Annotated in this window: 56 protein-coding genes and 1 tRNA gene (1 of these 57 running past the window's edge); 16 read left to right on the top strand and 41 right to left on the bottom strand. The window is 70.1% G+C overall.

Features of this window, described 5'->3' with window-relative positions; genetic code table 11:
- The 3 genes in view from arc to B7K20_RS11610 are tightly spaced (at most 21 nt apart) and all read right to left on the bottom strand, a layout consistent with a single transcriptional unit that may run on beyond the window.
- Nucleotides 1-1246: the 5' portion of a proteasome ATPase gene (gene arc / locus B7K20_RS11620; RefSeq protein ID WP_084102686.1), read on the bottom strand. Its footprint begins 164 nt before the window's first position; only the first 1246 of its 1410 coding nucleotides appear in the window; it begins with the start codon at nucleotides 1244-1246; the stop codon falls past the left edge of the window.
- Nucleotides 1246-2226: a tRNA (adenine-N1)-methyltransferase gene (locus B7K20_RS11615; RefSeq protein WP_084102685.1), complete on the bottom strand. Its 981-nt coding sequence runs from the start codon at nucleotides 2224-2226 to the stop codon at nucleotides 1246-1248. The genes arc and B7K20_RS11615 overlap by 1 nt, the downstream gene beginning before the upstream one ends.
- Before the next feature lie 21 nt (nucleotides 2227-2247).
- Nucleotides 2248-3390, bottom strand: coding sequence for a site-2 protease family protein (locus tag B7K20_RS11610; protein WP_084102684.1), 1143 nt, complete (start codon nucleotides 3388-3390; stop codon nucleotides 2248-2250).
- Nucleotides 3391-3464: 74 nt separating this feature from the next.
- On the opposite strand from B7K20_RS11610, the gene B7K20_RS11605 reads away from it, so the two are divergent.
- Nucleotides 3465-4301 (top strand): PD-(D/E)XK nuclease family protein, encoded by an 837-nt coding sequence (locus B7K20_RS11605; RefSeq protein WP_200809091.1) that lies wholly within the window; start codon nucleotides 3465-3467, stop codon nucleotides 4299-4301.
- Nucleotides 4302-4331: 30 nt separating this feature from the next.
- The gene (locus B7K20_RS11600) at nucleotides 4332-5423 is read left to right on the top strand and encodes a Gfo/Idh/MocA family protein (RefSeq protein WP_084102683.1); all 1092 of its coding nucleotides are present in this window, start codon (nucleotides 4332-4334) and stop codon (nucleotides 5421-5423) included.
- 9 nt (nucleotides 5424-5432) lie between these two features.
- Here B7K20_RS11600 and B7K20_RS11595 read toward each other — a convergent pair whose 3' ends face one another.
- Nucleotides 5433-6122, bottom strand: coding sequence for an HAD family phosphatase (locus tag B7K20_RS11595; protein ID WP_234985819.1), 690 nt, complete (start codon nucleotides 6120-6122; stop codon nucleotides 5433-5435).
- A gap of 24 nt (nucleotides 6123-6146) precedes the next feature.
- Here B7K20_RS11595 and B7K20_RS11590 point away from each other — a divergent pair, with 24 nt between their 5' ends.
- A complete protein-coding gene (locus tag B7K20_RS11590; RefSeq protein ID WP_084102682.1) occupies nucleotides 6147-7004 on the top strand; it encodes a PAC2 family protein in 858 nt (285 codons plus the stop codon).
- 78 nt (nucleotides 7005-7082) lie between these two features.
- Here B7K20_RS11590 and B7K20_RS11585 read toward each other — a convergent pair whose 3' ends face one another.
- A complete protein-coding gene (locus tag B7K20_RS11585) occupies nucleotides 7083-7943 on the bottom strand; it encodes an undecaprenyl-diphosphate phosphatase (RefSeq protein ID WP_084102681.1) in 861 nt (286 codons plus the stop codon).
- A 67-nt stretch (nucleotides 7944-8010) separates the two neighbouring features.
- Between B7K20_RS11585 and B7K20_RS11580 the strand changes: the two genes are divergently transcribed.
- Entirely contained in the window at nucleotides 8011-8973 is a 963-nt protein-coding gene (locus B7K20_RS11580) for an aldo/keto reductase (protein ID WP_084102680.1), read from the top strand.
- A 17-nt stretch (nucleotides 8974-8990) separates the two neighbouring features.
- Here the strand turns inward: B7K20_RS11580 and B7K20_RS11575 are convergent, their stop codons facing one another.
- Nucleotides 8991-9281, bottom strand: coding sequence for a hypothetical protein (locus B7K20_RS11575; protein WP_084102679.1), 291 nt, complete (start codon nucleotides 9279-9281; stop codon nucleotides 8991-8993).
- 42 nt (nucleotides 9282-9323) lie between these two features.
- On the opposite strand from B7K20_RS11575, the gene B7K20_RS11570 reads away from it, so the two are divergent.
- Complete coding sequence (locus tag B7K20_RS11570; RefSeq protein WP_234985818.1) at nucleotides 9324-9581, top strand: DUF5703 family protein; 258 nt, start codon at nucleotides 9324-9326, stop codon at nucleotides 9579-9581.
- Nucleotides 9582-9722: 141 nt separating this feature from the next.
- On the opposite strand, the gene B7K20_RS11565 is transcribed toward B7K20_RS11570, so the two are convergent.
- Both B7K20_RS11565 and B7K20_RS13150 read right to left on the bottom strand, forming a co-directional pair.
- Nucleotides 9723-11018, bottom strand: coding sequence for a M20/M25/M40 family metallo-hydrolase (locus tag B7K20_RS11565; protein ID WP_084102678.1), 1296 nt, complete (start codon nucleotides 11016-11018; stop codon nucleotides 9723-9725).
- Between the two features lie 111 nt (nucleotides 11019-11129).
- Entirely contained in the window at nucleotides 11130-11273 is a 144-nt protein-coding gene (locus B7K20_RS13150) for a GPGG-motif small membrane protein (RefSeq protein ID WP_200809090.1), read from the bottom strand.
- Nucleotides 11274-11455: 182 nt separating this feature from the next.
- On the opposite strand from B7K20_RS13150, the gene B7K20_RS11560 reads away from it, so the two are divergent.
- Nucleotides 11456-12088, top strand: a complete 633-nt coding sequence (locus B7K20_RS11560; RefSeq protein WP_200809089.1) for a GyrI-like domain-containing protein — start codon at nucleotides 11456-11458, stop codon at nucleotides 12086-12088.
- 45 nt (nucleotides 12089-12133) lie between these two features.
- Here B7K20_RS11560 and B7K20_RS11555 read toward each other — a convergent pair.
- The 11 genes from B7K20_RS11555 to glgA form a co-directional block, all read right to left on the bottom strand.
- A tRNA-Leu gene (locus B7K20_RS11555) sits at nucleotides 12134-12222 on the bottom strand.
- 89 nt (nucleotides 12223-12311) lie between these two features.
- A complete protein-coding gene (locus B7K20_RS11550) occupies nucleotides 12312-15695 on the bottom strand; it encodes an error-prone DNA polymerase (protein WP_084102676.1) in 3384 nt (1127 codons plus the stop codon).
- A complete protein-coding gene (locus B7K20_RS11545) occupies nucleotides 15688-17385 on the bottom strand; it encodes a DNA polymerase Y family protein (protein WP_200809088.1) in 1698 nt (565 codons plus the stop codon). Before B7K20_RS11545 ends, B7K20_RS11550 begins: the two co-directional genes overlap by 8 nt.
- Nucleotides 17382-18080, bottom strand: a complete 699-nt coding sequence (locus B7K20_RS11540; RefSeq protein WP_144018663.1) for a hypothetical protein — start codon at nucleotides 18078-18080, stop codon at nucleotides 17382-17384. The genes B7K20_RS11545 and B7K20_RS11540 overlap by 4 nt, the downstream gene beginning before the upstream one ends.
- A gap of 140 nt (nucleotides 18081-18220) precedes the next feature.
- Nucleotides 18221-18991 carry an RNA methyltransferase gene (locus tag B7K20_RS11535; RefSeq protein WP_234985817.1) on the bottom strand — a complete coding sequence of 257 codons (771 nt, stop codon included), beginning with the start codon at nucleotides 18989-18991 and terminating at the stop codon, nucleotides 18221-18223.
- Nucleotides 18992-19094: 103 nt separating this feature from the next.
- Nucleotides 19095-20168: an SPFH domain-containing protein gene (locus B7K20_RS11530; RefSeq protein ID WP_084102674.1), complete on the bottom strand. Its 1074-nt coding sequence runs from the start codon at nucleotides 20166-20168 to the stop codon at nucleotides 19095-19097.
- Between the two features lies 1 nt (nucleotide 20169).
- Entirely contained in the window at nucleotides 20170-20598 is a 429-nt protein-coding gene (locus tag B7K20_RS11525; protein WP_084102695.1) for an NfeD family protein, read from the bottom strand.
- A 150-nt stretch (nucleotides 20599-20748) separates the two neighbouring features.
- Nucleotides 20749-21654, bottom strand: coding sequence for a sulfite exporter TauE/SafE family protein (locus B7K20_RS11520; protein WP_084102673.1), 906 nt, complete (start codon nucleotides 21652-21654; stop codon nucleotides 20749-20751).
- Between the two features lie 110 nt (nucleotides 21655-21764).
- A complete protein-coding gene (locus B7K20_RS11515) occupies nucleotides 21765-22226 on the bottom strand; it encodes an Rrf2 family transcriptional regulator (RefSeq protein WP_084102672.1) in 462 nt (153 codons plus the stop codon).
- A gap of 4 nt (nucleotides 22227-22230) precedes the next feature.
- Complete coding sequence (locus B7K20_RS11510; protein ID WP_084102671.1) at nucleotides 22231-23013, bottom strand: ABC transporter ATP-binding protein; 783 nt, start codon at nucleotides 23011-23013, stop codon at nucleotides 22231-22233.
- Nucleotides 23014-23025: 12 nt separating this feature from the next.
- Nucleotides 23026-24228 carry a glycogen synthase gene (glgA, locus tag B7K20_RS11505; RefSeq protein ID WP_084102670.1) on the bottom strand — a complete coding sequence of 401 codons (1203 nt, stop codon included), beginning with the start codon at nucleotides 24226-24228 and terminating at the stop codon, nucleotides 23026-23028.
- Nucleotides 24229-24299: 71 nt separating this feature from the next.
- On the opposite strand from glgA, the gene glgC reads away from it, so the two are divergent.
- Both glgC and serB read left to right on the top strand, forming a co-directional pair.
- Nucleotides 24300-25541, top strand: coding sequence for a glucose-1-phosphate adenylyltransferase (gene glgC / locus B7K20_RS11500; protein ID WP_084102669.1), 1242 nt, complete (start codon nucleotides 24300-24302; stop codon nucleotides 25539-25541).
- The gene (gene serB, locus B7K20_RS11495) at nucleotides 25538-26170 is read left to right on the top strand and encodes a phosphoserine phosphatase SerB (protein WP_084102668.1); all 633 of its coding nucleotides are present in this window, start codon (nucleotides 25538-25540) and stop codon (nucleotides 26168-26170) included. The genes glgC and serB overlap by 4 nt, the downstream gene beginning before the upstream one ends.
- A 75-nt stretch (nucleotides 26171-26245) precedes the next feature.
- Here the strand turns inward: serB and B7K20_RS11490 are convergent, their stop codons facing one another.
- Nucleotides 26246-26752 carry a histidine phosphatase family protein gene (locus tag B7K20_RS11490; RefSeq protein ID WP_084102667.1) on the bottom strand — a complete coding sequence of 169 codons (507 nt, stop codon included), beginning with the start codon at nucleotides 26750-26752 and terminating at the stop codon, nucleotides 26246-26248.
- A 2-nt stretch (nucleotides 26753-26754) separates the two neighbouring features.
- Nucleotides 26755-27522, bottom strand: a complete 768-nt coding sequence (fabI, locus tag B7K20_RS11485; protein ID WP_084102666.1) for an enoyl-ACP reductase FabI — start codon at nucleotides 27520-27522, stop codon at nucleotides 26755-26757.
- A 142-nt stretch (nucleotides 27523-27664) separates the two neighbouring features.
- Between fabI and B7K20_RS11480 the strand changes: the two genes are divergently transcribed.
- On the top strand, nucleotides 27665-28981 hold the full coding sequence (locus tag B7K20_RS11480; protein ID WP_084102665.1) for a uracil-xanthine permease family protein: 1317 nt from the start codon (nucleotides 27665-27667) through the stop codon (nucleotides 28979-28981).
- A 116-nt stretch (nucleotides 28982-29097) separates the two neighbouring features.
- Here the strand turns inward: B7K20_RS11480 and fabG are convergent, their stop codons facing one another.
- Complete coding sequence (gene fabG / locus B7K20_RS11475) at nucleotides 29098-29802, bottom strand: 3-oxoacyl-ACP reductase FabG (RefSeq protein WP_084102664.1); 705 nt, start codon at nucleotides 29800-29802, stop codon at nucleotides 29098-29100.
- A gap of 53 nt (nucleotides 29803-29855) precedes the next feature.
- Here fabG and B7K20_RS11470 point away from each other — a divergent pair, with 53 nt between their 5' ends.
- Nucleotides 29856-30686 carry an SURF1 family protein gene (locus B7K20_RS11470; RefSeq protein ID WP_084102663.1) on the top strand — a complete coding sequence of 277 codons (831 nt, stop codon included), beginning with the start codon at nucleotides 29856-29858 and terminating at the stop codon, nucleotides 30684-30686.
- 12 nt (nucleotides 30687-30698) lie between these two features.
- On the opposite strand, the gene B7K20_RS11465 is transcribed toward B7K20_RS11470, so the two are convergent.
- Nucleotides 30699-32273, bottom strand: a complete 1575-nt coding sequence (locus tag B7K20_RS11465) for an ABC-F family ATP-binding cassette domain-containing protein (protein WP_371327887.1) — start codon at nucleotides 32271-32273, stop codon at nucleotides 30699-30701.
- A 166-nt stretch (nucleotides 32274-32439) separates the two neighbouring features.
- Here B7K20_RS11465 and B7K20_RS11460 point away from each other — a divergent pair, with 166 nt between their 5' ends.
- From B7K20_RS11460 to B7K20_RS11445, 4 genes are read left to right on the top strand one after another with little or no spacing between them, the layout of a single operon-like run.
- Nucleotides 32440-33054 carry a biotin transporter BioY gene (locus tag B7K20_RS11460; protein WP_144018662.1) on the top strand — a complete coding sequence of 205 codons (615 nt, stop codon included), beginning with the start codon at nucleotides 32440-32442 and terminating at the stop codon, nucleotides 33052-33054.
- A gap of 10 nt (nucleotides 33055-33064) precedes the next feature.
- Nucleotides 33065-33772: an energy-coupling factor ABC transporter ATP-binding protein gene (locus B7K20_RS11455; protein WP_084102660.1), complete on the top strand. Its 708-nt coding sequence runs from the start codon at nucleotides 33065-33067 to the stop codon at nucleotides 33770-33772.
- On the top strand, nucleotides 33769-34464 hold the full coding sequence (locus B7K20_RS11450) for an energy-coupling factor transporter transmembrane protein EcfT (protein WP_084102659.1): 696 nt from the start codon (nucleotides 33769-33771) through the stop codon (nucleotides 34462-34464). The genes B7K20_RS11455 and B7K20_RS11450 overlap by 4 nt, the downstream gene beginning before the upstream one ends.
- Before the next feature lie 13 nt (nucleotides 34465-34477).
- Nucleotides 34478-35914, top strand: coding sequence for a basic amino acid/polyamine antiporter (locus B7K20_RS11445; protein WP_084102658.1), 1437 nt, complete (start codon nucleotides 34478-34480; stop codon nucleotides 35912-35914).
- Between the two features lie 132 nt (nucleotides 35915-36046).
- Here the strand turns inward: B7K20_RS11445 and B7K20_RS11440 are convergent, their stop codons facing one another.
- The 8 genes from B7K20_RS11440 to B7K20_RS11405 are packed head-to-tail and all read right to left on the bottom strand — an operon-like array spanning nucleotide 36047 to nucleotide 42514.
- Nucleotides 36047-36376 carry a metal-sulfur cluster assembly factor gene (locus B7K20_RS11440; RefSeq protein ID WP_084102657.1) on the bottom strand — a complete coding sequence of 110 codons (330 nt, stop codon included), beginning with the start codon at nucleotides 36374-36376 and terminating at the stop codon, nucleotides 36047-36049.
- Complete coding sequence (gene sufU / locus B7K20_RS11435; protein ID WP_084102656.1) at nucleotides 36373-36834, bottom strand: Fe-S cluster assembly sulfur transfer protein SufU; 462 nt, start codon at nucleotides 36832-36834, stop codon at nucleotides 36373-36375. Before sufU ends, B7K20_RS11440 begins: the two co-directional genes overlap by 4 nt.
- A complete protein-coding gene (locus tag B7K20_RS11430; protein WP_084102655.1) occupies nucleotides 36831-38105 on the bottom strand; it encodes an aminotransferase class V-fold PLP-dependent enzyme in 1275 nt (424 codons plus the stop codon). The genes sufU and B7K20_RS11430 overlap by 4 nt, the downstream gene beginning before the upstream one ends.
- A gap of 9 nt (nucleotides 38106-38114) precedes the next feature.
- Nucleotides 38115-38870: a Fe-S cluster assembly ATPase SufC gene (gene sufC / locus B7K20_RS11425; protein ID WP_084078517.1), complete on the bottom strand. Its 756-nt coding sequence runs from the start codon at nucleotides 38868-38870 to the stop codon at nucleotides 38115-38117.
- A gap of 20 nt (nucleotides 38871-38890) precedes the next feature.
- Entirely contained in the window at nucleotides 38891-39229 is a 339-nt protein-coding gene (locus B7K20_RS11420) for a non-heme iron oxygenase ferredoxin subunit (RefSeq protein ID WP_084102654.1), read from the bottom strand.
- Entirely contained in the window at nucleotides 39226-40428 is a 1203-nt protein-coding gene (sufD, locus tag B7K20_RS11415) for a Fe-S cluster assembly protein SufD (protein ID WP_234985815.1), read from the bottom strand. The genes B7K20_RS11420 and sufD overlap by 4 nt, the downstream gene beginning before the upstream one ends.
- Nucleotides 40425-41861, bottom strand: a complete 1437-nt coding sequence (gene sufB / locus B7K20_RS11410; RefSeq protein ID WP_084102694.1) for a Fe-S cluster assembly protein SufB — start codon at nucleotides 41859-41861, stop codon at nucleotides 40425-40427. Before sufB ends, sufD begins: the two co-directional genes overlap by 4 nt.
- 2 nt (nucleotides 41862-41863) lie before the next feature.
- Nucleotides 41864-42514: a metalloregulator ArsR/SmtB family transcription factor gene (locus tag B7K20_RS11405; protein WP_084102652.1), complete on the bottom strand. Its 651-nt coding sequence runs from the start codon at nucleotides 42512-42514 to the stop codon at nucleotides 41864-41866.
- 243 nt (nucleotides 42515-42757) lie between these two features.
- Between B7K20_RS11405 and B7K20_RS11400 the strand changes: the two genes are divergently transcribed.
- Both B7K20_RS11400 and ilvA read left to right on the top strand, forming a co-directional pair.
- Entirely contained in the window at nucleotides 42758-43681 is a 924-nt protein-coding gene (locus tag B7K20_RS11400; protein ID WP_084102651.1) for a heme A synthase, read from the top strand.
- A complete protein-coding gene (gene ilvA, locus B7K20_RS11395) occupies nucleotides 43678-44910 on the top strand; it encodes a threonine ammonia-lyase (RefSeq protein WP_084102650.1) in 1233 nt (410 codons plus the stop codon). Before B7K20_RS11400 ends, ilvA begins: the two co-directional genes overlap by 4 nt.
- Here ilvA and B7K20_RS11390 read toward each other — a convergent pair.
- Genes B7K20_RS11390 through B7K20_RS13100 form a run of 10 tightly spaced genes read right to left on the bottom strand, consistent with a single transcriptional unit; the run spans nucleotide 44900 to nucleotide 54947 of the window.
- Nucleotides 44900-45538, bottom strand: coding sequence for an NUDIX hydrolase (locus B7K20_RS11390; protein WP_084102649.1), 639 nt, complete (start codon nucleotides 45536-45538; stop codon nucleotides 44900-44902). The genes ilvA and B7K20_RS11390 overlap by 11 nt on opposite strands.
- 6 nt (nucleotides 45539-45544) lie before the next feature.
- Nucleotides 45545-47233, bottom strand: coding sequence for a CTP synthase (locus tag B7K20_RS11385; RefSeq protein ID WP_084102648.1), 1689 nt, complete (start codon nucleotides 47231-47233; stop codon nucleotides 45545-45547).
- A 51-nt stretch (nucleotides 47234-47284) separates the two neighbouring features.
- Nucleotides 47285-48208 carry a copper transporter gene (locus tag B7K20_RS11380; RefSeq protein WP_159449403.1) on the bottom strand — a complete coding sequence of 308 codons (924 nt, stop codon included), beginning with the start codon at nucleotides 48206-48208 and terminating at the stop codon, nucleotides 47285-47287.
- Nucleotides 48208-49362: a putative cytokinetic ring protein SteA gene (gene steA, locus B7K20_RS12985; RefSeq protein ID WP_144018661.1), complete on the bottom strand. Its 1155-nt coding sequence runs from the start codon at nucleotides 49360-49362 to the stop codon at nucleotides 48208-48210. Before steA ends, B7K20_RS11380 begins: the two co-directional genes overlap by 1 nt.
- Nucleotides 49363-49366: 4 nt before the next feature.
- Nucleotides 49367-51058: a DNA repair protein RecN gene (recN, locus tag B7K20_RS11375; RefSeq protein ID WP_084102646.1), complete on the bottom strand. Its 1692-nt coding sequence runs from the start codon at nucleotides 51056-51058 to the stop codon at nucleotides 49367-49369.
- A 1-nt stretch (nucleotide 51059) separates the two neighbouring features.
- Nucleotides 51060-52013 (bottom strand): NAD kinase, encoded by a 954-nt coding sequence (locus B7K20_RS11370; RefSeq protein ID WP_084102645.1) that lies wholly within the window; start codon nucleotides 52011-52013, stop codon nucleotides 51060-51062.
- Nucleotides 52010-52840: a TlyA family RNA methyltransferase gene (locus tag B7K20_RS11365; RefSeq protein ID WP_084102644.1), complete on the bottom strand. Its 831-nt coding sequence runs from the start codon at nucleotides 52838-52840 to the stop codon at nucleotides 52010-52012. Before B7K20_RS11365 ends, B7K20_RS11370 begins: the two co-directional genes overlap by 4 nt.
- The gene (locus B7K20_RS13105; protein WP_159449402.1) at nucleotides 52841-53011 is read right to left on the bottom strand and encodes a hypothetical protein; all 171 of its coding nucleotides are present in this window, start codon (nucleotides 53009-53011) and stop codon (nucleotides 52841-52843) included. It lies immediately after the preceding gene.
- 2 nt (nucleotides 53012-53013) lie between these two features.
- A complete protein-coding gene (locus B7K20_RS11360; protein WP_084102643.1) occupies nucleotides 53014-54021 on the bottom strand; it encodes an HAD-IIA family hydrolase in 1008 nt (335 codons plus the stop codon).
- On the bottom strand, nucleotides 54018-54947 hold the full coding sequence (locus tag B7K20_RS13100) for a hypothetical protein (RefSeq protein WP_159449401.1): 930 nt from the start codon (nucleotides 54945-54947) through the stop codon (nucleotides 54018-54020). Before B7K20_RS13100 ends, B7K20_RS11360 begins: the two co-directional genes overlap by 4 nt.
- Nucleotides 54948-55817: the final 870 nt, after the last annotated feature.

Here is a 55817-nt window from a genome sequence, read left to right as displayed (position 1 = left end):
CCGACATGTGCGCCTTATTGGCCGGGTCGGCGTAGAGGCGGTCCACCGCGTGCTCCGCGAGCTCGCGCACGGCGGCCTTGGCGTCGCCGCGGCCGCGCTCCATCGCGGACGCGGACAGCGGCAAATCCTCGGTGAGGTACTTGGAGAAGATGTCGCGCGCGCTCGCGGCGTCCGGACGGGAGATCTCGATCTTCACGTCCAGGCGACCGGGACGCAAAATGGCCGGATCGATCATGTCCTCGCGGTTCGAGGCGCCGATGACGATGACGTTGCCCAGCTGCTCCACGCCGTCGAGCTCGGTCAGCAACTGCGGGACGATGGTGGTCTCCATGTCGGAGCTCACGCCCGTGCCGCGCGAGCGGAACAGCGCCTCCATCTCGTCGAAGAACACCACGACGGGTGCACCGGAGTGGGCCTTGGCACGGGCGCGCTCAAAAATGGTGCGGATGTACCGCTCGGTCTCGCCGACATATTTGTTCAGCAGCTCGGGACCCTTGACCGACAGGAAGTAGGAGCGGTCGGCGCCCACGGCATCGGCCAGCGAGTGGGCCACCGCCTTCGCGATGAGGGTCTTGCCGCAGCCAGGGGGGCCGTACAGCAACAGGCCTCGGGGCGGGTTGAGGCGGTGCTCGCGGTAGAGGTCGGGGTGGCGCAGTGGCAGTTCGATGGCGTCGCGGATGCGCTCGATCTGCGCGGTGAGGCCGCCGATCGAGTCGAAGTCGACGTCCGGCACCTCCTCGAGCAGCAGCGCCTCGACGCCCGTGCGGTCCACGCGCTCGGTCGCAAAGCCAGTGCGCGCGTCGATAATGACGGTGTCACCCTCGTGCAGGCGCGCGCGGGCGTCACCGCCGGTGAGCATGACCACGCGCTCGTCCTCGCCGCGTGCGACCACCAGCACGCGATCGTCGTCGAGCACCTCGCGCACCAGGGCGCTCTGGCCGACCTTCTCGGCCTCGGCGACGCCCACGACCACGCTCATCGCGTTCATGAGCACCTCGTCGCCGGGGGTGAGGTCCCTCGGCACGCCCGGCAGGACCGCCACGCGCAGGCGGCGGCCACCGCTGATGACGTCGGCATGCTCGCCCGACCACTGGACGAAGGTCGCGAAGGTCTGGGGCGGGGCCGATGCCTCGGCCAGCTTCTCGCGCATCTCCCCCAGCGACTGGCGTGCGGTCTCCAGCAGACGCTGAAGCTCGGCGTTGCGCGCCTGCAGGGCTGCGGTGCGGTCCTGTCCCTCGGACACCATCAGTTCTCGCCCTCCTCGGCGACGGGGCGCGTGGCGTCTCGACGCACGCGACGGATCTTCTTGTCGGACACGGCGCGCTCGCCCAGGTCCTCGGGCGACCAGTCCTCCTCGCCATAGGCGCCCTTCGCGGGGCGACGCTTGCGCAGGGGCGCGGCGACGCCGGGGGCCATGCGCCGCGTGGTGAGCAGGAAGCCGGTGTGGCCGATCATGCGGTGGTCGGGGCGCACCGCGAGCCCCTCAAGGTGCCAGGTGCGCACCATCGACTCCCACGCCTGCGGCTCGGTGTACCCGCCGTGGTCCTTCAGCGCCTCCGCCAGGCGCGACAGCTGGGTGGTGGTCGCGACGTAGGCGAGCAGCACGCCGCCAGGCGCCAGCGCATCGGCCGCCGCGTCGAGGTTCTCCCACGGGGCGAGCATGTCCAGCACGATGCGGTCCACCTCGCCGACCTCGGCGACGCGGTCGGCGAAGTCGCCAATTTTCAGATCCCAGGCGGGGTGCGGGCCACCAAAGTGGAATTCGACGTTGGCGCGCGCGATGTCGGCGAAGTCCTCGCGACGCTCGATCGAGGTGAGCGAGCCGCCGTCTCCCACGGCGCGCAGCAGGGACATGGTCAGCGCCCCCGAGCCCACGCCGGCCTCGACCACGCGCGCGCCGGGATAGATGTCCGCCATCTGGATGATCTGGCCCGAGTCCTTGGGGTAGATCACCGCAGCGCCACGCGGCATGGACAGGACGTAGTCGCTCAGCAGCGGGCGGAGCACCAGGTAGTCGAAGCCTGCGGTGTTGGTCACGACGGTGCCTTCGGGGCGGCCGATGATCTCGTCGTGGGTGAATTGGCCGCGGTGCGTGTGGAAGGTCTTGCCGGCCTCGAGGATGATCGTGTGGTGGCGTCCCTTGGCGTCGGTGAGCTGCACGCGATCGCCCGCACGCAGCGGGCCGCGGCGCTCGGCGGCGCCCGTGGGAAGGGTGGGTGACGTCATGTCCCCCAGTCTAGGTGCGCGCTATTGCAGGGCCTTCATCGCATCGGCCAGCCTCACGACGCCCACGATCGCGCCGCGGTCCACGGCAACCCAGACGTCGGTGCGGCCCCACCACTGCTGCAGGGCGTCCACCAGCGCTTCTCCACCGGCACTGGCCTCGACGGCCGCTCCTCGGGGCAGCGGCATGGTGACGGACTGCAGGCCGGTGGTGGCGCGGTCGTGCTCCTCGACGGCATCGGTGAGCGCGACGGGGAAATGGCCTGCGGCGGCGCCATCGACGGCGAGCACCACCACCTCGACAGCACCTGCGGCCTCAGCAGCGGCGCGAGCCTCGGCCACCGTGACGTGGTGCGCGACGGTCACGGCGGGCACGGTGAGCTCCCGCGCGGTCACGCTGGCACGCTTGCCCAGCGCCTGGGCCACCTTGAGCGCGTTCGACGCCGCTGGCCACAGGATCGCGAAGACGAGCATGGCCCACACGATGTCGAACAGGTCGGGGCTGCGCCCGTTGAGCACGGGGATCGCGAGCGCGACCAGCACGACGCCGACGGCGATGGCGCGACCGGCCCACGCGGCGGCCTTCATGCCCGTGTAACGGTTGCCCGTGACCGACCACACGATGGCCTCGAGCACTCGACCGCCGTCCATCGGGATGCCGGGCAGGGCGTTGAAGATCGCCAGGATCAGGTTGGCCCACGCAACCCATTGCACGATGACGTACAACGTCACGTCGCCCAGCACCCAGTCCATGAGGGAGGGCTCGAGCGCGCCCGTCGCGAGCGGGATCCAGGCGAGGCCCGCGAGGACCAGGTTTGCGACGGGACCCGCGGCGGAGGTCGTGCCCATGACGACGGGGGTCAGGGCGCGGGCGTCATAACTCGTGTGCCCTCCCCACAGGGTCAGAACGATCTCGTTGACGTCGCGCTTGAACGCCCGGGCCGTCGCGGCGTGCGCGACTTCGTGCAGGAACACCGAGACGAACAGCAGCACGGCGAGGATCAGGCCTACCGTGAAGGTGCGCCGGCTCAGTTCCACGCCGCCGCTGGTCGCGAACAGCAGCGCGAGGATCACGAGCATCACGAGGGTCGAGTACTGGACGACGATGCGAGCGCCAAAGATCCGCCCGAGCGTCAGGCCACGGGTGGGGCGCGGGGACTGCGTCATGGGTTCCACCGTAGACGGTCGCGTGGGCGCGCCCGTGCCGCGGCGGTGTCGGAGGGTGCACCTACCCTGGTCACATGTCGCGTCGCTCCCCCGCCCTGTCGCCCTCGCGCGCGGGCGACTTCCGCCAGTGCCCGCTCATGTACCGCCTGCGGGTGGTGGACAAGATCCCCGAGCCGCCGTCCGCAGCCGCCACACTCGGCACCCTCGTGCACTCGGTGCTCGAGCACCTGTACGACAAGCCCGCGCTCGAACGCACCGAAGCCACGGCATCGGCCATGCTCGAGCCCCAGTGGCGCGCCATGCTCGAGCGCGATCCAGCGCTCGGCGAGCTCCACGAGGACGCCGCGGCCGAGGCTGCGTGGCTCGCGGACGGCCGCGGCCGCCTCGCCACGTACTTCACGATGGAGAATCCGCAGCGCCTCGAGCCCGCGGGACGCGAGGAGTTCGTCGAACTGCAGCTGCCCGAGGGCCCGCTGCTGCGTGGCTTCATCGACCGCGTCGACGTGGCCCCTGACGGCTCGATCCGCATCATCGACTACAAGACGGGCAAGACCCCGCTGCCGCAGTATGGGCACAAGGAAAAGTTCCAGATGCGCTTCTATGCGCTGCTCGTCGAACGGCTCCGGGGTCGACGTCCCTCGCTGCTGCAACTGCTGTTCCTCAAGGACGGGGGCACGTTGGTGCTCCGACCCAGCGACGACGACCTCGCGCAGATCGAGTTCGAGGTCCGCGAGCTGTGGGACGACATCCTGGGCGCGGCGCGTGCGGGAGCGTTCCGCAGCAAGAAGTCCAAGCTGTGTGGCTGGTGTTCCTTCCAGTCGCTGTGCCCCGAGTTCGGCGGCGTCACTCCCCCGCTTGACCCCGACGCGGTCGAGCGCGCGCTCGGGGTGAGGCCGGTCCCGGCCGCCTGACCTCCCCTCCCTTCTAAGAAAGGACGATCAATGACGATCCCCAGCCCCGCGAGCTACGCCGTGGTCGGATACGGCTGGCGCGCGCCGTTTTTCTTGCGCCCCGCCCAGTTACTGCCCGATCAGTTCCGCGTGACGGGCGTCATCACCCGCACCGCCGAGCGCGGCGAGCAGGCCCGAGCGGAGCGTGGCCTCGCATCGTGGCGCTCGCTCGCCGAGGCCGTCGCGGCGGACCGGCCGGACTTCGTGGTCGTCTCGGTCCCGTGGGAGGCGGCGCCCCAGGTGACGCGCGAGGCGGTCGCGCTGGGCCTGCCGGTGCTGTGCGAGACGCCGCCGGCGCCCGACCTCGAGGGCCTTCACCGGCTGTGGGCGGACGTGGGAGACCCCGGCCTGGTCCAGATCGCCGAGCAGTACCCGGGCTACCCCGGGCACGTGGCACGCCGCGCGGTCGTCGAGCGCGGTCTCATCGGCCGCGTCAACGAGGTCGAGGTGTCCTCGACGCACCTGTATCACGCGATGGCTGTCTTGCGCTCGATGCTGGGGGTCGGCGACGAGGGTGCGCGCATCACGGCGTTTCCGAAGTCCCATCCCCTGGTCGATCCGCACACGCGCGAGGGCTGGACCGACGACGACACGGAGCAAGACGCCATTACCCTGCGGGCCATCCTCGAATTCGAGTCCGGCCGGGTGGGCACCTACGACTTCACCGACAACCAATGGTGGAACGCGCTACGCGCCGACCGCATCGCGGTGCGTGGCTCGCGCGGCGAGGTGGTCGACGACCGCGTCACGGCGCTCACCGGCACGCGCACCATCACGACGACGCGCCTCGAGCGCCGCCACACCGGCGTCGAGCTGAACCTCGAGGGCAATGACTTGGACCACATCGCACTCGGCACCGACGTGCTCTATCGCAACCGGTGGACCGGCACGCGCATGGCGGACGACGAGATCGCCGTCACCGACCTGCTCGCCGGCATGAGCGCATGGATTCACGACGGGGCGAGCGCGCCCTACCCGCTCGCGGACGGCGCCCAGGACTGGGCGCTCGCGCTCACGATGCAGCAGGCGGCCTCCGCCGGCGCGCCGGCGACCCTCGAGCGTCAGCCGTGGGCGCGGGGATAGCCGTCGGCGCTAGCGCTCCTCGCCCAACTCGTCGATGACCTCGCCACCGGCGACCCGCGTGAGCGTCTGAACCGTCCAGCCGTCGAGCCCGCGCACGCGGCTGAGCCCCGCACGCGGCTCGAGCGGCACGATGCGCCGCACGCCCACGGTGCGAGCACCCGCGCTCCACGCCGAACCCACGCCCGAAGGCGAGTCCTCGATCGCCACGCAGTCGGCGATGTCGACACCGAGTTCGCGCGCCGCGGTGAGGTACGCCTCGGGATCCGGCTTGCCGCGGCTGACCCGATCCCCGGTGACGACCACGGAAAAGGCCTCGGGAACCGAGGCCAGGAACGCATCGGCCATCCGCGTGTAGGACATCGTCACCAGCGCACACGGGATGCCAGCGGCGACGGCGGCCTCAAGCAGGCGGCGCGCGTCATCCTGCCACGGCACGTGCCCGCGGACGTCGTCGCTCACGCGCATGAGGAGGAACGCAATGATGTCGTCGATCTCCATGTCGACTCCCCGATCGCGGAGCACCTGGGCCGACACGGTGAGCGGGTTGCCGACCAGGCCCAGGCCGTCCTCGTGGGTCCAGGGGACACCGAAGCGGCCGGCGAGCTCGGTCTCCGCCGCAATCCAATACGGCTCGGAGTCGATGAGGGTGCCGTCCATATCCCACAGGACGGCGGCGGGCGCGGATGCGTGCGTAGTCACGGGCCACGAGTCTAGGCTGGGCGGATGGATACGGAGGATCAGGAACCGACGCTCGGCGCGCACGAGACGGTCATGCTCGCCGCGTTCGAAGGGTGGAACGACGCGGGCTCCGCGGCGTCGTCGGCGCTCGACCATCTCGCGACGTGGTGGGACGCCCGCGAACACGCGGCCCTCGATCCCGAGGATTACCACGACTTTCAGGTGAGCCGTCCGACCATCACGCGAGGGCCCACGGGTGAGCGCGTGGTGTCATGGCCCGGCACCGTCCTGTCCACGGCGAGGCCCGAGGGCGGGCCGAAGATTGTGCTCGCGCGCGGCATCGAGCCGTCCATGCGGTGGCGCTCGTTCTGCGCGGAGGTACTGGACCACGCCGAGGACCTGGGCGTCACGACCATCGTGACCGTCGGTGCCCTGCTGGTCGACGTGCCCCACACTCGTCCGCTGCCCACATTCGTCACGAGCGAGGACGACGACGCGCGCGAGGAGTTCGGCCTGGAGCGCTCCGACTACGAGGGCCCCACGGGCATCGTGGGCGTGCTCGGTCACGAGGCTCAACTGCGCGGCATCCGCGTCCTCAGCGTCTGGGTGGGTGTGCCCCACTACATCGCGCATCCGCCGAGCCCCAAGGCTTCCGCGGCCCTACTGACGCAGATCGAGCGACTCATCGGCGTCTCGATCGACCTGGGCGAGCTGCCCGACGAGGCCGAGGCTTGGCAGCGCGGCGCCGACGAGCTCGCCGAGGACGACGAGGAGATCGCCGAGCACGTGCGCCAACTCGAGTCCGTGATGGACGAGACGAGCCTCCCCGAGGCCTCGGGAGACGCGATCGCCGCGGAATTTGAGCGCTTCCTGCGTCGCCGCGACGGCGGCACGGCCAAGTAGCAGCACCGCGCCCACGACCGGCAGCCCGCGCGAAAGGCGAGCCGATGCGCTGGCTCAGCCACGGCATCGGCCGTCCGTTTACAGCGCCGGGACCACTCCCGCGCCGAGCAGCACGACGATGAGGCCGGCGAAGCCCAGGCGGTACCAGACGAACGGCCAGAACGTGCGGTGCGTGATGAGCCTCAGGAACCACACGATGACGGCGTAGCCGACCACGAACGCGACGATGGTCGCGATCACCGTGGCCGCGATCCCCGCGCCGCCCGGCTCGGTCAACTCGCTCGTGTTGGTGACGACCTCGAGTCCCGCCGAACCCAGCACCGCGGGGATGGCCAGCAGGAACGAGTAGCGCGCAGCGGCCTCGCGTGTAAGGCCAAGGAACAGGCCCATGGAGATGGTGCCGCCCGAACGGGACACGCCGGGGATCAGTGCCATCGCCTGGGCGAGGCCCAGGAGCCACGCGTCCTTCGCCGTGAGCGAGTCCAGCTCGCGCGTGCGCTTGCCGATCTTGTCGGCGAAGCCCAGCACCAGGCCGAAGATCGCGAGCACGGCGGCGGTGAGGTACAGGTTGCGCAGGTGCCCCTCGATCGCATCCTGGAACAGCAGTCCCAGCACCACGATGGGGATCGATCCGAGGATCACCCACCAGCCCATCAGGGCATCGGGGCTGCCCTTGCCCAGGCGGTGGGCGCGGTCGGCGCCGTTCTTGCCGCCGAGCGCACGGAACCACGCCGCGATGATCCGAGCAATGTCCTTGCGGAAGTACAGCAGCACCGCGGCCTCGGTGCCCAGCTGGATGATCGCGGTGAAGGCTGCGCCCGGGTCGGCGCCGTGCGGCAACAGCGGGCCAATCACCCTGATGTGTGCGCTGGACGAAATGGGCAGGAACTCCGTGAGTCCCTGCACCAGCCCGAGGATGACCGCTTCCCACCAATCCATGGGCGCAAGGCTAGCGTCCGCGCGTCGCGTCCCCGAGCACCCCGGTCGGTTCGGTAGGTTCGCGTCCATGGAACGCGCACGGGTGGGATCGAGCGGACTCGAGGTGTCACGCCTCGCGCTGGGAACCATGACGTGGTCCCGTGACACCAACGCGGATGAGGCCGGCCAGCAGTTGGACGCCTTCCTGGATGCCGGCGGCTCGCTCCTCGACACCGCGGCCTCGTACGCCGACGGCGGCTCCGAGTCGCTCATCGGCGCCATGCTGGGCGGCACGGTGTCCCGCAGGGATGTGCAGGTGTGCACCAAGGCCGGCATCAAGCGCACCGCGCGTGGCGGCGTCATCGACGCCTCCCGAGACACCCTGCTGGGAACCCTCGACGAGTCGCTCGAGCGGCTCGGCACCGACTACGTCGACCTGTGGCTCGTCCACGCTTATGACGCGGTCACGCCTCTCGAGGAGACGCTTCACGCCCTCGAGATCGCCGTGAACTCGGGTCGCGCGCGCTACGTGGGTGTCTCGAACTTCCCCGCGTGGGCCATGTCACGTATCGCGACGATGGCGACGGGTCGTCCCGCGATCGCCGCGACGCAGGTCGAGTACTCGCTGCTGCAGCGCGGGATCGAGCGCGAGGTCGTTCCCGCCGCCGAGGCACTCGGCATGGGCATCCTGGGCTGGTCTCCCCTCGGACGAGGTGTGCTGACGGGCAAGTACCGCGACGCCATCCCGGCCGATTCTCGCGCCGCGTCCGAGCACCTGTCCGGCTTTGTTGCTCCATACATGGGGCAGCGTGCCGGCGCGGTGGTGAGCGCCCTCGAGACCGCTGCGGAGGGGCTGGGATGGTCCCCGCTCGAGACGGCGCTGGCGTGGGTGCTCGGCAGACCCGGCCTCGCAAGCGCGATCGTGGGCGCCCGCACCGCGGCGCAACTGACTCCGGCGCTCGCCGCGGCCGATTTGGACCTGCCCCCGGCCATCGGGGACGCGCTCGACGAGGTCTCCGCCCCCGTCCTCGGATATCCCGAGCGGAGGTAGACGATGACGACAGGCGCCTACTCGTTCCTCAGGTCGAAGTCGTCCATGTCGTCGTCCATGTCCTCTTCGTCCTCTTCGGCGTGCCCGTCGAGGGAGTCGTCGTCGAAGTCCTCGTCGAGGAGGACCGGCAGCGTCTCCGCGTACTCGATGTCGAGCGCCTCCTCGTACCGGACGAAGGCCTCCGCAAGGGCCTCGTATGCGTCGTCGACGGCGGCATCCTCGTCGCCGCGACGCGACGCCACCGCCCCGAGGTGTTCCTCGAAGGCGGCGGTCAGACGGCGAAGGGCCTCACGGGCATCTGCGCTCATAGTCATGACGATATCCGCGAATGCAGTTCAATGGGAGGTGTGATGAGCAAGCACTCGAACCCGGCCGGAGCACACGTGGTCCACCCGCGTCGTCACCGCGAGCCCGCGACGAGCCGTTTCGAATGGCGCGTCGTGGACATTCCGCGCGACGTGACGCGTGCGGAGGCCCGCTCACTTCTCACCGAGCAGGCCGAGTACGGCCGCTGGGAGCTCGCCCGCTCGCAGAAGTTCATCGGCGGCGCGCGCCGGGTGTGGCTCAAGCGCCGCGTGATGCGGGTGGAGCGCACGGACGCGGCTTAGTCCCGCCCCCTCCCCGGTGCGCCGTTTGGATCCTTTTTCGAGCTCTCAGGGCTGAGAGCAGCACTCATGCACCGCTAGGGCGTGCGCGGCGGCGTCTGTACGGCCGATGCCGTGGCTGGCTAGCCGTCGTGGCGGAGCCGCCTAGCAGCTCGCCAGGAAGCGGCTCAGTACCTTGGTGCCGAAGTGCAGCGAGTCGACTGGGATGCGCTCATCAATGCCGTGGAAGAGGCTCGGGAAGTCGAGATCGGGCGGCAGCTGCAGCGGCGCGAACCCGTAGCCGGCGATGCCCAGCGCGGCGAGGTGCTTATTGTCGGTGCCGCCCATCATGTTGTACGGCAGCACGGTGGCGCCGGGGTCCTCGACCCCGAGAGCGGCCACCATCTTCTCCACGAGGGGCACGTCGAACGGCGCCTCGAGGCTGCGCTCGGTGATGTAGGGCTCGACCTTCACGTGGGTGCCGGCGAGCTCCTCGATCTGGCGTAGCACCTGCTCCTGTTGCCCAGGGAGGAAGCGGGTGTCGACGTACCCGATCGCGGTGTCAGGCACCACGTTCGTCTTGTAGCCCGCGTCCATCATGGTGGGGTTCGCGGTGTTGCGGATCGAGGCGTCGATCATGGGTCCCACCGCGCCGAGCCCGTCGATGAGCTTGCCGATGACCTCGGGCGTGGGCTCGTACTCGATGCCTTCGAGGTCGGCCACTCCGCGCAGCAGCGTCTCCACCGTGGGGGTGACGTCGATGTCCCAACCGTGAGAAGCGATGCGGTGAAGCGCACCCGCGAGGTGAGCGACCGCGTTGTCCGTGTGCACGAGTGAACCGTGCCCCTGCTTGCCGTGCGCGATGAGACGCAGCCACTGAATGCCCTTCTCCGCGGTCTGCAGCAGGTAGGCACGCTTGCCGTTGACGTAGGCGGAGAAGCCTCCCACCTCGCTGACGGCCTCCGTGCAGCCAGCGAAGTCCTCGGGGTGGTTCTCCACCATCCATCCGGCTCCCCTGCGCCCGCCGTGCTCCTCATCGGCGAAAAAAGCGATGACCACGTCGCGCGGGGGCTGCTGGCCGGACTCGATCATCTGCGCCACCGACGCGAGAATCATGGCGTCCATGTTCTTCATGTCGACCGCGCCTCGGCCATAGAGCATGCCGTTCTTGATCTCCGCGCCGAACGGGTCCACCGACCAATCCTCGGCGAAGGCGGGGACCACGTCGAGGTGGCCGTGGAGCACCATGCCCGGGCGGGTGGAGTCGGCGCCCTTCCAGCGGGCGGTGAGGCTCGCGCGGCCCGGCTGGGACTCGCGAATCACCGGGTCCAGGCCCAGGTCGCTGAGGACGTCCGCGACATAGTTGGCGGCCTCGCGCTCGCCGGGGCCGGGATCGTCACCGTAGTTGGAGGTATCGATGCGGATGAGGTCCTGGCAGGTGCGGACGACGTCGAGACTCATGCGATCAGGCTAACGGGCTGGGGCAGACATGACGACGCCCGCCCAGCCGCCCCAAGAAGGCAAGAGCGGCAGGGCGGGCGTTCCGGGAACAGCCGGCGTAGGGCCGGCTCATCAGGTGAAGATGCTGACGCCTCCGGGGCCGATCAGCAGGCCGACCACGATGAGGATGACTCCCCACAGCACGTCCTTTTGGACGATGCGCACGATGCCGAAGACAACAAGCAAAACGGCGATGATCCACAAAATGGTGGCCATGAGCTTCTCTCCCTTGCCACGTTGGGGTGTACTGCATCGGACGCACAAGTCAACTGCGATGTCGCTCCTGCTATTCCCGCGACGGTCACCACGCTGTCGGCGCAGTACTGCCGCAGTATTGTGAAGCGACGGGCGTGACGCCTCCGTCGCGCGACGTCTACGAGCGAGACGAGGTGACGTCAGTGACCGTCGACAAGGTCGACCTCAAACGCTCGCTCGACAGCTATCGGGCCAGGTACGGGCAGTTTCGCGTCCTGACGGTGCCCCCGATGAGATACCTCGCGCTCGACGGCTACGGAGACCCCAACACCTCCGCCCTCTACGCGGACACCGTGGCGTCGCTCTATTCGCTTGCATACGCAGTGAAGAACATCAGCAAGCGCGAGGCGGGTCGGGACTTTGTGGTGCCGCCTCTCGAGGGACTGTGGTGGGCCGATGACATGGCAACCTTCACCGTCGCGCGGGACAAGTCACGGTGGCACTGGACCGTGATGATCGCATTGCCAGAGTGGATCGAGGCCGGACAGGTCGACGCGGCGGCGTCCGCGCTCGCTGCCACACCCAAGGCTCCCCGGCTCGGCGATGTCCGCGTGCTCTCGCTCGACGAGGGGCTTGCGGTGCAGACACTCCACGTGGGCCCATACGACGACGAGGGTCCTGTCCTCGACGAGCTCCATCGCCGATTCTTGCCAGAGCACGGGTACGTTCCTCGCGGCCTGCACCACGAGATCTACCTGGGCGATCCTCGCCGCACGGCACCCGAACGTTTGCGCACGATCCTGCGTCAACCGGTGCACGAGCGCCACACGGCCTGAGGAAACGACGAAGGGCCGGAGCGTCTGCTCCGGCCCTGCATCTTGTGGTGTCCGAGGGGGGACTTGAACCCCCACGCCCTAATACGGGCACTAGCACCTCAAGCTAGCGCGTCTGCCAATTCCGCCACCCGGACGGGGTGACTGCTCTGCTCTTGCGAGCGGATCAGCGAGAAGAAACTCTAGCACGGCTCTGGCAGGTGTTTTCACCATCAAGGCGAAACCTTCACCGAAAGTCGCGGCTCCTCGACGGCACCTTCAGTGACAGCGCGGACAGGTGCTCGGCAACAAGGTTCGTGGCGCCGTCTGCGCGCTCGATGCGGCCGCGGATGACGAGCGCCGGCGAGCGCCGCGCGACCGCCTGGAATCGTTTCCATAGCCCGCGCGAGCAGATGACGTTGAGGAACCCCGTCTCATCCTCCAGCGACAGGAACGTCACGCCCTTCGCCGTGCCCGGGCGCTGACGGTGCGTCACCACACCGGCCACGCTCACGCGCCGCTCGGCCTCGTGGCCCAGCACTCCCGCCACGGTGAGGACACCCTGGGCATCGAGCCCGTCGCGCACGAACACCGTCGGGTAAGTGTCGGTCGAGACCCCCGACGCCCACACGTCGGCGATGGCCTCCTCCACCACGCTCATGCCCGGCAGCATAGGCGCGTCGACACCCGGCGCGGTGCCGGGCAGGGTGTCCGGACCCTCGAGCGACAGCGCGCCCGAGGCCCACAGCCCCTCGCGGCGCGTCACGCCGAAGGACTCGAGTGCGCCCGCGGTGGCGAGCGCCTCCCACTGCGCGGTGGTGAGCCCCTTCTCGGCGGCAAGCCCCGCCTGGCCCGAGACGCCGGACGGCCGCACACGCACACGCCTGGCCATGTCGCGCAGGTCGCCGAACGGCCGTTCGGCGCGGGCGTCGACGATGGCCTGGGCGGCATCGGCCCCGAGCCCTCGCACCGAGGCGAGACCCATGCGGACGGCGAGCGTGCGGTCCACGTGGGTCAGCCTCGCCATGTCACGGCGTACCTCGCCGGGCACCTCGAAGGGCGAGCCGAGCCGTTCGACCCGAGCCAACGCATCGGACCTCGCCACACACGGGCGGAGGATGACCTGGCCGTGACGCCTGGCATCGGCAGCAAGCGACTGCGGGCTGTAGAAACCCATGGGCTGCGCGGCCAGCAGGCCCGCGTAGAAGGCGGCTGGCCGGTGGACCTTGAGCCAGCTTGAGGCGTAGACGAGGTAGGCAAACGAATAGGAGTGCGACTCGGGAAAGCCGAAGTCGGAAAACGCCTTGAGCTTGTCGAAGATCTGCGCGGCGATGTCCGCGGTGATGCCGCGCTCGTTCGCGCCGACCATGAAGCGTGCGCGCAGCGCCTCCATGCGTTCGGGGCTGCGCTTGGAGCCCATGGCGCGGCGGAGCTGATCGGCGAGCGCGCCGTCGAAGCCCGCGCAGTCCATCGCCATCTGCATGAGCTGCTCCTGGAACAGCGGCACGCCCAGCGTCTTGCCCAGCGACTTCTGGAGCAGCGGGTGCAGGTAGGTGACCTCCTCGCGGCCGCGGGCGCGGTTGATGTAGGGATGCACGGAGCCGCCCTGGATGGGGCCGGGGCGGATGAGGGCGACCTCGATCACGATGTCGTAGAAGCGTCGCGGCCTGAGGCGTGGCAGGGTGGCCATCTGGGCGCGCGACTCGACCTGGAACACGCCCACCGTGTCCGCGGCGCACAGCAGGTCGTACACCTCCGGGTCCTCCTGGGGCAGCGAGTGCAGTCCCAGGTTCTCTCCGGCGACGTCGCGCATGTAGCCGAAGGCGTACCTCAGCGCCGACAGCATGCCCAGGCCCAGCAGGTCGAACTTCACCAGGCCCGCGTCGGCGCAGTCGTCCTTGTCCCATTGCAGAACGGTGCGGCCGGGCATGCGTGCCCACTCCACGGGGCACACGTCGATCACGGGCCGGTCGCACAGCACCATGCCGCCGGGGTGGATACCGAGGTGGCGTGGCAGACGCATGAAGCGGTCGGCGAGGTCGAGGACGGGCTCGGGGATGTGGTCGAGGTCCTGGGACGGCGGCGGCTCGGGCCACATGGCGTCGCGCTGCTTGGCGGCCCACTCCTCTTGTTTTTCCTGCGGGATGCGCAGGCTCCCCCACCTGTCGATGCTCGTGGACCACGCGTCTTGCTGGCCGGCGTCGTACCCGAGCGCCTTGGCGGCGTCGCGCACCGCCGAGCGCGGCCGGTACTGGATGACGTTGGCGACCATGGCCGCGTTGATGCGGCCAAACCGCCGGAAGACGTACTGGATGACCTCCTCGCGCCTATCGGATTCGATGTCCACGTCGATGTCGGGCGGGCCGTCGCGCTCGGGGGCGAGGAAGCGCTCGAACAGCAGGCCGTGAGTGACGGCGTCCACGGCGGTGACGCCGAGCGCGAAGCACACCGCAGAGTTGGCGGCCGATCCCCTGCCCTGGCACAGGATGTCGGACTCCCGGCAGAAGTTCACGATGTCGTGGACGATGAGGAAGTAGCCGGGGAAGTCCAGCGCCTCGATGACGTTCATCTCGTGCTCGATCTGGGCCCACGCGCCGGGCACACGCTCCGCATGGGGCGGCCCGTAGCGCTCGTAGGCGCCGCGGCGCACCAGTTCGCGCAGCCACGAGGCCTCGGAGTGCCCCTCCGGCACGGGGTACGGCGGCAGGTGCGGGGCGACCAACTGGAGGTCGAAGGCGCATTCGTCGGCCAGGGCCGCCGCGGCGGCGACGGCCTGCGGGTGACGGCGGTGGCGCACCAGCATCTCGGCCGCGGAGCGCAGGTGGCCCGCGGCCCCGGCTGGAAGCCAGCCGTCCATGTCGTCCAGCGACGAGCGGGCGCGCACGGCGGCGACCGCCGCCGCGAGATCCGCATCGCGAGGGGACGCGTAGTGCGCGTTCGTGGTGGCCACGAGCGGCAGGTCGGCGTCGAAGGCGAGGTCGGCCAGGGCATCGGCGATCTCGGAATCGAACGGGTCGCCGCTGTCGGTGATCTCGACGGCGACGTTGTCGCGACCAAACAACCCCACGAGCCGGTCGAGCTCGCGGCGCGCGGCCGCGTGCCCCGCGCGGGTGACCGCACCGTCGAGCGGGTTGGCGCCGGGTACTCCCACGCCCGCGAGGGCCCGGCGCACCGAGCCCTTACGGCAGCCGGTGAGCACCAGGAACTCGCCGTCGCCCGTGGCCGCCAAGTCCTCCAAGGTGTAGCGGGCCAGGCCCTTCTCGCCGGTCGCGAGGTGGGCCATGCCGATGGCGTGCGACAGCCTGCCGTAGCCGCTGGCCCCGCGCGCGAGGACCAACACGTGAGCGCCGCGCGGGTCGGGCTTGCCGGTGGGCGGGTCGAGCACGGGCGGGCCGCCGGGGGTCTCGGGCGCGGCGAGGTGCAGTTCGGCACCGAACACCGTGGGGAGGTCGATGGCGCGCGCGGCGTTGGCGAACCGCACCGCGCCGTAGAGGCCGTCGTGGTCGGTGATGGCGAGGGCGCTGAGGCCTAGACGGCCCGCCTCGGCCGCCATCTCCTCGGGATGGCTCGCGCCGTCGAGGAAGCTGAAGGCGCTGTGGGCGTGCAGCTCGGCGTAGCGAGGTTCAGTCATAGATCGCCTCGAGCCACCATTGGCCGGCGGAGAAGGCGGCGAGCAACGCCGGCCCCCCGTCGGCGCGGCGCAACGCGACCTGCAGGTAGGCGCGCCGGGAGGCATCGGCCGACCACCATCGCTCGGCGATGGGCCACGGTCCCGCCCACGCCTCGACGGGCTGAGCCTCGCCCCAGGTGGGCTCCTCCCCCAGGTGGCCCGCAGCCGGGTGACGCCTGGCCGCGGCGGCGCGCGCCTTGCCGGGATCGGCTTGGAGCCGCACCCAGGTGGGCGGGGCGGTGAGGGCCAGGCGACGGTCGACGATGACGGGGCTGCCGCCGGCATCGAGGACCTGCATGGGCTCGGGCAGCGGCAGCACAGTCGCGGGTGCGGGGTCGGGGATGCGTCCGGGCCACGGGTGCTCGACCTTGCGCGCGGCGGGCACCTCCTGCCCCCACGGCGCCGCAAGCACGCGATCGCGCGGCGACCGGCCACCCTGCTCGCGCACCGCCAGCACGGCATCGGACCCCAACAGGGACTGCATGCGCTCCACGGTGCGCTGGGCACGCGAGTCGGCGCCTGACGCTCCTCCCCACAGGAAGGCCTGCTCGTCCCCCAGCGCGATGACGTCCTGCGCGGTGAGGCTGAGGCTCGTCAGCGGCGCCGGCTCGGGACCGTTCGCGGTGCCCGACAGCCATCCCTCAAGTTGCCAGCGCACGCGGTCGGCCATGTGGCGGGAAAAAGCGCCCGCACGCGAGCCGACATCGGTACGCCACACCCTTTCGAGGGTGTCGCCGCGCTCGGTGCGGGCCGCGATCCTCACGCGCGAGCAGCGCACTCCGGCCGCGAGCAAAGCCTCGTCGAGCCGGCGCGAGGACTCCGCGGCCACGAGCGTGAGCTGCTCGACCCTCTCGGCGGGCTCCTCGAATTCGTACGCCACCTCGATGTCCTCCTCGGAGCGACGCAGGACGGGCGGGCGGACGTCCTCGCCGCGGCCGATGCGGTGGGCCCACCTCCCCACGGGGCCAAACCGTGCGAGCACGTCCCCCGCGGGCAGCGCCGTGAACTGGGCCAGGGTGGTGATGCCCAGTCTGGTCAGCACGCTGACGAGGTCCTCGACCCCCTCGCGTTGACGGCGTTCCATCGCGGCGAGGCTCAGCGCCTCGACGGGGGCGTCAGCGAGGAACTCCGGGGAGCGCCCCGCGGGCACGAGCACCGAGGAACGGGCAGCCATGATCGCGGCCAGCAGCCCGTCGGCGGCCCCCACAGCACACTCGTGACCGGACACCTCGGCCACCGCGCCCACCAGCGCCTCGGCGAGCGCCTCTTCGGAGCCGTGGAACCTCGCCGCACCCTCGGCGGGGATCATCAGCAGTCCCGGCCGGGAGATCTCGACACCCGCCACCACCTCCTCGGCTGCGGCAGCGACCGCCTCGAACTCACGCGCGTCACGTCCCTCGTCGTAGGGCAGGATCTCGAGCTCGGGGCACGCCCTCTGCGCCTGGCGCTTGCCGTGACCGCGCCGCACACCGGCCGCACGCGCCGCGGCCGACACCGCGACCATGCCACGCCCATGGAGCACCGCTGCGGGGGCATCGGCCCCGATCCCTGCCGCGCGCGCTGCAGCCGCGACCGGCCAGTCGGGCACCCACAGCACCGCCCGCCGGGTCGCCGTGGCGGGCCCGCCGCGCGCGTGCGCCGGGGCGCTCACGCGACCTCCTCCGCGACGCGGGTGGCGGCGGCACGCATGCCCGTGAGGTCGGCATCGAGAGTGATCCGCACGCGCCTGACGGCGCCCGAGCGGCGGCCCGCGACGGCGATGGACAGGTCACGCTCGCGCAGCCTCCCCTCCCCGGCCCCTAGCCCGCGCCAGGAGGAACGCTCGACGGTCATCGTGGTGTGGGCACCCGCCCACGGGCCGGCGGCAAGGATGACGGAGCCACGCTCGCGCGCACGGGAGGCGAGCCGGCGCCTGTCCGCCTCCGATAGCGCCACCCGCGGCCCCACGAGGGTGACGTCCATCCCATCCACCGCGGCGCCTGCGGCCTCGACGACCTGAGTGCCGGGGTGCGGCACCAGGACCAGCCGCCCGAGGTCGAACCCGCGCCGCGCGGCCGCCACGACGCCCACCGCCGGCATGCCCAGGATTGCGGTCCACGACCCCTGACTCGACGCCGTGGCCGCGAGCGCGAGCATGAGAGAGGTGGAGCCGTCCACGGAGATCACGGAGCCCCGCGCCAGTCCCTCGGGCAGCAACTCAGACAGCAGGTCGTCGAGGGGAAGGCGGGGTCGGTCCCCTGCCTGGCGAGAGGTCCCTACACGGGTCTCGACGGCGCTGAGGGCAGCGCGCGCGGCCGCCAGGCGCTCAGCGCGCGAGCCGAGCGCAGTCCCCTGGCTCTCCAGCATGCGTGCCTCCTGACCTGCGTGCGCCGGGGCTGCACCCCAGTCGCGTTCGAACATATGTTCGATTATCGCAGGAGGCGCCGACATCGTCCATCGACGGCCACACAGGGGACGCCTGCCAGGGCGGACGGCGGGTCAGGCGGTCAGCGCAGGGCCCACAGGGCGACCGCCGATGCCGCGGCCACGTTGAGCGAGTCCACTCCCCCGGCCATGGGGATGGTGACGACGGCATCGGCCGCGCGCTGGGCGGCTCGGGTGAGCCCATCGCCCTCGGCGCCCATCACGACCGCCACGCGCTCGTGACCGGCGGCCGCGAACTCGTCCAGCGACACCGCGTCGTCCGCGAGCGCGAGCGCGGCCACCACAAAGCCGGCGTCCTTCACTTGGCCCAACGCACCCGGCCACTCGTCGGCGCGCGTCCACGGCACCTGGAACACCGTGCCCATGGACACCTTGACGCTGCGTCGGTACAGCGGGTCGGCGCAGGTAGGGGCGCAGATGATCGCGTCGGCGCCAATGCCCGCCGCCGAGCGGAAGATCGCGCCCACGTTGGTGTGGTCGACGATGCCCTCGAGCACTACCACTCGCTTGGCGTCCCTCACCAACTCCGCGACCGACGGCAGCGCGGGGCGTTCCATCGCCGCGAGCGCGCCGCGATGCACCTGGAACCCCGTGACGGCCTCGAGCTCCTCCTCGGAGCGCACCAGCACGGGGGCGTCGACGCCGGCGGCGGCGAGGGCCTCCCTGGCACTGGATTCCCAGCGCGGGCTCACCAGGATGGACCGGGGCGTGTGCCCGGCGGCCAGGGCACGCTCGATAACCTTCGCACCCTCGGCCATGTACAGGCCGCGCTCGGGCTCAAGTTTGCGGCGCAGCGCCACGTCGGTGAGGTCGCGATAATCGTCGAGAAGCACAGACCTAGTGTGACAGCAACGGTGAGCGCCCCATGGGGCTCACGGATTCGCTGAGAGCGACGGTGAGCGTCCCATGGGGCGCTTGAGGTGGTGCGGACGCTGGCTACTGGCCGCGCTCCGCGTCCGGGTCGAAGGGGCGGCCCGAGCGGGTGCCCGAGTCGGTCGCGTCGGACGTGGCGTCCTCGACCTCCTGCTTGGCCAGGCGCAACGCCTCGGCGGGATCGGTCAGGGCGGAGGTGATGCGCGACTTGCGCTCCTTGCCGCGCTCGGGGTCGCGCCCCAGGGGCTCGAGCTCCTCCTCCTGGCCGAAGGCCGCGGAGATGGACTTGAGCGCGCCGGTGAACTCGGTGGGCACAAACCAGATCTTGTTGGACTCGGTCTTCGCAATCTCGGGCAGCACCTGGAGGTACTGGTAGGCGAGCAGCTTGGAGTCGGCGTCGCCCTCGTGGATGGCGTCGAACACCTGCAGGATCGCGCGCGCCTCACCCTCGGCGGTGAGGATCGCGGCCTGCGCGTCACCCTCGGCCTTGAGGATCGCCGACTGCTTCTGTCCCTCGGCCTCGAGGATCTGTGACTGCTTGACCCCCTCGGCGGTGAGGATCGCGGCGCGACGGTCACGCTCGGCGCGCATCTGCTTCTCCATCGAGTCCTTGACGGACAGCGGCGGGTCGATCGCCTTGAGCTCCACGCGTCCCACGCGGATGCCCCATTTGCCGGTCGCCTCGTCGAGCACCGAGCGCAGCTGGCCGTTGATCTGGTCGCGGCTCGTCAGCGTCTGCTCGAGGTCCATGGTGCCGATGACGTTACGGATCGTGGTGACGGTGAGCTGCTGCATACCGACGATGTAGTTGGCGATCTCATAGACGGCCGCGCGGGCGTCCGTGACCTGGAAGTAGATGACGGTGTCGATCTCGACGACGAGGTTGTCCGAGGTGATGACGGACTGCGGCGGGAAGGACACGACCTGCTCGCGCATGTCGACCTTCTGGCGCACCTTGTCGATGAACGGGACCAGCAGGTGCATGCCGGCCTGCATGGTGCGGCTGTAGCGACCCAGGCGCTCGACCACGCGGGTCTCGGCCTGCGGAACGATCTGGATGGCGCGCGCGATCGCGACGATGACGAACAGCGCGAACGCGATCGCGAGCACGATCGCAATGACTTGGGTGACGGTCACGTCACTCCCCCTTTTCCGGAGCGACGATCGCCGTCGCCCCTCTAATGGCCACGATGGTGACCTCTGTTCCCTCGAGGATCTCGGGCGCGTCGTCCTCAGTGCGCGCGCTCCAGACCTCGCCGGACACCTTGATGCGGCCGCTGGTCTCGGTGACAACGTCGAGCGCACGGGCGGCGGCGCCCACGAGCGCGGCCGTGTTGGTCTCGATCAGTTCACCCTTGCGGCGCAGCGACTTCAGCAGGTATGGGCGCAGCGCGAACAGCAACAGCGCCGCGACCACGCAGGCGATGATGATGCACAGCCACAACGGCGCACCCAGCAATGCGGCCGCGCCGCCCGCGATGGCTCCTCCAGCCAGCATCGCGAACGTGAGGTCGAGGGTGAAGACCTCGACGATGCCGAGGGCCATCGCCCCGATGAACCACCACATGGAATCCACGCGGACCACCTCCTGCCTCGAAACCTAGCAGGGGTGACGCGGCGGCGGCATCGGCCGCGGGGACGACGACGAGCATCGGCCGCGAGGGGGGCGGCCGATGCTCGGGTCGGGGTCCGTACGCAGCGCCCCGGGGGGCGCGGGTTACTCCGCCGCGAGCGCGGGAGACGCCGTGCGTGCCGCGATGGTGTCGCGGCGGTGCGCCCGCCAGGACCATGCCACGGCGCCGATCCACAGCGCGACGATCGCGGCGTAGACGGCGGCCTGCGCCGCGCCGGCGACCGGGATCACCTCCGCGCGGATGAGCGTGCGCGTGTTGGTGAGGATGATGAGCCCACCCACGGCGGCGCCCAGCAGGCGCGGCGGGACGATGCGCACGAGCCAGGCGGCGATGGGCGCCGCGAGCAGGCCGCCGGCGAGCAGCGACAGCACCCACCCGGCGTCGATGCCCGCGGTGCCGATCCCCAGCAGGAAGCCGAGCGACGCGGCGAGCGCCACCAGGAACTCGCTCGTGTCGATGGACCCGATCACCTTGCGCGGCTGCATGCGTCCCGAGGCCAGCAGCGCGGGGGTGCCGACGGGACCCCAGCCGCCGCCACCCGTGGCGTCGACGAATCCAGCAACCAGGCCCAAGGGGGCCAGGAAGCGCTTGCCCAGCGGCCGCCGGTCGGGAGCGACGCGCACGCCCCACAGCGTGAAGCGCAGCAGGACGTACACGCCGAGCGCGAGCAGCACCACCGCCATGACGGGCGCGGCGACCTCGGTCGACAGGCTCGACAACACCGTCGCCCCCAGGAAGGCGCCCGCGGCGCCGGGGATACCCACACGTCTCACCACCCGCCAGTCCACGTTGCCCAGCTTCCAGTGGGCCGCGCCACTCGCGAGCGTGGTGCCCACCTCCGCGAGGTGCACGGTGGCCGATGCCGCCGCCGGGCTGATCCCCGCCGCCAGCAGCAGCGTGGTGGACGTGACGCCGTAGGCCATGCCGAGCGAGCCGTCGACGAGCTGGGCTCCGAAGCCGATGAGGGCGAGAACAATGAGGGAGCGCATGGCCACCTCCCGGGGAGATCGGCGCGCCGGCGCCGGCGGCGATCCTCATCGCCACATCCCCCACATTACCTACTTCCCTAGTAGGAAACAATACCTATCTAACAAGTAGGTTATTGGGGATGGGTCCAGGCCCCCTCGTCGGCGAGCAGCGCCCGCACATCGGCTGGGAGCGCACCGCCTGCCAGATCGGCGAGCGTGACCGCCTCCAGGACCGCGCGCACGTTGGCGCGCAGCGCGACCCATACCTCGAGCAGCGGCGCCGCCGGTCCCTGGTAGTCGAGCTCGGAGGGCCTCTCCCCGCGCACATAGACCAGGGGGCCGTCCACGGCGCGCACCACATCCGCCACCGAAATCTCGGAGGCCGGGCGCGCCAGGCGGTAGCCACCGCCCAGGCCGCGCTGGCTCACCACGAGTCCCTCGGAACGCAGGGCCGTAAGGATCGCCTCGAGGAACTTGCGCGGAATCTGCTGCGCGGCCGCGAGCTCCTCGGACGTGCGCGGGCCCTCGTCCGCGGCGGCGGCCAGCTCGGCCGCGGCCCGTACCGCGTAGTCGGCCTTAGCGGAGATCCTCACGGGATCAGCCCCGGCGGGCCGCCCAGCGGCCCTCGACCTCGGTCAGCACCACAGGCATGCCGTAGGTCGCGGAGAGGTTCTCGGACGTGATGGTCTCGTTCAGCGGCCCCGCGGCGACAATGCGCCCCTCGCGCAGCAGCATGGCGTGGGTGAAGTCCACGGGAATCTCTTCCACGTGATGTGTTACGAGCACCATCGCGGGTGAGCGATAGTCACCGGCGAGCTCCGTGAGCGCCCCGAGCAGTTCCTCGCGGCCTCCCAGGTCGAGCCCTGCGGCGGGCTCATCGAGCAGCAGCAGCTCGGGGTCGGCCATGAGCGCACGGCCGATCTGGACACGCTTGCGCTCGCCCTCGGACAGCGTCCAGAAGCGGCGATCGGCGAAGCCCTGCATGCCGAAGGCTGCGAGCAGCGCCTCGGCACGCTCGATGTCGACGTCCTCGTACTCCTCGCGCCAGCGACCCGTCACACCATGCGCGGCGGTCATGACGACGTCGAGCACGGTCTCGTCGGCCGGGATGCGGTCCGCGAGCGCCGCAGACGTCAGCCCCACGCGGATGCGCAGGTCCTGGACGTCCGAGCGGCCCAAAGTGGCGTCGAGGATGGTGGCCTCGCCGGTGCTCGGATGCATGCGAGCCGAAGCGATAGAGATCAGCGAGGTCTTGCCCGCGCCGTTGGGGCCCAGGATGACCCAGCGGTCGGCGGAGTCCACGCTCCAGTCGATATCGGACAGGATGGCGTTGTCGGAGCGACGCAGCCCCACGCCCTGGAACCTCAGCACCTCGGTCATGATGCGTTCAGCCTAGTCCGTGAGTTCCTGGTAGAGAGCCAGGGTGCGCTCCCCGATGGTGTGCCACGAGAAGTGCTCGGTCGCTCGCGCGCGACCCGCCGCTCCCCACTCGCGGGCACGGTCAAGGTCCGACACCGCGTCGGCCAGAGCCGCACCCAGGTCGGCGACAAACGCGTCCGGGTCCTTGGGCGTGCCGGTGCCGTCATCGACCTGGTCGATGGGCACCAGGATGCCGGTCTCGCCGTGAACGACCACCTCGGGGATACCGCCGGTGGCCGTGGCGACCACGGGCAGGCCCACGGCCATGGCCTCAAGGTTCACGATGCCGAGCGGCTCGTACACGCTGGGGCACACAAACGCGCTGCAGGCGTCGAGCACCGCCACGAGCTCGGGGCGCGGCAGGTGCTTGTCGATCCAGATCACGCCGTCGCGCTTGGCCCGCAACTCCTCGACGAGCCCCGTCACCTCGGCCATGATCTCCTTGGTGTCGGGGGCGCCTGCACACAGGACGATCTGCACCTCGGGAGGTAGCGACTCGACGGCACGGAGGAAGTACGGAAGGCCCTTTTGGCGTGTAATCCTGCCCACAAAGACGAGCGCCGGACGGGAGGGGTCGATCCCCCAGTCGGCGACCACGGCATCGGCCGCCTGCCTTTCCTCGTCGCTCGACGGCGCCGCCCAGGCGTCCACGTCGATCCCGTTGTGGATCACGTGGACCTTGTCGGGGTCAACGTTGGGGTAGGAGCGCAGCACGTCGCGGCGCATGCCACCGGAGACGGCGATGATCGCGTCGGCATTCTCGTAGGCGGTGCGCTCGATCCACGAGGACACCTGGTAGCCGCCGCCCAGCTGCTCGGCCTTCCAAGGGCGCAGCGGCTCGAGCGAGTGCGCGGAAATCACGTGAGGGATGCCGTGGAGCTTGGCTGCGAGGTGGCCGGCCATGTTGGCGTACCACGTGTGCGAGTGCACCAGCGAAGCACCCTCGCAGTCCTTCGCCATGGGCAGGTTGTGGGCGAGGACGTCGAGGGAGGCATCGCCCACGCCGCCCCCGAGCGGGTCGTAGCCGACCACGCCGTCCTCCTCGCGGGGGCCGTCGAAGGCGCGCACGGTCACGTCGATGTGATCGCGCAGCACGGCGGCCAGTTCCGTCACGTGGACGCCGGCGCCTCCGTAGACGTGGGGCGGGTACTCGCGGGTGAGGATGTCGGCTCGCATGTGCTCCACGCTAGCCGCGTCCTGGGCGTGTGACCTGTTCACTCGCCGGGCATGGCGCCTATGCTGGGCTTATGCCAGCGCCGAAAGTTCTCGCCATCGTCCTGGCCGGAGGTGAGGGCAAGCGCCTGATGCCCCTCACCGCGGCCCGAGCCAAGCCCGCCGTCCCCTTCGGCGGCACCTACCGACTGGTCGACTTCGCCCTGTCCAACCTGGTGAACTCACGCTATCTGCACATCGTGGTGCTGACGCAGTACAAGTCGCACTCGATGGACCGTCACATCGCCCGCACCTGGCGCATGTCGCCGCTGCTGGGCAACTATGTGGCGCCGGTGCCCGCTCAGCAGCGACGCGGCAAGCACTGGTACCTGGGCTCGGCCGACGCGATCTATCAGACCGTCAACATCATCGAGGACGAGAGCCCGGACATCGTCGTCATCGTGGGCGCCGACCACGTGTACCGCATGGACTTCTCGCAGATGGTGGACTCCCACATCGCCACCGGCGCGGACTTCACCGTCGCGGGCATCCGCCAGCCCATCGAGCTCGCCGATCAGTTCGGCGTGATCGACGTCGACAAGGAGCGCCCGGGCTTCATCAAGGCCTTCCTCGAGAAGCCCACCGAGCCCGAGGGCCTGCCGGACTCCCCGCACGAGGTGCTCGCGTCCATGGGCAATTACGTCGCCTCCGTGGGCCCGCTGCTCGAGGCGCTGAAGGCCGATGCCGAGTCGGCCACGTCCAAGCACGACATGGGCGGCGACATCGTCCCCCACTTTGTCGACAAGGGCACGTGCGGCTTCTACGACTTCGTCGACAACGACGTGCCCGGCTCCACCGATCGCGACCGCAACTACTGGCGCGACGTCGGCACGCTCGACTCGTACTACGAGGCCCACTTGGACCTCATCGCGGTGCAGCCGATCTTCAACGTGTACAACCACGAGTGGCCGCTGCACCAGGGACTCATCACTGAGCCGCCGGCGAAGTTCATCCACTCGGAGGAGGGCCGCCTGGGCCACGCCGCGGACTCGATCGTCTCCCCCGGCGTGATCGTCTCGGGCGCGACCGTCACGGGTTCGGTGCTCTCCCCCGGGGTGCGCCTGCACTCGTGGTCCACGGTCTCCGACTCGGTGCTGCTCGACCACGTCATCGTGAACCGTCACGCCCAGGTCCACCGCGCGATCCTCGACAAGAACGTCATCATCGAGGAAGGCGCCCGCGTGGGCATCGACCGTCAGGCCGACCTTGAACGCGGCTTCACCGTCACCGAGTCCGGCATCACGGTGGTGCCCAAGGGCACGGTCGTCACCTCATGACGGGACGCCTCATCGTCCTGGACGTGGACTCCACGCTCATCACGTCAGAGGTCATCGAGCTTATTGCCGCGCGCGCGGGCACCCAGGACGAGGTTGCGGCCGTCACCGAGGCCGCGATGCGCGGCGAGATCGACTTTGCCGAGTCGCTGCGCCAGCGCGTCGCAACCCTCGAGGGCGTCGAGGAGTCCGTGTTCGCCGACGTGCTCGCCGAGGTGCGCTTCACCGCCGGCGCCGAGGAGCTGGTCTCGACGCTCCAGGGCGAGGGCTGGACCGCGGCGCTCGTCTCGGGTGGTTTTGCCGAGGTCGTCGAGCCTCTCGCGGCTCGCATCGGTATCGCGCACTTCCGCGCCAACCGGCTCGAGGTGGCCGACGGCCGCCTCACCGGACGCACTGTGGGCCCCGTCATCGACCGGGCCGCGAAGGCTCAGGCGCTGCGCGAGTATGCAACCGAGTTGGGCATCACGCCTGCCGACTGCGTCGCCGTGGGCGACGGCGCGAACGACCTCGACATGATGGCCGCGGCTGGACTCGGCATCGCCTTCAACGCCAAGCCGGTGGTGCAGCAACAGGCGGATGTCGCCGTGAACGCGCCCACCCTCGCGGCCGTTCTCGACGTCATCGAGCGCTAACGGGTCTACCGACAAAAGGCGGGCCGATGCGGTGGTCACCCACCGCATCGGCCCGCCTTTCGCGGTTGACAGTCGTCAGACGTCGCGGCCCGAGATCACCTTGACAAGCCGTGCCGAGGACGAGCCGAGGTCGGCCCAGTCGCCGTCGTACTCGAGCACGGCGGCGCAGCCGGTGTTGAGCCCCAGGGCGATGTTCTTCAGCGACGCGGTGTCGGAGCCCGATCCGGCGAGGAATGCAGTCGAGGCCGACGAGGTGGGCTCGTGCCCCACCATCACGACGACCTCGGCGTCCCCGGAGGTGCGGGCGACGTCGACGAGGCCCTCGACGTCCGTCTCGTACAGGTCGTCCTCGACGCGCGTGTCGACCTCGCCGAACGCGGAGGCCATGAGCTTCCACGTCTGCTGCGTGCGCAGCGACGGGGAGACGAAGGCGAGCGTGGGCACGTAGCCCGCGGCGGCGAGCTCCTGACCGAGCTTGGTGGAGGCCTGGCGCCCGATGAGCTCGAGCGGCCGGTCCATGTCGTTGCCGTAGTCCGCGGGGTTCTCGGCCTTGGCGTGGCGGGCGATGATGAGGGTCGGCATAGTCACTGTCCCATCGCGTGGACGCCACCGTCCACGTGGATCATCTCTCCCGTGGTGGCCGGGAACCAGTCGGATAGCAATGCGGTGACGGTGCGGGCGGTCGGCACGGTGGCCGACGAGTCCCACCCCAGCGGCGCGCGGTCCGCCCACACGCCCTCCATCTGCTCGAAGCCGGGGATGTGCTTCGCGGCGGTGGTCTTGATGGGCCCGGCCGAGACCAGGTTGGCGCGGATGCCGTGCTGGCCCAGGTCGCGGGCGAGGTAGCGGTTGACCGCCTCCATCGCCGCCTTCGCGACGCCCATCCAGTCGTACACGGGCCACGCGAAGCGGCCGTCAAAGGTAAGACCGACGATGGACGAGCCCTTCACCATCAGCGGCAGCGCCGCCTGCGCGAGGGCCTTGAGCGAATACGAGGAGATGTGCACCGCGGTGGACACGTCCTCCCATTCGCCGCTCATGAAGTTGCCGCCCATGACGGACTGAGGCGCGAAGCCGATCGAGTGGACCACGCCGTCCAGGTGGGGGACGTGCTCGCGCACCTTGTCCGCGAGCGCCGCGAGATGCTCGGCGTCGGTGACGTCGAGCTCCACGACCGGAGCTTCGACCGGCAGGCGACGTCCCATCGCCTGGGTGATCTTGAGCGAACGGCCCACGCCCGTGAGGACCACCGTTGCACCCTGTTCCTGGCACAGTCGCGCGACCTCGAAGGCGATCGAGCCCTCGGTCAGCACCCCCGTCACCAGGATGTTCTTGCCATCAAGCATTCCCATGAAGTCTCTCCTTATCCGTGACGAGCCTAGCGCCGTCGGCACCGGACGGCCCGCGCGGCCACGGCGCGCCCCGGTGAGCCAGTAGATTGTGCGCCGGGGGCGCGCGGTGCGCCGGGAGACACTGCCTCAAGGAGACAGACGAATGGCACTCATGTCCTGGACACTTCACGGCGACGGCCGTGCGATTGCGGCCGATGCCGTGGTCACCCCACGTGAGCGACTCACCTGGCCGCGCACCATCGGCCTCGGAGCCCAGCACGTGCTCGCGATGTTCGGCTCGACCTTTGTGGTGCCGTTGCTGACCGGCTTCCCGCCGAGCACCACCATCTTCTTCTCCGCCGTCGGCACCATGCTGTTCCTGCTGATCACGGGCAACCGGCTGCCGTCGTACGTGGGATCGTCCTTCGCTTTCATCGCGCCCATCACGGCGGCCGTCGCCTCGGGCGGCGAGTCAGCGGCGCTGGGCGGGCTCGTGGCCACGGGACTACTGCTCGCTCTCGTGGGCGTCGTCGTTCACTTCGCGGGCACGCGCTGGATCGAGGTGACCATGCCCCCGGTGGTCACGGGCGCCATCGTCATGCTCATCGGCCTGAACCTCGCGCCCGCGGCGTGGGGCATGGTCGAGGCGTCGCTCGGCACCGCACTGGTCTCCGCGCTTGCGGTCATCCTCATCACCGTGCTGTTCCGCGGCATCCTGGGGCGCCTGTCGATCCTGCTGGGCACCGTCGTGGGCTGCATCGTCGCGGCGCTGAACGGCGAGTACGACCTCACCGCCGTGAAGGACGCCGCCTGGATCGGCCTGCCGGACTTCGCCACCCCCACCTTCGACCCATCCGTCATGCTGATGTTCCTCCCGGTCATCTTCGTGCTCATCGCGGAGAACATCGGCCACGTGAAGTCCGTGTCCGCCATGACCGGCGAGGACCTCGACCCCATCACGGGCCGCGCGCTGCTCGCCGACGGCGTCGCCACCACCGTCGCCGGGCTGGGCGGAGGCTCGGGCACCACCACGTATGCCGAGAACATCGGCGTCATGGCCGCCACGCGCGTGTATTCGACCGCCGCCTACTGGTGCGCGGGCTTGTTCGCCCTGCTGCTGAGCCTGTCGCCCAAGGTCGGCGCGCTCATCGCCGCGACCCCCGCGGGCGTGCTGGGCGGCCTGTCCACCGTGCTCTTCGGCATGATCGCCGTGCTCGGCGCGCGAATCTGGGGCCAGGGCAAGGTCGACTTCGGTAACCCCGTGAACCTCATCCCCGCCGGCGTGGCGCTCATCATCGGCGCCGCGAACTACACCTGGCAGGTGGGTGACCTCCAGTTCGAGGGCATCATCCTCGGCACCGCCGCCGCCCTCATCGCCTATCACCTGATGGCCGCCATCACGCGCTGGCGCGACGCCGCCAACCCGGTCGCCTCCCCCGCCTACGTCGAGGGCGACGAGCAGGGCACTGCGCGCGACTGACGTCACCTAGCAAAGAGTCAGGGCCCCGGAACCGTGAGGTTCCGGGGCCCTGACGCTGTGTCTAGTGAGCGAGGCGTGAGCCGGGACGCCGACCGCGCCACGGCATCGGCCGCCTGTTAGTGACCCATCCCCAGGCCGCCGTCGACGGGAAGGACGGCGCCAGAGACGTAGCCGGCGGCGTCGGACGCGAGGTAGACGGCCGCGGCGGCGACCTCCTCCGCGGCGCCGAAGCGCTTGGCGGGGATCGACGCCTCGTACTGCTTCTTGACGTCCTCGGGCAGCTCATCGGTCATGTCGGTGGTGATAAAGCCGGGCGCGATGACGTTCGCGGTGATGCCGCGCCCGCCCACCTCCCGGGTGATCGAGCGCGCCATGCCCACGAGCGCGGACTTCGACGAGGAGTAGTTGACCTGGCCGGGGTTGCCCATGAGGCCCACCACGGAGCCCACGAGGATGATGCGGCCGAACCGCTGGCGCAGCATCGAGTTCGTGGCGCGTCGCACGCAGCGGAACGTGCCGGCGAGGTTCACGTCGAGGACCGTCTCGAAGTCCTCGTCGGACATGCGCATCAGCAGCCCGTCCTTGGTAATGCCCGCGTTGGCGACGAGGATCTCCACGCGACCGTGCTCGGCCTCGAGCGCGTCAAACGCGGCGTTGACGGCGTCCGTGTCGGTGATGTCGGCGATCGCGGAGTGGACGCCCTCGGGGAGGTTGCCGCTGCGGTGGATCGAGCTGACGGTGTAGCCGGCGGCCACGAAGGCCGTCGCGATCGAGCGGCCGATGCCGCGGTTGGCTCCCGTCACAAGAACATGTCGTGTCATGGGTGCCACGGTAGTGGACCGGCGCCGTGCGGCCGCGCGACTACCATCGGGGGGTGCCCCGCCGCCCCTCGCTCGCCCGCATCGCGCTGACGATGCTCGTCGCGCTCGCGGTGAGCGCCGTCGCGATCATGCTGGGCTTCTGGCAGCTGCACCGTCACCAGTTCAAGGCCGATGCCGTGGCCGCCTATGACGCCGCCGCCGAGGCTCCCGTGGCGGACCTCGATGAGGTCATCCCTCCCGGGTCCGACGTGCTTCCCGACGACGCCGAGTGGCGCACCGTCACCGTGACCGGAACCTTCGAGCAGGACACCACCACGATCCTTCGGGGCCGTCCCATCGACTCGACCGCTGCGTGGCAGTTTCTTGCGTGGCTCGACACCGACGACGGGCGTTCCGTGCTGGTATCTGCCGGGTGGATCGAGCAGCCGGGCCCCAACGAAGACCCCGAGCTGCCCACCTATCCCGACGGCGAGGTCACGGTGACCGGAATCGTCCGCGCGTGGGAGGAGGACGACGGCAAGGAGGCCACATCCTCCGTGTCGCGCATCACGCCGTCGCAGCTGGAACAGCCCGCAGGCGAGATGGTGCCTGGCTATCTGATGATTCGCGAGGCGTGCGACGGGGGGTCGTGTGCCGAAACCCTCGCGGGCGCGCAGGTGCCGCTGCCAGACATCTCCACCGGCCCGCACCTGTCCTACGCCGTGCAGTGGTGGATCTTCGCGGCGCTCGCGCCCATCGGCGCGGTGCTGCTGCTACGCCGGGACGCTGAGGTGGAGGGTGACACGACCGAGCCAGCCGCGGCGCGGGCCCCCCGCGAGCCGCGCCGCAGTGGCCGCGGGCGCCGCGCGGAGCTCAGCGACGAGGAGATCGAGGACGCGCTCTAGCCCGGCGCCGCCCTACGCGAGCGCGATGAGGTCGCGGTACGAGTCGTTCCAGAGATCCTCGTCCGCATCGGGAAGCAGCAGCACGCGCTCGGGCTCGAGGGCGTCGACTGCGCCCTCGTCGTGCGTCACCAACACCACGGCGCCCTCGTAGGTCTTCAGCGCGTTCAGGATCTCGGCGCGCGAGGCGGGATCGAGGTTGTTGGTCGGCTCGTCGAGCAGCAGCACGTTGGCCTGGCTCACCACGAGCGTCGCGAGCGCGAGCCGCGTCTTCTCACCGCCCGAGAGCACGCGCGTGGGCTTGTCAGCGTCGTCGCCCGAGAAGAGGAACGACCCCAGGACCTTGCGCACCTCGGTGTCGCCCAGGTCGGGGGCGGCGTGGCGCATGTTCTCCGCCACGGTCGCATCCATGTCGAGCGTGTCGTGCTCCTGCGCGTAGTAGCCGATCTTCAGGCCGTGACCGGCCTCCACCTCGCCCGTGTCCGGCTGCTCGACGCCGCCGAGGATCTTCAGCAGCGTGGTCTTGCCCGCGCCGTTGAAGCCCAGGATCACCACGCGCGAACCGCGGTCGATCGCGAGGTCCACGTCCATGAAGACCTCGAGCGAGCCATAGCTCTTCGACAGCCCAAAGCCCCTCAGCGGCGTCTTGCCGCACGGCGCGGGCGTGGGGAAGCGCAGGGACGCGACCTTGTCGCTCACGCGCTCGGTCTCGGTGCCCTCGAGCAGCTTCTCCGCACGCTTGAGCATCTGCTGGGCTGCGACGGCCTTCGACGCCTTGGCGCGCATCTTCTCGGCCTGGGCGACCAGGGCGCCGGCCTTCTTCTCGGCGATGCGGCGTTCGGTGTGGCGGCGCTTCTCGTCGTCCTCGCGCTGGCGCAGGTACAGGTCCCAGCCCATCGCGTACTGATCGAGCTGGCCGCGGTTCGCATCGAGATAGAACACCTTGGTGACGACGGTGCGCACCAGGTCCACGTCGTGGGAGATCACGATGAGACCGCCCGAGTACTGGCGCAGGAAATCGCGCAGCCACACGATCGAGTCCGCGTCGAGGTGGTTGGTGGGCTCGTCGAGCAGCAGCGTCTCGGCGTCGGAGAAGAGGATGCGGGCGAGCTCCACACGGCGGCGCTGGCCTCCCGAGAGGGTGTGGAGAGGCTGGCCCAGGATGCGGTCGTCGAGCCCAAGGTTGGAGGCGATGCGGTGGGCCTCCGATTCGGCGGCGTATCCACCGGCGGCGCGGAAGCGCTCCTCAAGAGCCGGGTAGCGGTCCATGGCCTTGGCGGCGGCCTTCTCGTCGGCGCCTCCCATGGCCTCCTCGGCCTCGCGCATCTTGGCCATCAGCCCCGCGAGGTCGCGCGCCGCGAGGATGCGATCCATCGCGATCTGGTTGAGGTCGCCCGAACGGGGATCCTGCGGCAGGTATCCCACGGTGCCCTTGTGCGTCACGGAGCCGCCCGACGGCTGCCCCTCGCCCGCGAGGATGCGCGTCATCGTCGTCTTACCGGCGCCGTTGCGGCCCACCAGGCCAATGCGGTCGCCGGCGTTGACGTGGAACGACGTCGGGTGCAGCAACACGCGAGCGCCGATGCGCATCTCAAGATTCTGTGCGGAGATCACGAAGGATCTGGCCTCCAGCTAGGGAAAACAGTGGGATCTATACAACAAAGCGCGCCCGTACCGTGGCGGCGGCCGATGCCGTGGCCGGCCTGGGTAGGTTGGGCGCCCACCCATTATCCAGCACAATCCCCCCAGGAGAACCGTGTCCCCTCGTGAGGCTCTGTCCGGCGCGAATATCGCCCTGATCGCCGTGTTCGCAGCCTTCATTGCGGCGTCCACCCTGGTGCCCGAAATCACGCTCGCGTTCGGCGTGCCGTTCTCCCTGCAGACGTTGGCCGTCGTGCTCGCGGGGCTGTGCCTGGGTCCCTGGCGCGGCATGGCCGCGGTGGTGCTGTACATCCTGGTGGGTTTCGCGGGTGCCCCGGTCTTCGCCAACTTGTCCGCCGGCCTGGGAGTCCTCGCGGGCCCCACGGGCGGCTTCCTGCTGGGATTCATCCCGGCCGCGGGTCTCGTCGGCGCGCTTACGATGGCGGCGCGCCGACGGGGCCGGCTCGGATACCCGACCCTGCTGCTCGCGGGGCTCGCGTCGATCCCCGTAACGTACGCGGTCGGCATCCCGTGGCTGTCCGTGCGTACGGGCCTGAGCCTGGCCGATGCCACGGTCGCCATGGCACCCTTCATGGTCGGCGACGTCGTCAAGGTCGCGATCGCCGCCGGTGTCGCCGCGGTCATTCACCGCGCCTACCCTCGCCTGTTGCCGCCCGCCCGGCCCGCGGCATCGGCCCCCGATTCTCGGAAGGCGCGCGCCACCGCATAGCCTTGACCCCATGATCGAGTTCAAGGACGCGGGCGTCACCGCGCCCGATACGGGTGTGACGATCCTGAAGCCCACCTCGCTGACACTCACCGAGCGGCGCATCTCCGTCATCGGTGCGAACGGCGGCGGCAAGTCGACGCTGGTGAGGATGATCAACGGCCTCATCCCGGCGACCACGGGATCGGTCGAGGTCGATGGCCTGGATGTGGCCCGCAAGGGTCCCCAGGTGCGCCGCAAGGTGGGCTTTCTTTTCACCGACCCGTCCGCACAGCTGATCATGCCCACGGGCGTCGAGGACGTCATGCTGTCGCTGCGACGCACCATCAAGAACAAGGACGAGCGCACCCGCGCGGCGCTCGACGCGCTCGACGAGATGGGCCTGGGCGACCGCGCGGACGTCGCGGTCGGGTCGCTCTCCGGAGGCCAGCGCCAGCTGCTCGCGCTCGCCGGCGTGCTCGCCGTGACCCCGTCGATCCTCGTCGCGGACGAGCCCACGACTCTGCTCGATCTGCGCTGGCGCGCGCACGTGGGCGCGCTGCTGCGCTCGCTTCCCGTGCAGCTCATCGAGGTGACCCACGACCTGGACTCGGCCGCGCGTGCCGAACGCACCATCGTCATCGACGACGGCTCGGTCGCCTTCGACGGCGACCCCACGGAGGCCGTGCGCTTCTATCGCGACCTCATGTTCGGTCGCACCACGCGGACGCCCTCACCGTGATCACCCCCACCGGCCTGTACCGGGCGCGCGAGACCCCCCTGCACCACACTCCCGCGTGGTTCAAGGTGGCGCTGCTGCTCGCGGCGACGGTCGCGGTGATCATGCTCGACGACCCCATCAGCTCGCTCGGCATCATGGCCGCGTGCCTGCTCCTGTTGGCATCAACCCAGCCACCCGCGCGCACCACCGTGATCGCGATGGCGGGCACGCTCGTGGTCGCGGCGCTCACGGCGTCCATCCACCTGTGGCGCGGCGACTGGTGGCGTGCCGTGGACGTCACGGCGGACCTCGTGGCGGTGGTCGCGCTCGCGCTGGCCGTCGCGGCATCCACGTCCATGACGGCGATGCTCGATTTCGTCTCGGTCATGGCCCGTCCGCTGCGCGCGGTCCTGCCGCCCGAGACGCTGGGCCTCATGTTCGCGATGATGCTGCGCGCCCTTCCCGAGGTGGCCGAAATCTACCTCGAGTCGCGCCAGGCCGCCCGCGCACGCGGGTTCGACCGCAACATCCGCGCGATCGTGTACCCCACAACCACCCGCACCGTGGGCTTCGCGCTCGACCTCGGCCAGGCCATTCATGCCCGCGGCATTGGCGAGGAGGGCGACCAGGTCGACGCTGAGCCTGAGACGGCGCCGGGCACCGCGAAGCGCTCGGGACGCCGCTCGCGCCGGCGCGACAGGGCCGCATCATGACCTCGGCGGCATCATGACCTCCGCGGCGCCGGCCTCACCTGCCGAGGGCCGCACGCGCCTGCTGTCGCTGCCCATGCTGGTGGCGATGGTCGTGGGCTCCATGGTGGGCGCGGGAGTGTTCTCGCTGCCGTCCACCTTCGCCGAGGCCACGGGCGTCTACGGCGCCCTCATCGCCTGGGCCATCGCGGGCGGCGGCATGCTGCTGATGGCGCTCATCTTCGAGCGGCTGTCCAAGGCGCGCCCCGACCTGGACTCGGGCATCTTCGCCTACGCGAAGGCAGGGTTCGGCCCTTACGTGGGCTTCTTCTCCGCGTTCGGCTATTGGGCAGGCGCGTGCATCGCCAACGTCACCTATTGGGTGCTGATCTCCTCGACGCTCGGCGCCGTCATGCCAGCGCTCGGCGAGGGCGACACGTTCGTGGCCCTCGCGCTTGGATCGGCGGGCATCTGGATCTTTCACGTGGTGATCGCGCGCGGCATCGACACCGCCGCGGCGATCAACACCATCACCACCATCGCGAAGCTCGTGCCACTGGCACTGTTCCTCATCGTCATTGCCTTCGCGGGCTTCTCGTGGGAGACCTTCACCGACAACCTGTGGGCCTCGACCACGCACTCGGTGGGCGAGCTAGCCGACGAGGTGCGCGCCACCATGCTCGTCACCGTCTTTGTCTTCCTCGGAGTCGAGGGCGCGAGCGTTTTTTCGCGCTATGCGCGGCGCCGCGAGGACGTGGGGCGCGCCACCGTCACCGGCTTCCTCGGCGTTCTCGCACTCTTCGTCGCGGTCACCATGCTGTCCTACGGAGTGCTGCCACGCGAGGAGCTCGCGAGCCTCCGCCAGCCCTCGGCGGCGGGCGTCATCGAGGCGGCCGTGGGGCCCTGGGGCGGCTGGATGGTGGGCATCGGCCTGCTGATCTCGGTGCTGGGCGCCTACCTCGCGTGGACGCTGCTGGGCGCCGAGGTGCTGTTCGCTGCGGCCACGGGTGACGATGCTCCACGCACCCTGACCCGGGTGAACCGTGCGGGGGTGCCGATCCGCGCGCTCCTGGCCACGTCCGGCCTGACCCAGGTGTTTCTCGTCCTCGCGTTCTTCTCCGAGGATGCCTTCGACTTCTCGCTCGAGCTCACGAGCGCCATTACGATCCTGCCCTACCTCCTCACGGCGGCCTTCGCACTGAAACTGGCGCTCGGCGGCGGCAGCCGCGCCGGCGCGATCGCCCTCGCCGCGGGAGCGTTCGTCTACACCTGTTACCTGGTCTACGCGATGGGCCTGCAGTACGTCCTGATCGCCCTCATCGTCTACGCGCCTGCCACGCTCATGTATGTGCGCGCCAGGCGCGAGCGCGGGCTCGCGGTGTTCACCCGTCTCGAGGCGGCACTGTGCGTCGCCGTGACCGTCGGCGCCGTGATCGGCGTCTGGGCGCTCGCCACGGGACGGCTGGGCTTCTAGCTGCCCCACCCCGCCCCTGGCGCAAGTGTCCTCATGTGCGCCACGAGTGGCGGGCGTGCAACGAGAAAAAGGTGAGGGCCGATGCCGTGGTCACCCAGGGCATCGGCCCTCACCTCTATGCGTCTTGCGTCGTTAGACGTTGAACCCGAGCGCTCGCAACTGCTCGCGGCCGTCGTCGGTGATCTTGTCGGGGCCCCACGGCGGCATCCACACCCAGTTGATGCGGAAGCCGTCGACGATCCCGTCGAGGACCTGGCCGGCCTGGTCCTCGATGACGTCGGTCAGCGGGCAGGCCGCCGAGGTGAGGGTCATGTCGATGACGGCGTGCTGATTCTCGTCCAGGGCCACGCCGTAGACGAGGCCCAGGTCGACGACGTTGATCCCGAGCTCGGGATCGATGACGTCACGCAGCGCCTCCTCGACATCCGCGGCGTTCGCGGGGGTCGTTGTTTCGGTGGTCATGCCTGATCCTTTCCTGCACGGATAACGGCGTCCTTGAACGCCGACCATCCCAGCATGGCGCACTTGATGCGCGCCGGGTACTTTCCCACTCCGACGAAGGCGGTCGCGTCGCCCAGCAGATCCTCGCGATCGTCGTCGAGCGGTTCGCCCTTGGACTGCATCAGTTCGCGGAAGGCCTCCATGGTCTCCTCGGCCGTCGCGAGGGGCTCGCCCTCGACCAGCTCGCTGAGCACAGACACGGAGGCCTGCGAGATGGAGCAGCCCTGGCCCTCCCACGACACCGAGGAGACGGTGTCGCCGTCGAGGCCCACGCGCAGCGTGATCTCGTCGCCGCACGTGGTGTTGACCTGGTGCGACTCACCCACGTGGATGAGGCCGGGGTCCTTCAATCCGCGACCGTGGCCGGCGCGGGCGTGGTCCATGATGACCTGCTGGTACATCTGTTCGAGGCTGCTCATACGCTCACTCCAAAGAACGCGGGAACTTCCGCCAGCGCCGAGAGGAACGCCTCGGCGTCGGCGGGGGTCGTGTAGACATGCGCGCTGGCCCGGGTCGAGCCGGTCACGCCAAAGCGCCGATGCAGGGGCTGGGCACAGTGGTGGCCCACCCTGACGGCGACTCCCCTGTCGTCGAGCAACTGCCCCACGTCGTGGGGGTGGACGCCGTCGACGACAAAGGCGGCCAGGCCGATGACGTCACGCTCGTCGGCGCTGCCCACGGGGCCCAACAGACGAACCCCGGGAATCTCGGACACGCCCTGACGCAGCAGGTGGCCGATCTCGCGCTCGTGAGCCTCGACGCGTTCCATGCCAAGCTCCATGAGGTACTCGGCCGCCGCGCCCATCCCCACTGCCTGGGCGACGGGCTGCGTGCCCGCCTCGAAGCGCGTAGGCGCCTCGTGCCAAGCGGTGGACTCCATCGAGACGATGGTCACCGCTCCCCCGCCGAAGACCGACGGCGGCAGCGCATCCAGCAGTTCCTTGCGACCATACAGCGAGCCGATGCCGGTGGGGCCGAGCATCTTGTGGCCGCTGAAGGCCGCGAAGTCCACGTCGAGATCCTTGACGTCGACCGGCAGGTGCGGCACCGACTGGCACGCGTCGAGCACGGTCAAGGCACCCACGGCCTTGGCGCGCGCGACCAGGGTCGCGACGGGCGAGATGACACCCGTGACGTTCGACACGTGGGTGAACGCGAGGACCTTGGTGCGCTCCGTGACGAGCGTCTCGAGCTCGTCGAGCACCAGGCGTCCCAGGTCGTCGACGGGGATCCATCGCAGGGTCGCGCCGGTGCGGATCGCGAGCTGCTGCCACGGCACCAGGTTCGCGTGGTGCTCCGTCTCGGTGACACAAATCTCGTCGCCGGGGCCGATGCGGAAGCGGGCCACCTCCTCACCGCCAATGCCCGAGGTGGCGTTGCCGATGCCGGACGCGACAAGGTTGATCGCCGCCGTCGCGTTCTCGGTCCACACGATCTCGTCGTACGAGGCACCCACGAGCGTGGCCACGGAGGAGCGAGCGGCCTCGAACAGGCCGGTCGCCTCCTCCGCGAGCAGGTGGGCGCCGCGCGCGACGGCACCGTTGTGGCGCTCCTCGAAGTCCCTCACCGCGTCGAGTACCGCCTGCGGCCTTTGCGAGGTCGCGCCGGAGTCGAGGTACACGAGGTCCTTCCCGTTCCTGACCGTGCGGGTCAGGAGCGGGAAGTCCGCGCGCAGATCGGGCAGGTGCATGACGATTCCTTAGGCCGAGGCCAGGAAGCGGTCGTAGCCCTCGGCCTCGAGGCGGTCGGCGAGCTCGCGGCCGCCCTGCTCGGCGATCTGACCGTTGACGAACACGTGCACGAAGTCGGGCTGGATGTACTTGAGGATGCGCGTGTAGTGGGTGATGAGCATGATGCCAAGGCCCGTGTTGTCCTTCACACGGTTCACGCCCTCAGACACGATGCGCAGCGCGTCGACGTCGAGGCCGGAGTCGGTCTCGTCGAGCACGGCGATCTTCGGCGCGAGCAGTTCCATCTGAAGGATCTCGTGGCGCTTCTTCTCACCGCCGGAGAAGCCCTCGTTGACGTTGCGCTCGGCGAACGACGAGTCCATGCGCAGGTCGTCCATCGACTTCTTGACGTCCTTGACCCACGTGCGCAGCTTGGGGGCCTCGCCGTCGATCGCGGTCTTGGCCGTGCGCAGGAAGTTCGACACCGACACGCCGGGGACCTCGACGGGGTACTGCATCGCGAGGAACATGCCGGCCTTGGCACGCTCGTCGACGCTCATCGCGAGGACGTCCTCGCCGTCGAGCGTCACCGAACCCTCGGTGATCTCGTACTTGGGGTGGCCCGCCAGCGAGTAGGCCAGGGTCGACTTGCCGGAGCCGTTGGGGCCCATGATGGCGTGCGTCTCGCCCGAGTTGATGGTCAGGTCGACTCCCTTGAGGATCTGCTTGGTGCCCTCAGGGGTCTCCACGGAGGCGTGGAGGTTCTTGATTTCCAGGGTGCTCATGATGCTCCTTGATTCACTTCTTAAGACGTGGGGTTGTCGACGTCCACGAGCACGCGCTCGCCGTCAACACGAACGGGATAGGTGGCCACGGGAGTGACCGCGGGCAGCTCGTCGGGCACGCCGGTGCGCACGTCGAAACGGGACCCGTGGGCCCAGCATTCGACGAAGCAGCCCTCGACGTCGCCCTCGCCCAGCGGCACCTCGCCGTGAGTGCACATGCCGCCAATGGCGTAGAAGTCGCCATCGTCGGTGCGCACCACGGCGACAGGGGTGTCCGCTCCGGACTCGAGGGTGAGGTCGACGTCCATCGCGCTACCGGGCGCGAGGTCCGTCACCATGCACGCGAGCTGCTCGCTCACGCGTGCTCCTCCGCGAGCTCCTCGTTGACGTGCTCGAGCTCGAGGTCGATCGCCTTCATGAGCGACTCCTCGACGGTCGGCACGCCGATCTCCTGGATGAGGTCGGCGAAGAAGCCGCGCACCACCAGCTTGCGGGCCTCCTCCTCGGAGATGCCACGCGAGCGCAGGTAGAACATCTGCTCGTCGTCGAAGCGACCCGTGGCGGACGCGTGACCGGCGCCGGCGATCTCGCCGGTCTCGATCTCGAGGTTCGGCACCGAGTCCGCGCGCGCGCCGTCCGTGAGGACCAGGTTGCGGTTGAGCTCGTAGGTGTCGGTCTCCTCGGCCTCCTTGCGGATCAGCACGTCGCCAATCCACACGGTACGGGCGGTCGCGCCGGCGAGCGCGCCCTTGTAGGTCACGCGCGAGGTGCAGCGCGGCACCGCGTGGTCCACGAAGAGCTGGTGCTCCTGGTGCTGACCCGAGTCGGCGAAGTACAGGCCGAAAAGGTCCACCGAGGCACCCTCGCCCGCGAAAGCCGCAGAGGTGTTCAGGCGCACGGCCTTGCCGCCGAGCGTGACGACGGAGCCGCGCAGGCGCGAGTCGCGGCCCAGGCGGGCGACGACCTCACCGGCGTGGACGGCGTCCTCATCCCACAGCTGCAGGAGAACCAGGTTGAGGCCCGCGTTGTCGGCGAGATCCACCGACACGAACTCGGAGTACGTGGCCGTGCCGCGACGCTCGATGATGACGGTCGCCTCGGACGAGGCACCCGCCTCGACCAGCAGGTGGCCGCGCACGTCCTCGCCGCGACCGGTGACGGTGATCTGGATGGGCTCGTCGACCACCGTGTTGGGGGCGATCGTGAGCGCCATGGCGCCACCCGCGTGGGCGGCGGCGACGGCCGAGGCACGGTCGCCGGGCGCACGAACGGAACGCTCGCGGGCGTCGGCCGGCGACACCTCGGTCAGCGTGACACCCTCGGGAAGGGCGGGCACGTCCCACTCAAGGTGACCGTCGGTGGCCTGGTCGGCCAGCATCGGCTTGATGTCCTTGAGCGGCGAGAAGCGCCACTCCTCCTCGCGGCCCGTGGGCACGGTGAACGCGTCCACGTCGAAGGACGTGGGACGGTCGGCGCGCGAGGCGTCGGGGGTGGGGGTGCCAAGGCCGTGCGTGTGCGCGGCGTCGGCGGTGGCTCGGGAGTGGTCAGTGACGGTCAACCGACGGATCCTTCCATCTGCAGTTCGATGAGGCGGTTCAGCTCGAGCGCGTACTCCATGGGCAGCTCGCGCGCGATGGGCTCGACGAAGCCGCGCACGATCATCGCCATGGCCTCCGTCTCATCCATGCCTCGGGACATCAGGTAGAACAGCTGGTCCTCGGACACCTTGGAGACCGAGGCCTCGTGACCCATGTGGACGTCGTCCTCGCGGACGTCGACGTAGGGGTAGGTGTCGGAGCGGCTGATCTGGTCGACGAGCAGCGCATCGCACAGCACGTTCGACTTGGAGTTCTTGGCACCCTCGAGGACCTGAACAAGGCCGCGGTACGAGGTGCGGCCGCCGCCACGGGCGACGGACTTCGACACGATCGAGCTCGAGGTGTTCGGGGCGGCGTGCACCATCTTGGCGCCGGCGTCCTGGTGCTGGCCCTCACCCGCGAAGGCGATGGACAGCGTCTCGCCGCGAGCGTGCTCGCCGAGCATGTAGATCGCCGGGTATTTCATGGTGACCTTCGAGCCGATGTTGCCGTCGACCCACTCCATGGTGGCACCCTCGGCGGCCGTGGCACGCTTGGTGACGAGGTTGTACACGTTGTTCGACCAGTTCTGGATGGTCGTGTAGCGCACACGGGCGTTCTTCTTGACGACAATCTCGACGACCGCGGAGTGCAGCGAGTCCGACGAGTAGATCGGCGCGGTGCAGCCCTCGACGTAGTGCACGTACGAGCCCTCGTCCGCGATGATCAGCGTGCGCTCGAACTGGCCCATGTTCTCCGTGTTGATACGGAAGTAGGCCTGCAGCGGGATCTCGACGTGGACGCCCGGCGGGACGTAGACGAACGAGCCGCCCGACCACACCGAGGTGTTGAGCGCGGCGAACTTGTTGTCACCCACGGGGATGACGGTGCCGAAGTACTGCTCGAACAGCTCAGGGTGCTCCTTGAGGGCGGTGTCGGTGTCCATGAAGATGACACCCTGCTCCTCGAGGTCCTCGCGGATCTGGTGGTAGACCACCTCGGACTCGTACTGCGCGGCGACGCCGGCGACCAGGCGCTGCTTCTCCGCCTCGGGGATGCCGAGCTTGTCGTACGTGGCCTTGATGTCCTCGGGCAGGTCCTCCCAGCTGGTGGCCTGCTTCTCCGTGGAGCGCACAAAGTACTTGATGTTGTCGAAGTCGATGCCGGAGAGGTCAGAGCCCCAGTGCGGCATGGGCTTCTTTTCGAACATCTTCAGGCCCTTGAGGCGCAGGTTCAACATCCACTCGGGCTCGTTCTTCAGCGCCGAGATGTTGCGCACGACGTCCTCGTCGAGGCCGCGGCGCGCGAGGGCGCCTGCGGCATCGGAGTCGTGCCATCCGTACTCGTAGCCGCCGATCGACGCGATGATCTCCTCATCGGTCGCCTGGGGGGCGTTGTCGGTAGGGGTGCTCATGGTCATCCTTCCTTGGTCGTCGCCATTGCGACGGGGATGGTCGTGGTGCACACGTGTGCTCCGCCTGCCAAGGTCGACAGGCGCTGGACGTGAACGTCGAGGAGGCGAGAGAAGACGCGAGTTTCGGCCTCGCACCATTCGGGCGCCTGCTCGGCGATGGATTGGACCGGGCAATGGCCCTGGCACAGCTGAACGGTGTAGCCGCCGGGACCGGGGCGCACCGACGTGGCGTAACCCTGGTCAGCGAGGGCCGCGGCGAGAGCCTGCACCCGTTCGTCCATGGGAGCCTCGCTGGGGACGCTGTCGCGAACGGACGCCTCCAACTGGGCGAGCTTGCCCTCGACGAATTCGTCGAGGTTCCCGTGCTCGCGCATGAAGGTCACCGCGTCCACCGCGACCGCAGAGTAGGCGGTCGTGAGCGATCGCTGACCCTCTGTCGTGGCGACATAGGACTTGGCGGGACGGCCGCGGCCGCGCACATGCGTGCCCGGCTGATCCTGTTCCGCGATCAGCCCGTCGTCGACGAGCGCACCCAGGTGGCGGCGCACCCCCGCGGGGGTGACGCCGAGCTCCTCGGCGAGCCATGCGGCGGTAATGGGACCGGCCGAGGCGATGAGACCTAGCACCCGGTCACGAGTGGTGTCAGATGCCACGTCACTCTCCTTCCGCTGTGGGGTGGGCTGAGCCCAGCCGTTTCAGGAAACATTGTTGTTGCTCAAATACTTCCTTGCAAGCAAGGGAACCCTTACCTGAGTGTTGCGAAAATGGCCGACGCCGTGGCCGGCTCTCGGCGCCAGGTCCGCCTTTGTGGGGACCACCCTGGTACAACGCGCGGCGGGTGAGCCGGGGTTCCCCGGCGGCCACGGCATCGGGCATTCGCCAACTACCATGGAGCGGTGCCGAACCGCCTGCTGACCGCCCTTCGCCGCGCCCTCACTGTCGTCCTGGACTGGATCACACGCCACGCGCGCGGCTTCACGATCGCGAATATCTTCACTCAGGCGGGCATCATCGTCACCGGTGGCGTGGTGCGCCTCACCGGCTCGGGCCTGGGCTGCTCCACCTGGCCGCAGTGCGAGCCCGGTAGCTTCACCCCCGAGTTCCACCCGGAACAGTGGTTCCACCCCGCCGTCGAGTTCGGCAACCGGACCCTGACATTCGTGCTCGCCATCGTGGCGCTGGGGCTCGCGATCGGGGTGTGGCGCTCGCGCCCCGACCTCAAGTGGTGGGCGCTCGTCCCCGGCGTCGGGATCATCCTGCAGGCCGTCGTGGGCGGCATCACGGTGCTGGTCGAGCTGCACCCGCTGGTGGTGGCACCGCACCTGCTGCTGTCGACCGCACTCGTGTGGTTCTCGGTGTGGCTCGCCCTCGAGTTCCGCCGCGCGCCGCGCCGCGCGGGAAGCTCCGTGATCTGGCACCAGCGCCTCATCGCGCTCGACGTCGCCGTGATCCTGTTCCTCGGCGCGCTCACCACCGGCGCGGGCCCGCACTCTGGGGACGCGGAGGCGACCGAGCGCCTCGCTCTCGATCCCGAACTGATCGCTCGTGCCCACGCCGCGTCGGTGTGGATCTTCATCGCGCTGTTCGCCGCACTGGTATGGCGCGTGCGCCGCGACCGCAGCGCGGCAGAGCGCGACGAGGTCCGCAAGGCGTGGGCGGTACTCGCCCTCGTCACGCTCGCGCAGGGCCTCATCGGCTACATCCAGTACTTCACGGGGCTGCCGGAGGTCCTGGTGGCACTCCACCTCGTCGGGCTGGGCGCTTTCGCCGCGGCGCACTCCGCGAGCCACTACCTCCTCAAGACGGGAACGCGCGCATGAGCGATCACGACGTCACCCTCGCCCACATCGAGGCCGCCGCGGCGGCGCTCGCGGGCGTCGCTCAGCACACGCCCATCGATCATGCCTCGTACCTCAGCGATCTCACGGGCGTGCCGACGTACATGAAGCTGGAGAATCTCCAGCGCACCGGGTCGTTCAAGCTCCGTGGTGCCACCTATCGCCTGTCACGGCTGTCCGCCGAGGAGCGTTCCCGCGGCGTCGTCGCGGCGTCCGCAGGCAACCACGCCCAGGGAGTGGCGTTTGCGGCGAAGCAGCTGGGCATCGAGGCGACCATCTACATGCCGCTTGGAGCGCCCGTTCCCAAGCTGCTCGCGACCAAGGGCTACGGCGCCACCGTCATCACCGATGGCGCCACCGTGGACGACTGCCTCGAGCTGGCGCTCGCGCACGCGGAGCGCACCGGCGCCGTGATGATCCACCCCTTCGACCATGCCGACGTGATCGCGGGCCAGGGCACCATCGGGCTCGAGATCGTCGCCGACGTGCCCGACGTGCAGACGGTCATCGTCCCGATCGGCGGCGGCGGCCTCATCGCCGGAATCGCCGTTGCGGTGAAGTCCTGGGCCAAGGCTCAGGGCCGCGAGATCCGCGTGGTCGGCGTCCAGGCCGCGCAATCCGCCTCGTACCCGCCGTCCCTCGTCGCGGGGCATCCCGTCGCCATCGAGCGCCGTGCCACCATCGCGGACGGCATCGCCGTCGCGCGCCCCGGCGTCCACACCTTCCCCCTCATCCGCGACCTGGTCGACGAGATCGTCACCGTCGACGAGGACGACATCGCGCGCGCCGTCCTGACCATCCTGGAGCGCACCAAGCTGGTGGTCGAGCCAGCGGGCGCCGTCGCGGTCGCCGCGATCCTCGCGGGGCTCGTGACCCCCACCGGGCCCACCGTGGCGCTGCTGTCGGGCGGCAACATCGACCCGCTTCTGCTCCAGCGCATCGTGGGCCAGGGCCTGGTCGCCTCCGGGCGCTACATGACGCTGCGCATTCCGCTGCCGGACCGCCCCGGACAGCTCGCTCAGGTCAGCGACCTGCTTGCGCGGGTGGGCGCCAACGTCATCGAGGTGCTTCACACCCGCCACGATCTGGGGCTGACGGTGACCGACGTGGTGCTGCAGATCAGCGTCGAGACGCGCGGCCCCAACCATCAGGGCGACGTGCTGCAGGCTCTACGTGAGGCGGGCTTCGCCCCTGAGGTCGTCAGTTCCTGACGAGCCGCGTCGCCTCCGGACGCTGCCACGGCGCATCGGCCGGCCGAAGCGAGCTGAAGCTGTCGCGTGAGGCACGGTCGGCGGCCAGCAACCCCACGGCGGCCGACGACGCGTGGACGCGACCGTCGAGAACTGCCGCCACGGCATCGGCCAGCGGCACCCAGGCGCCGACCATGTCGGCCTCCTCGTCCTCGCGGGTGTGGCGCTCGGACTCGGGCACCGCGGCCAGGCCCCGCGCGAGGAACACTCGCACCGCCTCGGAGCTGCCTCCCCCGGAGGGGTAGTAGTCCACGAGCGTGTGCCAGGTGGCCGCGGTGAGATCGGCCTCCTCGTGCAGCTCACGCGCGGCGGCGTCCACGGGGCTCTCCCCCGCCATGTCGAGCAGGCCGGCAGGCGGCTCCCAGCACTCGGCACCCACGGGGTGGCGGTACTGACGCACCAGGTACACGCGTCCGTCATCGTCGAGCGCGACGATGACCACGGCGCCCGTGTGACGCACGTAGTCACGCGTCACCACACGGCCGTCGCCTAGGTCGACCTCGTCGCTCGCGACGTCCCAGACCTTGCCTGCGAACCGCTCATGCGTGGCGGTGACGCGGCGAGGCCCGGGGACGTCGGCGAGTGACATGCAGGCTTAGGCCGTCGCGACCGGGGCCGCGACCTCGGCGCCGCGCTGGCGCTCGAGGGCCGCACCCACGAGGCCCGCGAACAGCGGGTGTGCCTTGGTGGGACGCGACAGGAACTCGGGGTGAGCCTGCGTCGAGATGTAGTACGGGTGCACGTCGCGCGGGAGCTCCACGAACTCGACGAGCTCGCGGTCGGGCGACTCGCCCGAGACGACCAGGCCGGCCTCCTCGAGCTGCGCGCGGTACTTGTTGTTGACCTCGTAGCGGTGACGGTGGCGCTCGCCCACGGTGGTGGTGCCGTAGGTCTCGGCCGCGACGGAGCCCTCCTTGAGGACCGCCTGGTACTCGCCCAGACGCATGGTGCCGCCCAGGTCTCCCTGGCCGTCGACGATCGCGAGTTGCTCCTCCATCGTCGCGACGACGGGGTACTGCGTGTCGGGGTCGAACTCGGAGCTCGAGGCACCCTCGAGACCCACCACGTTGCGCGCGTACTCCATGACCATGGTCTGCAGGCCGAGGCAGATGCCGAGCGTGGGCACCTTGTTCTCGCGGGCCCAGCGCAGCGCGCCGATCTTGCCGTCCACGCCGCGCACGCCGAATCCACCGGGCACCAACACCGCGTCGACGCCGCCCAGAGCGCGCTCGGCGTCCTCGGGGCTCTGGCAGGTGTCGGAGGCGACCCAGCGCAGCTTGACGCGCGTCTTGTGGTGGAAGCCGCCGGCGCGCAGCGCCTCGCTCACCGACAGGTAGGCGTCGGGCAGGTCGATGTACTTGCCGACCAGAGCGACCTCGACCTCGTCCTTGGGACGGTGCACGCGCGTGAGCAGGTCATCCCACGCGCCCCACTCCACATCGTGGAAGGGCAGGTTGAGGCGGCGCACCACGTAGGCGTCGAGGCCCTCCGAGTGCAGCACCTTGGGGATGTCGTAGATCGACGGGGCGTCAACGGCGTTGACGACGGCGTCGGGCTCGACGTCACACATGAGCGCGACCTTCGCCTTGACCGACGCGGGCACCTCGCGGTCCGAGCGCAGCACGAGTGCGTCGGGCTGGATACCGATCGAGCGCAGCGCGGCCACCGAGTGCTGGGTGGGCTTGGTCTTCTGCTCGCCCGAGGGGCCGATGTACGGCACCAGGGAGATGTGGAGGAAGAACACGTGGTCGCGGCCCACGTCGTGGCGCACCTGACGGGCGGCCTCGAGGAACGGCTGCGACTCGATGTCGCCCACGGTGCCACCCACCTCGGTGATGATGACGTCGCAGTCGGGACCCGCCTGATCGCGCATGCGGCGCTTGATCTCGTCGGTGATGTGAGGAATGACCTGGACGGTGTCGCCCAGGTACTCGCCGCGGCGCTCCTTGGCGATGACCTGCGAGTACACCTGGCCGGTCGTGACGTTCGACGAGGCGCCCAGCTGGACGTCGAGGAAGCGCTCGTAGTGGCCGATGTCGAGGTCCGTCTCCGCGCCGTCGTCGGTCACGAAGACCTCGCCGTGCTGGAACGGGTTCATGGTGCCCGGGTCCACGTTGAGATACGGGTCAAGCTTCTGCATGGTAACGCGCAGGCCGCGCGAGCGCAGAAGGCGGCCGAGCGACGATGCGCTGAGGCCCTTACCGAGAGACGAGACGACGCCTCCGGTGACGAAGATGTGCCGTGTGACGTGGTCCGTGCCGGACGAGATTCGAGTTCGCTCCACGGGCTTCAACTCTAACACCGAACGGGCCTCGCGCGCGCCCCGACACCCGCGCTAGGGCAGCATGCTCCGTCCGTCGCCGGGCCCGTAGGTCGCCACCTCACCCGCGATATTCTGCGCGAGCGCGAGCGGCGTGGTGATGCGTCCGTAATAGTCGAGCCCCGTCACTACAGTCGTGACCAGGGCCGATGCTGTGGGCGAGTTCCGTACCGCGCTCGGCACGTCTCCCTCGTGGTCGACGCCCGAGGCGACCGCGACGCCCTGTGCGTAGTCGGCGAGCACTCCCGCGACGTCCGCGTAGGCGACCGACGCCGTGGTCCGGTCTTCGACGTCGTCGGCGCCCGTACCGGCCGCCATCACGACGCCAGTCACGTCTCCCGTGACGGAGCCGCTGATCATCTCGGACTCCGTGAGGAGTTCGAGCAACAGGCCCGCACGCTCGCCCGCGTCGCCGTCGTCGTCGGCGGCAGGGCCTGCCCCCGGCATCAGCGCCTGCGCCAGCGCGTGGCCCAGGACGATGTTGGGCGCGGCGTCGGTGTCGACTCCCACGAGGTTGGGCGCGAGAGTCGATGCCAGCGAGTTGCGGAAGGCCGCCTGAGCCGGGTCGGTCCAAGCCTCGCCGAGCGTCACCTGGCCCGCGACGGCGGCGCCGGACTGCACCAGGCGCTCGCCCAGAGCGGCGACGTCGGCCTCGGCGGGCTCTCCCACCGAGATCACTGCGACGGAGGTTCCCTCGAGCGCTCCGGGCAGGAGCCCGGCGGCAGTCTCGTCGGCGTACTGCTCCCCCGCGAGAGCCTCGTCGCGCTGTCCGGCGATCTCGTCATCGGCCGCGGCGAGATCCTCCTCGAGCGTCGCGATGCGCTCGTCCTGTTCGCCCACGAGCGCGGTGCGCATGGGGCCCGAGCCCAGCACCACGCCGATGGCGAGCGCAAGGAACACCGCCGTCAGGGACACCACGTGGTAGCGGAAGTCCTTCATCAGCCCACTCCGATCCACGAGGTGAGCGCGGTCCACCCGTCCCCGACCCATGCTCGACCACCAGGGGTGACCCAGATGGCCGCCCCCAGCGCGGCGAAGGCCGCGGCGACCAGGGCTATCAGGGACCATGCGCTGAAGCGGTGTCGATAGACGAGGGCAAGGGTGGTCGCGTCGACAAGCGAACCGCCGGCGCTGAGGCGCGCGAGGAACGTTCCGGCGGTGTCGCCCTGAGGCGCCTCGAGGAAGTCCATCAAGCGGGCGTCCACGCCGACCGTGACGATCACCTCGGCGCCGCCGGCGTGAGCGATCAGGATCGCGAGGTCCACGGCCGACAGCCCGGACTCCGCCTGCGTGTGGTCGATGCCGAGCGCCTCGGCGCGGGCGCGTCCACCGTCACCGCCGCGCGGCGAGTGGACCACGGCGTGGGAGGCGGCGCTGAGCGCACCCTCCCCCATCGTCTCGAGGTCTCCCACCAGCACGGTGGCGGCCGGACCCAGGTCAAGTGCGGCATCGGCCGCCTGATCGACGGCGATCACCACGGGACGGACGTCGCGCAGATAGCGCCGGATCTCGCGCAACTGCTCGCGATGGCGATAGCCAGGGGCGACCACCACGACGTGGCGCCCGGTGAGGTCCACTCCGATGGCCGGCAGTCCCTGGCCCTCAAGGAGCACGTCGCCCTCGTGGAGCACCTGCTCCATGGCGTTCGCGGTGAACATCTGGAGCTGCACGCGCATGCCGTCGGCGGCGCCTCGCATTGCCTCGACCAGGGCGTCGGCGTCCAGCACGGTGCCGGATGCCACCACGGTATCCGCGACGGCGATGTCGCCCCCGGTGATGGTGGCGGTGGCGCCGTCCTTGAGGTCCAGCACGGAGGGTCCGGCGGCATCGATCAGCGGAATTCCGGCGTCGAGCAGGACGCGCGGACCGCCAGCGGGATAGCGGCCGGAGATGGACGGGCGGGCGTTGACGACGGCGGCTGGCTGCGCCGAGACCAAGGCCTCGGCGGAACGCTGATCGAGGTCCATGACGTCGACCACCGCGATGTCGCCCTTGCGCAGATGACGCATGAGGGCGGTAACGGTGTGATCGACGCGCACGGGTCCGACGATGGTGCCGTCGCCCGCGCCACCCTTCGACACGGTACGACTCATGGCCTCATCGTGCCACGCGGGATGCCTCCAACAGCTCAAGCGCGTGGGCGCGTGCGGCAGATGACTCCTCTTGGCCCGACAGCAGCCGCGCGATCTCTTCCACGCGGGCGTCCCCGTCGACGCGTGAGACCTGCGCGCGGGTGACCGCCCCATCGGTGGTCTTCGCCACGACCACGTGAGCGTCGGCGAAGGCGGCGACCTGGGCGAGGTGGGTGACGACGATCACCTGGTGGGTGCGGGCCAGCTCGGCAAGGCGGTTGCCCACCGCGATCGCCGCCTTGCCTCCCACGCCCGCGTCGACCTCGTCGAACACGAAGGTGCGCGGTTCGTCGGCGCCGTGAGCGGCGAGCGACACCTCGAGCGCAAGCATGATGCGCGACAGCTCGCCTCCCGAGGCGGCATCGGCGATGGGCCGGTGCGGCGCGCCGGGATGCGAGGCGAGAGTGAAGGCGATCGCGTCAGCGCCGTGTGCCGCCGGGTCGGCGGGCGTGACGTCGATACGCACGGAGGCGTCGGGCATCGCGAGGCGGCCCAGTTCCGCGTCGACGGCGCTCGCGAGGGACCCGGCCACGGCGGTGCGAGAGTCATGGAGGGCCGCGGCGGCGTCGTCGAGCGCGGCGCGCGCCCGGCGCGCCGCGTCGCGGCGCGCGTCCAGGGTCGCGTCCCAGTCGTCGTCGGCGGCCACGCGGGGGCGCGCGCGCTCGGCGTAAGCCAGCACTCCGTCGAGGTCGGGTACTCCGAGGCGCCGCATGAGTCCCGCGAGGTCCGAGCGGCGCGCGTGGATCTCGTCGAGCCGCGCGGGGTCCGCGTCCAGCCCGTCCAGGTAGGACGCCAGTTCCGTCGCCACGTCTGACGCCCCGTACGAGAAGTCCGCGAGGCGCCGCTCGTAGTCCGCGAGGCGGTCGTCGTGACGGGCCGCATCGGCGAGCGCGCGGCGTGCCGATTCGATGGCGGCGACGACGGTGAACTCCTGGTCGCCGGCGATCAGTTCGTGGGCTCCGGCCGCGCCGGTGCGGACAGCCTCGGCATTCTCGAGCACGCGCACCTCCGCCTCGAGCTGCGCGTCCTCGCCCGGCTCGGGCCCGAGGGCGTCCACCGCCGCGAGGTCGTCGCGCAGCCGCGCCACCTCCGCGCGCTCGGCCTCGGCACCCTCCTCCATGGCGGCCAGGGCAGCCGAAGCCTCGGTCCAGTCCTGCCATGCCTCGCGATACGCGGCGAGCACGCCGCGATGCGAGACATCGCCGTGCGCGTCCAAGGTGTCGCGCTGGCGTGCGCTCGAGCGCAGACGCACCTGATCCGACTGGCCGTGCACGGTCACCAGGTCGCCCGCGATGTCCGCCAGGAGCGACTGCGGCACGGTGCGTCCACCGATCACGGTGCGCGAGCGGGTCGTGGCGCCGACGGTGCGGGCCACGATGACGGTGCCGTCCTCCTCGAGCCTCACGGCCGCGTCCTCGAGCTGAGCGGCGGCGTCGGAGGCCGGCGGGATGTCGAGGATCGCCTCCGCGAGGGCCGCGTCGGCACCGGATCGCACGGTGGCCGGCACGGTCTTGGCGCCCAGGATGAGCCCCAGGCCGGTCAGCACCATCGTCTTGCCCGCGCCCGTCTCGCCGGTGACGCAGGTCAGGCCCGGCCCCAGCTCGATGCGCGCCGACTCGATGACGCCGAGGTCGGCAATGCTCAGCTCATGCAGCACGTCAGGCGTCCTCGCCGGCGGCCTCGACACCGTCGAACGGCGGAACTAGGTCCTGGAGGGCATGGCGGGTGGCCCGTCCGTGCACGCCGATCTCATGGCCGATGGGCGTGGTCTGCCCTCGCTCGCCGCGCCAGCCATTGGTGGGCAGGTTGAACTTCTGTACAAGGCGCTCGGTGAAGGGCGCCGCGGACATGCGCGCCAGGCGCACGATCTCGTGGCCGCGACGCACCTCGAGCCTGCTGCCGGGCGGCATCGCGAGCGAACGCGCGCCGTCGAGCACCACCTGGCCGTCCGCCTCCGATGAAGCCACCACTTCAAGCGTGAACACCGAATCGGGCCCCACCACCAGCGGTCGCGCGAAGAGCGCGTGGGCGGCGAGGGGCACCATCAGCAGCGCGTCGACGTTGGGCCAGATCACGGGACCACCCGCGGAGAACGCGTGCGCCGTGGAGCCCGTCGCCGTCGCGATCACCACGCCGTCGCAACCGAATGAGGACAGCGGACGCGAATCGACCGCGACCGCGACCTCGAGGGTGCGCAGGCGGTTGACGCGTTCGAGCGTGGCCTCATTGAGCGCCCACCCGGACTCGACGGAACCGTCGGGGCGCCGCACGGTGGCGCTGAGGGTGCGGCGTTCCTCGATCGTGTAGTCGCCGCGCGCGAGCCGGTCGGCCGCCGCCACCACGTCATCGCGCTCAAGTTCGGCCAGGAACCCCACGCGTCCCAGGTTCACCCCGAGCAGCGGGATGCCCGTGCCGTGCGTCAGGTGGGCGGCGTGCAGCATGGTGCCGTCGCCACCGAGCACGATGGCCGCCTCGACATCGTCACGTGGCACGGCGCTGAGCGAAGTGCAGACCGCGATGCCCGCATCCTCGAGAGCGCGCGCGACCTCCGCGCCCGCCTCGAGCGTCTGCGCACGGTGCGGGTTAGAGACGATCAGGATCGTGCGGCTCATACGGCGAGGGCCTCCTCCTCGATGCGGTCGCTGAGCGCACCGCCCGTGAGCACGGGACGGCCGCTTCTGTCGGGCTGCTGCCCCCTAGCCTGCCATGCTCCCGAGCCCCACACGAAGAACTCCACATTGCCCTCGGGCCCCGGCAGGGCGCTGCGGGCAACCTCGTGAATGACCAGGCCCGATGCCTCCATCGCCGCGGCCACGCCGGTCACCGCCCGGGCGCGGTCGCGCGGGTCGGCGACCACACCTCGTCCGGTCAGCGCACGGCGACCCAACTCAAACTGAGGCTTGACCATCAACAGAAAATCCGCATCGGCCGCCGCGAAATCCACCAAGGCAGGGATCACGATCGGCAACGAGATGAACGACAGGTCGGAGACCACGAGCGCGACGCCCGCACCCTCGTCATCCGCGCTCAGGTAGCGCACGTTCAGCCCCTCGACGTGGGTGACGTGGGGGTCCTCACGCACGCTCGGAGCGAGCTGGTCGTGGCCCACATCGACCGCGCGCACGTGTGCGGCGCCGTGCTCGAGGAGCACCTGCGTGAACCCACCCGTGGACGCGCCAGCGTCGAGCGCATAGGTTCCCTGCACCGTCAGCCCCAGGGGCATGCAGCGCTCGAGCGCGCCGACCAATTTGTGCGCCGCACGCGACACGTACCGGGCCGCGTCGCCCGTCACCACGATGTCCGCGCTGTCGCTGACGTCCAGGGACGGCTTCGAGACGGCGCGTCCGTCGACGGTGACCGCGCCGGCGGCGATCAGTTCTTGAGCGTGGGAGCGCGACCGGGCCAAAGCACGCTCGGCGAGCGCGCGGTCAAGTCGCATCTACTGGTCGTCGCGCAGGCGGTTCGACAGCGACGTCTGGATCCGCTCGAAGTACTCGGCCTGCTGATCCAGGTCCTCGGGTACCTCGGTCACCGCCTGCAGCGCGGCCTTCACCTCGGCGGGGTAGTCGACCTCGCCCAGCGGCTCGCGGTGCTCGTTAATCTCGCCCATGGTCATGAGGCTACTCCGATGCGGTCCACACCCTCAATACTCACGGTCTCTCCGGCGTCTGCGGCCTCCCACGCCGCTGCGCACGCCGCGCGCAGACGGTCCAACTCGTCGTCACCGTGCACCATGAGGCGTCCGTCCACGACGCGGGCCGATGCCTCACGCACCTTCCAGCGGTCGCCGTCCCGCTTGGGGGCCGGGTGGGGGTGGGCAAGGCAGCCCAGGTCACGGCCGATGTACGACGGACGCTGGTCCGCGGGCGCGAGAATGGCGTCGCGCCCATCGTTGACACCAGTGAGGACCATCAGTCCCGGGATGCCGGCGGCGTTGCCGCCCTTGAGGTCGGTGTCGAGGCGGTCGCCGATCACCATCGGGCGCGCCGATTCGGCCTGCTTGGCCGCGAGTCGGAACATCTCCGGCTCGGGTTTCCCCGCGCTCGGCGGCTCCACGCCGGTGGCGGTGACCACCACATTGACGAGCGCGCCGTTGCCCGGCGCGGTGCCCCGATGATTGGGAATGGTGAGATCGCGGTTCGAGGCGAAGAACTTCGCGCCCGCCGTGATCGCGTAAGACGCCTCGGCGAAGTCGTTCCACGACACCTCAGGGTGGAATCCTTGCACCACCGCAGCGGGCGTCGGGTCGGCCGAGTCCACGAGCGTCATACCCACCTCGGTCAGCGCGGTGCGGAGACCCTGGCCTCCAACCACCAAGATGGGCGAGCCCGCGGGAAGTTCCTCGGCGACCATGCGGGCCACCGCCTGCGCCGCGGTCAGCACCTCGTGGGTCTCGGTGGGCATGCCCAACTCCGTGAGGTGCGAGGCGACCGTCCCGGGCTCGCGGCTGGCGTTGTTGGTCACAAACACGATGCGCATGCCAGCGGCGCGCGCCGCGGCGAGACCCGCCGGCGCCGTCGGGATGGCGTGAGGCCCACGGTAGGCGACGCCGTCAAGGTCAACGAGCGCTGCATCGTGCGCCTCGAATAGCGGGACGTCGGTGCCGAGCAGGCCGCTCACGCGCGCTCCTCCCCCGCGTCGGAGCCGTCGCCGTCGCTGTCCTCGGCGTCGACGTCCTCGACCTCGACCTCGAGGTCGGGTTCGGGCTCAGCCTCAGCCTCAGCCTCAGCCTCAGCCTCAGCCTCAGCCTCAGCCTCAGCCTCAGCCTCAGCCTCATCGTCGTCCAGGTAGTCGTCTTCCTCTGGCTCGGGAAGCTCTGCGACGTCATACAGGGTGATCTCGTCCGCCCACGGGTCCTCGACGGGCGCGGGAACGGGAAGCGTCCCGGACAGTACGTCGGCCTCGTCGGTGCGGCCGAGCGCGCGCAGCGCCTCGACCCGCGCGCCCGCGATGCGGACCGCGAGGTCGGGGTCCTTCGTCTCAAGGCGACCGAGCATCACCAAGGCGGCCTCGGCGTCACCCATGTCAACGCGCGCACCGGCCACCACGATGTCCAACTCCACTCGCGTGTGCGGGTCGAGTTGAGCGGCCTCGGGCTCGCGTGCGAGCGCGATAGCGCGCTCGGGCCGACCGAGACCGCGCTCGCAGTCCGCCATGAGTGGCAGGTGCTCGTGGGAGCCGTTGAGACGGCGCACTGTGCGAAGCTCACGCAGCGCTTCGGCGTAGCGACCGGTCGCGTAGGCGGTCAGTGCCGCGGCCTCGCGGACCACGTCAACGCGTCCCGCGCGCTGTGCAGCGACCTGTGCGTGCTTGTAGGCACGCTCCGGATCAATGTCCATGAGCATGCCGGCCATCACGAGGTGACGGCCCACATCCTCGGCATTGTCCTTGCTGAGGGTGCGCAGCCGTGCGCGCACAGTGCGGTCGAGCTGGCCAATCGAAATCTCTTCGGGGATCTCGGGCACCTCAATGGCGGGACGGTTGGTGCTGCGGTCGCCGCGGCGTGAGCCGTCCTCACGTTCGGTGCGACGGTCGTCGCGGCGCACCGCGTCGCGACGGAAACCGCCGCGCTCACCACCGTCACGGGAGTCGCGGTCGTAGCGCCGGTAGCCGTCGCCACCACCAGTAGGACGCGAACCTCCACGGTTGTCGCCACGGTAACCGCCGGAACGCTGACCATCCCGGTCACCCGACGGACGCCCCTGGTAGCCACCAGAGCGACGCTCACCACCGTCACGGGAGTCACGGTCGTAACGACGGTAACCGTCGCCACCACCAGTAGGACGCGAACCTCCACGGTTGTCGCCACGGTAACCGCCGGAACGCTGACCATCCCGGTCACCCGACGGACGCCCCTGGTAGCCACCAGAACGACGCTCACCACCGTCACGGGAGTCACGATTGCCCTGGTAGCCACCAGAGCGACGCTCACCGCCATCGCGGGAGTCACGGTCGTAACGCCGGTAACCGTCGCCGCCACCAGAGGGACGCGAGCCACCCCGGCTCTCACCCCGGTAACCGCCGGAACGCTGACCATCCCGGTCGCCAGAGGGACGCGAGCCACCCCGGCTCTCACCCCGGTAACCGCCGGAACGCTGACCATCCCGGTCGCCAGAGGGACGCGAGCCACCCCGGCTCTCACCCCGGTAACCGCCGGAACGCTGACCATCCCGGTCACCCGACGGACGCCCCTGGCCGCCGTCACGCTCATAGCGTCGATATCCGCCCTGCTGAGGACGGTCAGAACGCCGTGCACGGTCATCGCGGTCGCGCGGCGCGCGCTCGTCTCGCTTGTCGTCGTCAGCCATGGTGGTGGTGCTCCGTTCGGTGGGGCAGTGGGCGCCCCGGCTCGATGCAATTGTGCCTACAAATGCGAAGAGCCGCCCCATCATCGGGGCGGCTCTTCGTTGAATGAC

The organism is Demequina sp. NBRC 110051 (assembly GCF_002090055.1).
In the GTDB taxonomy this organism is placed as follows: Bacteria; Actinomycetota; Actinomycetes; order Actinomycetales; family Demequinaceae; genus Demequina.
Note: the sequence above shows the minus strand (reverse complement) of the source record. Positions and strands in the feature narration are given on the sequence as shown.

What these genes read in the sequence shown, in the direction of transcription:
- B7K20_RS11615 (WP_084102685.1), bottom strand. Translation starts at nt 2,226, where the DNA reads ATGACGTCACCCACCCTTCCCACGGGCGCCGCCGAGCGCCGCGGCCCG.
- B7K20_RS11610 (WP_084102684.1), bottom strand. Translation starts at nt 3,390, where the DNA reads ATGACGCAGTCCCCGCGCCCCACCCGTGGCCTGACGCTCGGGCGGATC.
- B7K20_RS11605 (WP_200809091.1), top strand. Translation starts at nt 3,465, where the DNA reads ATGTCGCGTCGCTCCCCCGCCCTGTCGCCCTCGCGCGCGGGCGACTTC.
- B7K20_RS11600 (WP_084102683.1), top strand. Translation starts at nt 4,332, where the DNA reads ATGACGATCCCCAGCCCCGCGAGCTACGCCGTGGTCGGATACGGCTGG.
- B7K20_RS11590 (WP_084102682.1), top strand. Translation starts at nt 6,147, where the DNA reads ATGGATACGGAGGATCAGGAACCGACGCTCGGCGCGCACGAGACGGTC.
- B7K20_RS11585 (WP_084102681.1), bottom strand. Translation starts at nt 7,943, where the DNA reads ATGGATTGGTGGGAAGCGGTCATCCTCGGGCTGGTGCAGGGACTCACG.
- B7K20_RS11580 (WP_084102680.1), top strand. Translation starts at nt 8,011, where the DNA reads ATGGAACGCGCACGGGTGGGATCGAGCGGACTCGAGGTGTCACGCCTC.
- B7K20_RS11575 (WP_084102679.1), bottom strand. Translation starts at nt 9,281, where the DNA reads ATGAGCGCAGATGCCCGTGAGGCCCTTCGCCGTCTGACCGCCGCCTTC.
- B7K20_RS11570 (WP_234985818.1), top strand. Translation starts at nt 9,324, where the DNA reads ATGAGCAAGCACTCGAACCCGGCCGGAGCACACGTGGTCCACCCGCGT.
- B7K20_RS11565 (WP_084102678.1), bottom strand. Translation starts at nt 11,018, where the DNA reads ATGAGTCTCGACGTCGTCCGCACCTGCCAGGACCTCATCCGCATCGAT.
- B7K20_RS13150 (WP_200809090.1), bottom strand. Translation starts at nt 11,273, where the DNA reads ATGGCCACCATTTTGTGGATCATCGCCGTTTTGCTTGTTGTCTTCGGC.
- B7K20_RS11550 (WP_084102676.1), bottom strand. Translation starts at nt 15,695, where the DNA reads ATGACTGAACCTCGCTACGCCGAGCTGCACGCCCACAGCGCCTTCAGC.
- B7K20_RS11540 (WP_144018663.1), bottom strand. Translation starts at nt 18,080, where the DNA reads ATGCTGGAGAGCCAGGGGACTGCGCTCGGCTCGCGCGCTGAGCGCCTG.
- B7K20_RS11525 (WP_084102695.1), bottom strand. Translation starts at nt 20,598, where the DNA reads ATGTGGTGGTTCATCGGGGCGATGGCCCTCGGCATCGTCGAGGTCTTC.
- B7K20_RS11520 (WP_084102673.1), bottom strand. Translation starts at nt 21,654, where the DNA reads ATGCGCTCCCTCATTGTTCTCGCCCTCATCGGCTTCGGAGCCCAGCTC.
- B7K20_RS11510 (WP_084102671.1), bottom strand. Translation starts at nt 23,013, where the DNA reads ATGACCGAGGTGCTGAGGTTCCAGGGCGTGGGGCTGCGTCGCTCCGAC.
- glgA (WP_084102670.1), bottom strand. Translation starts at nt 24,228, where the DNA reads ATGCGAGCCGACATCCTCACCCGCGAGTACCCGCCCCACGTCTACGGA.
- glgC (WP_084102669.1), top strand. Translation starts at nt 24,300, where the DNA reads ATGCCAGCGCCGAAAGTTCTCGCCATCGTCCTGGCCGGAGGTGAGGGC.
- serB (WP_084102668.1), top strand. Translation starts at nt 25,538, where the DNA reads ATGACGGGACGCCTCATCGTCCTGGACGTGGACTCCACGCTCATCACG.
- B7K20_RS11490 (WP_084102667.1), bottom strand. Translation starts at nt 26,752, where the DNA reads ATGCCGACCCTCATCATCGCCCGCCACGCCAAGGCCGAGAACCCCGCG.
- fabI (WP_084102666.1), bottom strand. Translation starts at nt 27,522, where the DNA reads ATGGGAATGCTTGATGGCAAGAACATCCTGGTGACGGGGGTGCTGACC.
- B7K20_RS11480 (WP_084102665.1), top strand. Translation starts at nt 27,665, where the DNA reads ATGGCACTCATGTCCTGGACACTTCACGGCGACGGCCGTGCGATTGCG.
- fabG (WP_084102664.1), bottom strand. Translation starts at nt 29,802, where the DNA reads ATGACACGACATGTTCTTGTGACGGGAGCCAACCGCGGCATCGGCCGC.
- B7K20_RS11465 (WP_371327887.1), bottom strand. Translation starts at nt 32,273, where the DNA reads ATGCGCATCGGCGCTCGCGTGTTGCTGCACCCGACGTCGTTCCACGTC.
- B7K20_RS11455 (WP_084102660.1), top strand. Translation starts at nt 33,065, where the DNA reads ATGATCGAGTTCAAGGACGCGGGCGTCACCGCGCCCGATACGGGTGTG.
- B7K20_RS11445 (WP_084102658.1), top strand. Translation starts at nt 34,478, where the DNA reads ATGACCTCCGCGGCGCCGGCCTCACCTGCCGAGGGCCGCACGCGCCTG.
- B7K20_RS11440 (WP_084102657.1), bottom strand. Translation starts at nt 36,376, where the DNA reads ATGACCACCGAAACAACGACCCCCGCGAACGCCGCGGATGTCGAGGAG.
- sufU (WP_084102656.1), bottom strand. Translation starts at nt 36,834, where the DNA reads ATGAGCAGCCTCGAACAGATGTACCAGCAGGTCATCATGGACCACGCC.
- B7K20_RS11430 (WP_084102655.1), bottom strand. Translation starts at nt 38,105, where the DNA reads ATGCACCTGCCCGATCTGCGCGCGGACTTCCCGCTCCTGACCCGCACG.
- sufC (WP_084078517.1), bottom strand. Translation starts at nt 38,870, where the DNA reads ATGAGCACCCTGGAAATCAAGAACCTCCACGCCTCCGTGGAGACCCCT.
- sufB (WP_084102694.1), bottom strand. Translation starts at nt 41,861, where the DNA reads ATGAGCACCCCTACCGACAACGCCCCCCAGGCGACCGATGAGGAGATC.
- ilvA (WP_084102650.1), top strand. Translation starts at nt 43,678, where the DNA reads ATGAGCGATCACGACGTCACCCTCGCCCACATCGAGGCCGCCGCGGCG.
- B7K20_RS11390 (WP_084102649.1), bottom strand. Translation starts at nt 45,538, where the DNA reads ATGTCACTCGCCGACGTCCCCGGGCCTCGCCGCGTCACCGCCACGCAT.
- B7K20_RS11380 (WP_159449403.1), bottom strand. Translation starts at nt 48,208, where the DNA reads ATGAAGGACTTCCGCTACCACGTGGTGTCCCTGACGGCGGTGTTCCTT.
- steA (WP_144018661.1), bottom strand. Translation starts at nt 49,362, where the DNA reads ATGAGTCGTACCGTGTCGAAGGGTGGCGCGGGCGACGGCACCATCGTC.
- B7K20_RS11370 (WP_084102645.1), bottom strand. Translation starts at nt 52,013, where the DNA reads ATGAGCCGCACGATCCTGATCGTCTCTAACCCGCACCGTGCGCAGACG.
- B7K20_RS11365 (WP_084102644.1), bottom strand. Translation starts at nt 52,840, where the DNA reads ATGCGACTTGACCGCGCGCTCGCCGAGCGTGCTTTGGCCCGGTCGCGC.
- B7K20_RS13105 (WP_159449402.1), bottom strand. Translation starts at nt 53,011, where the DNA reads ATGGGCGAGATTAACGAGCACCGCGAGCCGCTGGGCGAGGTCGACTAC.